Genomic DNA, 57,671 nt, shown 5'->3' on the forward strand with positions numbered 1-57,671 from the left:
TCGGTCGAGATCATCGCCAACGAGGTCCTGGCCCGTCTGCGTGAGGCGGAGGTCGAGCCACGGGAGATCGAGGACCCCAAGCAGGGACCGTTCGCCAAGCAGCTCACCCGCGAATCGCTGCGCTACCTCTACCGCATTCTCTTCCTTCTGTACGCGGAGGCACGCCCCGAGCTGGGCATCCTGCCCGCCGAGGACTCCACGTACGAGGCCGGCTACTCGATCGCCCGGCTGCGCGAGTTGGTGGCGCGGGAACGAAAGCTGGCCGACGAGGAGAGCCGCAACGGCTTCCACTTGTACGCCTCACTGGACGTTCTGTTCAACAAGGTCAACTACGGCCACCGCCCGCACGGCACCGAACCGGACGACCACAAGCCCGCCGACGAGCGCAGCGAGCAACGCGGCCTGCGTTTCGAGGCGCTGCGCAGCGAGTTGTTCGACCCGAAGGCGATCACTCTCATCGGTCGACACGTCCTCGACCCGCGCTGGGACGAGGACGGGGACGAGGAGCCTCGGTGGCTCGACCTGCGCCTGCGCAATGAGGCCCTGCACCAGGTGCTGCGTCTGCTGACCATGAAGGAGGCCAGTCGGAAGGGACGGCAAGGCGGGTTCATTTCCTACCGCAACCTCGGCATCAACCAGCTCGGCGCGGTCTACGAGGGCCTGATGTCCTACACCGGCATCATCGCCGAGGAGGAACTGGCCGAGGTCGCCAAGCCCGGCGCGAAAAAGGGCGGCAAGCAGTACGGCGACCCGGAGAAGGGCTCCTGGCTCATCCCCGCGGACCGGCTGAAGGACTACCCGGAGAACACGCATGTCGTGTACTCCGCCCAGGATGCCGAACAGTACGGTCTGCGCGGCCCGAAGAAGTACGATCCGGGCACGTTCGTCTATCGCCTGGCCGGCCGTGACCGAGAGACGTCCGCCTCGTACTACACCCCCGAGTCCCTCACCAAGGTCACCGTCGAACTGGCTCTCAAACACCGCCTCGACCAGGAAAGGGACGCGGACGGCAACACGGTCCGGACACGGGCGAGCGAGCTGCTGCGCTACACGATCTGCGAGCCCGCCCTGGGATCCGGCGCGTTCCTCAACGAGGCGATCAACCAGGTCGCCGAGGAGTACCTCAAACGCCGCCAGGAGGAACTGGGCGTCAGCCTGGACACCTCGAAAGCCCTGGACGTCAAGCAGAAGGTGAAGGCGTACATCGCCCTCCACAACGCGTACGGGGTCGACCTGAACGCGACGGGTGTGGAGCTGGCCGAGGTGTCCCTCTGGCTGAACACCATGCACCCGGGCATGCGGGCGCCGTGGTTCGGTCTGCACCTGCGGCGCGGCAACTCGCTGATCGGCGCTCGGCGATGGGTGTACGAGGCGGAGCGCATCAAGAAGGAGCGGACGATCGGCGCCCAGACGCCGACCAAGCTGCCCTTCCGAGCGCCGGAGGACGGTGCGAAGCAACCGCTGCCCGAAGGGGCTGTGCATCAGTTTCTTCTGCCCACACCCGGGTGGGGTGCGGTCGCAGGGGCCGGCGGCGATGCGAAGAAGCTGGTCGAGCAGCTCGCCGGACCGCAGGTGGAGCAGCTGAAGGCCTGGAAGAAGGGCATCCTGACCAAGCCCAAGCCGACTGGTGGCAAGAGCAGCCAACTCGCCCGGTTGCAGGCTGCGGCCCGTCGGGTCGAGTTCCTGTGGCAGCTGGTGGCCAAGCGCATGGAACTGAGCGAACGGGAGATCGCTCGCACGATCGACGTATGGGGTACCGACCGCGCGGAGGACGCGGAGGAGTACGCCTTCCTCCGTCGCGACAAGCAGAACGCGGACCGAGGCCTGCCGATGACCAAGGAGCAGGTCTTCCAAGACCTCTTCGACGCAGAAGGTTCCCCGTACTGGCGGCTCAAGCAGGTCATGGACGCGTGGTGCGCGCTGTGGTTCTGGCCGCTGGACAAGGTGGGGCTGCTGGACGGGTCGGACGCTGAGTACGCCACGGCTCCGGTGGTGACGGCACAGGCCGGCGCCGACCTGGATGCGCTGCTGTCGTCGGTGGCCGGGCAGTCCGTCGAGACCGGTCAGCCGCCTGCGCCCGAGCCGGGCCCCGCGTCCCAGTTCGTCGAGAACAGGCTGCTGTTCACCATGGACGGTGACCAGATGTCCTTCGGCGAGAGCGAGGACGACGATGCACTCGTGGTGAAGAAGAAGATCAAAAAGGGGCGTGGCTCATCCAGCCCCAGGAAGCCCGCAGGCGTGCCGCGCCGCCGGGACGTCATCCCGCTCGCGAGCCTGGACGACTGGATCGCCTTCCTGGAGTCCATGCTGGGCACGGGACCGGTCCCCGAGAACACCTTCGCCACGGCCGTCGACTCCCTCGAGGATCTGAAGGCTTTCGAGGACCTGATCCAGGCCGAGATGGGCATGGACGACGCCCGGAAGGCGGTGGAGACGCGGTATCCGTGGATGCGGGTCGTCCGTGACATCGCCGAGGAACAGGGATTTCTGCACTGGGAGTTGGACTTCGCCGGGATCTTCGCCGGTGAGTCCGGGGGCTTCGACCTCCAGGTGGGCAACCCGCCGTGGGTGCGGCCGGAGTGGAAGGAGAACCCGGTCCTCGCGGAGTACGAGCCGTGGTTCATGCTCACGGAGAAGCCGAAGGCGGAGGACAAGAACCGGCGACGGGAGGCCGAGCTGGCGCGGAAGGAGGTGCAAGAGTATCTGCTCGGCGAGGTGACGAAGACGGTGACCGTGGCCAGCTATCTGTCTGCCTCGCCTGTCTACCCGCTGATCTCAGGTAGCCAGCCGGATCTGTACCGGGCGTTCATGTGCGAAGTGTGGGACCACGCCGGGCGCGGTGGTACGGCCGGCATGGTACACCCCGACACCCACTTCGCGGGTGACAAGGAAGCCGACCTGCGGGCAGCGGCGTACCGGCGGCTGCGCGTGCACGGTGACTTCGTCAACGCGGGCAACCGCTTCTTCCCGCCGCCGGTGGGTCGGTCCAGTCACTTCGGCGTGCACATCTACGGACCCGAAGGGGAGATCTCCTTCGACTCCCTGTCGTGGCTCTTCACCGTCGACTCCCTTCGCTTGTCCGCCTCCGCCGAGAACGCCGGCGCCGATCCCGGCGTCAAGTACGACGGTGACTGGGACGAACGCCCCCATCCGAAGCGTGTCATCCGCGTCACCCGCGACACCCTCAAGCGGTGGCGTCGCCTGACGGGTGACGAAGGCCCGCTGGAGCACACGCGTCTGCTCACACCGGTGAGCACAGCGGAGGACCCGGCCATCGACGCGCTGGGCATGTATCGGTTGCGCCTGGGTGCGCTGCACCCAGACATTTCCCCTGGATACCACGAAAGCGCCGCCAAAAAGGCACAGTTCGGCCCGGACAAGAAGCAGCGACTCATCGACTACAACACCGGCGTCGCCGGCCAGGAGGACTACCACGCGAAGGCATGGAGCGACGTCATCCTCAAGGGTCCGCAGATCGGCGTTGCGAACCCTATGTTCAAGCAGCCCAGCCAGGGCGGTGGCGAGGTTCGCGGCCTCGACCCCAGGGTGCTCGCGGACGACGCGGTGCCGGAGTCGGAGTACCGGTGCGTGGCTCCTCGCGAAGTATTCCTGGGCGAGCAGGACAGGTGGCCCGACTGGGAGAAGTACGAGTCGCTGCTCGCTTCGGAGGAGGAGCGGGCGCAGGCGCGGCTCCGGATCGCGGAGAAGCGGGACGTGGAGCCGGAGGCGGTCGAGGACGAGCAGGTGGAGAAGTTTCTGCTTGCTAAAGCCAGCAGGCCATACAGTGAGCGATTCCGGTGGGCGTGGCGGAACCAGATCGCTCCGGACACTGAACGCGCCTTGTATACAGCCTTGTTGCCTCGCGAGGTCACTCATGTAGGTGGAATCCGCAGTGCCTTCGTTTCATCGATGCGGCATTCGGCCTTGATCGGAGGATTCTGGTCGGGCCTGCCGATCGACTACTTCTTGCGGACGCTTGCCTGGTCGCATCTTCACGAGAACCCAGCCAAGCTGCTGCCGGCCCCCCAGGAAAACCACCCCCTAGCCCCCGCCCTCCTCCTCCGTACCCTCCGCCTGAACGCCCTCACCACCGCTTACGCCGACCTCTGGGCCGATCTGTACGACTCCAAGTGGCCCGGCTACGAGCCCTGGGCCGTCGAATGGCCTCACCTCAAGACCGAGCTGCACAGGGTCACCCCTACCTGGCAGCGCGACACCCCCCTCCGTACGGAGTACGCCCGCCGCGCCGCACTCGTGGAGATCGACGCGCTCGTGGCCGTATGGCTCGGTATCGACGCGGACACGCTCATCGCCATGTACCGTGCTCGTTTCCCCATCATGCAGGACTTCGACCGGGTGACATGGTTCGACGCCGAGGAGCGGAAGATCGCCGGGGACCGGTACACGTACGGCTTCGACCAGACGAAGGAGCACTGGACCCAGTTCGAGGCCTACCTGAAGGACCCCGAAGCCGCCCCCGTCCCCGACGGATACACCGCCCCCTTCTACAAAGCCGACCGTGAGCGCGAAATGCGGGAAGCACACGCCTACTTCAGCAAGCGCCTCGACGAAGCCGTCGCGAAGGGTCTCTGGGACCCGGAGAAGATGGAGGTCCCGGGTAAGTGAGACCGACCCTCGAAGCACAGGGACTGAAGGAGAGCCTGCTCCAGTACCTGTCCACGACCTACGGCCTCGCGGACGAGGGCGCTCGCAAGGCCCTGCACGCCTTCCTCGAGGACGAGACGACAGGCATGTTCCGCGGCCCGTTCCTGCGGCTGCGTACGCCTTTCACCCCGGCCGAGGACGGCTGGCAGCAGCACCTGGACTGGGTGCGTACCGACGGCTGGAGGCCCTACGCGCACCAGGCCCGCGCCTTCGCCCGGCTCACCTCGAAGGACGGCCACACGCCTCAGCCGACCCTGGTCACCACGGGCACCGGGTCCGGTAAGACGGAGTCGTTCCTCTACCCCGTACTCGACCACTGTGCCCGCGAGCGCGCCGCCGGGAACAGCGGGATCAAGGCGGTCTTCCTCTACCCGATGAACGCCCTTGCCACCGACCAGGCGGCACGCATCAACGGACTGCTCACCGAGTACGACGAGCTGAGCGGCGTACGCGCCGGCCTGTACATCGGGGACAAGGCGGCCACGCACTACGACAAGGTCTACACCCGCCGCCAGGACATGCAACTGTCCCCGCCGGACATCCTGATCACCAACTACAAGATGCTCGACCTGCTGCTCCAGCGTGCCGCCGACGCACCGCTGTGGGACGGCAGCGACATCCGCTATGTGGTCGTCGACGAGTTCCACACCTACGACGGCGCGCAGGGCACCGACGTGGCCATGCTGCTGCGCCGCCTCGCCATCGCCGTCGGCGCCACGAGGCCCGGTAGTCCGCTCGGCACGATCACTCCGGTCGCCACGTCAGCGACCCTGGCCTCCGGAACCGACGAGGACGGAGTGCGTCGGCTTCTCTCCGTGGCCACCAACGTCTTCGGCACCGAGTTCACCGAGGACGCCATCATCGGGGAGGACCGGCTGACGGTCGACGAGTTCATGCTCGACGCGTCGATCCGGGACGCGAAGTTCCTGCCCGGCCAGGCCACGCCCCCCGAAACGCTGACCGCGCTGCCGGATCCCGCGTCCGGTCCCGAAGCGCTCGCGGACCTCGCCGAGGCCGTCACCGGAATCCGTACGACCGACCCGGTCACCCTCGGCGCCGCGCTCAAACGCAACCGGCTCACGTACGCGGTGCTGAAGGCCTTCGACGGGACCGTGCGCACCTACGACGAGGTGCTCGACGTGATGCGCCGCAGTGGGGCGAAGAGCTGGGACGAGGCGATCACGACACGGCCGCAGATCGCCGCCCTCGCGCTCGCCCGCTTCGTCGCCCTGCTGTCCGTGGCGCGTGATCCGGACGCACCGGTCGCGCTCAGCCGTCCCCTCGTGCAGGTGGAGGTGCACCAGTGGGCGCGGTCCGTCACACGCGTGCTGCGTGGTGTACTGCCGTGGCCGAGGGCCGAGTTCGCCTGGGACACCACCGGGGCGCAGAGCCGACTGCGGACCACGCCGGACACGACCACCTCACGCGACACCAAGATCTTCCTGCCCGCCGTGTACTGCCGTGAGTGCGGGCGATCCGGATGGTCGGTTCTGGCTCCGGAGTCGGACCTGGAGGAGCTGGAGTTCGAGGCTCACAAGATCCGCCGCGCCACCGTCACCGCCGAAAAGGCCAAGGTACGCACCTTGGTGGCCGCCACCGACAACGAGGCCCGAGAAGGCAACGGCCGTACAGCCATGGCCCCGGCGGCGCAGAGGTCGCTGACCACCGGCGGCGCAGGTGTGCTGATGGTCCTCGACGGGCCCGCGCGGCGTCTGCGTCTGCCCGACCCCCAGGCCGACTACGACGACGAGGGCAACCCTCAGCCTGCCGGACCCGATTCGGCATTCGTCCTCGTCCAGCTCGGCGACACCGCGGAACGTGCCGCCAAGGACGATTGGTGCCCGGCGTGCGGCACGCACAACGCGATCCGCTTCCTCGGTACCGGAGCCGCCGCGCTCGCGGCCGCGTCCGTCACCCAACTGTTCACCGGTGGGGAGATGGACAAGGAGCAGCGTGAGACGAAGACGCTGATGTTCAACGACTCGGTGCAGGACGCCGCGCACCGGGCCGGATTCGTCGCCTCCCGCTCGTACACGTTCTCCCTGCGGGCACTGTTCACCAAACACTTGAGCGAGGAACGGCCCAGCGCGCTCAACGATCTCGTCGCCGACGTCGTCGCGGCCACCACTGATCGCGAGACGCTCGCCGCGGTCGTCCCGCCGGACCTGCACGACGACACGGGTGTGGCGCGTCTGCTGTCGGGCAAGGGCCGTGGCGGAGACAAGAAGACCTGGGACCTGATCGGTGAACGGTTCGCATTCGAGGCCGTGATGGAGTTCGGCCACCGGTCCCGCAATGGCCGTACCCTCGAACTGACCCGCACTGCAGCCGCCTGGGTCGACATCCCTGACGAGCGGGAGGCCGTAGCGCTCGTACGCGCCGCTCATGAAGAAGCCACGCACCGTGGACTGGCCCTCACCGAACACGACGACGCCCGCTATCTGGCCTTCCTGCGCGGCCTGGTGGAACGGCTGCGCACGCGGGGAGCGATCGGGCACCGGTGGCTGGAGAAATTCCTCGACGAGGCGGGCACCAGCCGTTACTACATCTGGGGCGGCCGCCCGCGCGGCATGAAGGCGTTCCCCAAGGGCGTCTCCGCGCCGACCTTCCTGCTCGCGCGCCCCAAGCAGGGCAGCGAGTTCGACTTCGCCGCCGGGCGCCTGTCCTGGTACCAGACCTGGGCGCAGCGCTGCTTCGACATGACCCGTGAACAGGCCGACGAGTTCTGGGTCCGGCTGCTGCCTCGACTCACCGATGCGGGACTGCTCGCGGCACGCACCCCCGGCGATACGACTGCCCGGCTGTACGGCCTCCAACCTGGCGCCGTCCGTCTGCAGTTGTTGTCGGACTCGCAGGTCAACGTGTCGTACGTACGCTGCCCGAAGTGCTTCTGGGAGCAGACGGTCCACCCCTCGCTGCTGGCGCAGTACCACGATCAGCCCTGTCAGGCGTACCGCTGCACGAACGGGCGGCTGGTCGCCGGTGACCGGTGGCTGGAGACCGTCGACCGGCACGACCGGGACCGCGACTACCGTGACGACTACTACCGCGGCCTGTACCGGCGAGCGGGTACCTACCAGGTCGTCACCGCCGAGCACACCGGCCTGCTCTCCCGCGGCAAGCGCGAACGCGTCGAGGAGGCCTTCCGCAGCGGCGAGGGCTTCAACGACCCCAACGTGCTGTCCTGCACACCCACCTTGGAGATGGGCATCGACATCGGCGACCTCTCCGCCGTCGTCCTCGGTGCCCTGCCGCGGCGGCCGGCCAACTACGCCCAGCAGGCGGGCCGTGCCGGACGTCGCACCGGCAACGCCTTTCTGCTGACCATCCCCGACCGCTCCCGGCGCGACCTGTACTTCCTCGACCGGCCACGCGACATGATCGACGGCCGGATCGTGCCGCCCGGTTCGTACCTGTCGGCCATCGAGATCCTCCGCCGCCAGTACACCGCCCATCTCCTCGACCTCGCGGCTCGCGGCCGTCTGCTGCGCGAGGACGGCAGACCGCTCGCCGCACTGCCGCGTCGCGTCGATGAACTGTTCGGTCCCTCCGGTTACCTGGTCGATTTCACCGAGGCCGCCCTCGCCCACGGCGAGGAACTCGTCGCAGACTTCCTTGCACTCTTCCCGACCGGCGTGAGCGACACCGCCAAGGAAGAGCTGAGAAAGTACGCTGTGCGCCGCATCCGCAGCACGATCGAGAAGGCCGAACGCGAGTGGGAGCGCGAAAACCAGAAGCTGCGCTCGCGTATCCGAGCCATCCGCTCCGCGATCGACGAGCTCAAGGAAGGCGACGACGATCAGGCGCGTACGAAGGCGGAGCTGGAGGCCGAGCTGGGAGCCCTGTCCCGAGAGGGCGCCGAACGACAGCGCCGGCCCGCCCAGACCGTGTTGTGCGACCTCGGTCTGCTGCCCAACTACGCGCTGCTCGACGCCACAACGACTCTGCACTCCACCGTCTTCTGGCCTGAGGGCAGCACATCAGAGGGGCGCGTCCGCTACAAGTCGAAGTCGTTCTCCTACGATCGGCCGCGCGGTTACGCCCTTTCGGAGCTGGCTCCCGGCAACACCTTCTACGCCGAGGGTTACAAGCACCGCATCACCGGTATCGACATCGTCACCGGCCGTGATCAGGACTGGCGCTACTGGCGCTTCTGCCCCTCGTGCGGCTATGTCCGCACTGAGAACGCCGAGGCCGACACGACGCCCTGCCCGCGCTGCGGAGAGGCGGGCATCGCCGACTCCGGCTGTCTGTGGCAGATCGTCCAGCCCCGTGTCGTCACAGCCCGCGACAAGCGTGAGGACGCCAGGATCGGCGACGAGAGCGACGACCGCGATCACCGCTTCTACTCGGTCGTCGACTTGGTCGACATCGATCCCCAAGACTTCGCGGTGGGCAAGTCCTGGCGGCACACCAAGGAGATCTTCGGCGTCGACTACACCCGCCGGGCTGTCATCCGCCGCGTCAACACAGGACCGCTCAGCGTCGGCGCCCAGGACAACGACCAGCTCGCCGGGCGGGCCGTCCGGATCGCGCCGTTCCATGTGTGTACCGCCTGCGGGGCCGCGAGCGCCGACGGCCGTCCGGTATTCGACGACGACCGCGATGCCGTGGACAACTCCGCCAACCGCCAGCGGGACCTCAAGCACCACACCCCGTGGTGCCCGCTGCGGCGCGGCAAGAAGGGCGTACCCCAGGAGCCGGTCCTGCTCGCTCACGAGCTGAAGACCGAAGCATTGCGCATCCTGCTGCCCGCGGCGACTGTGCTCGTCGACGAGAAGGTCCACTCCTTCCAGGCTGCCTTGCGCCTCGGCGTGGACGATGCCTTCGGCGGCGACCCGCAGCACCTCGACACCACCCTCGCCACCATGCCGGATCGTGACACCGCGGAAAAGCGGCACTTCCTCGTCCTGTACGACCGTCTTCCGCACGGCACCGGCTACCTCGACCGGCTCACCGACCCCGCGAATTTCCGACAGGTGCTCGAAGGGGCGCGCCGGCTCCTCCTGGAGTGCCCCTGCGAAGGTGAAGGCGGGCCGGCCTGTCACCGCTGCCTGTATCGCTACGCCGACGAACAGCACATCGAGCGGGTCTCCCGCCAGGCCGCCCTGGAGATCCTCGACCAACTCCTCGGCACCGAGACCGACGCCTGGGACACCGAACCGGTCGGCAACACCGACCAGATCGGGCTGGACGGACAGGTCGAGTCCGACCTCGAAGCACGCTTCCTCAAGGCCCTGCGCGGGTGGGCGGGACAGCGCGCCGACGCCGTGCTGGAGGAGAGCGGCGACAACAGTGCCTATCTGCGTCTGGACGAGGTCGGAACCGTGCACGGATGGCGTCTGACCGCCCAGCGCAACGAGGGCTACACTCGAACCGACTTCACCTTCGAACGCGTTGACGGGCCCAAGCAGAAGATCACCGTCTATCTCGACGGACACCGCTTCCACGCCACCCGGCGCCACAACCGGCTCGCCGGGGATGCCGACAAGCGCAATCGGCTCCGGGCCGAGGGGCGTACCGTCTTCCAGCTCACCTGGGACGACCTCGACGCCTTCGAACGGCTCACGAACACCTCCGAGTCGTCGGCGGACCGGGAGCCGGCCGAGCCGGTCTGGCCACCCTACCCGGGCAGTGCGCAGGACGTAGCCAAGCAGCTCTACGCCGAACGTGGTGGTGACGACCTCGCCTCCACCGCCTTCACCGACCCGATGAGCATGCTCCTCGCCTACCTGCGCAACCCCGACGACGTTGCCTGGGGCAAGCGGGCGGCGGCCGTGGTGGGCGGGCTCCTCGGAACCGGCCAGGAGATTCTCGTCGGCAACGGCACCCCAGACCAGACACGCAAGATGCTCGACCTGCTCCTCGGCGCCTGGGGCCGTGCCGACGGCACCGCCCCCGCACCCGTCCAGGGCACCGGCACGCTCAACCTGTTCCAGACCCGTGACCAGTCCGGTCTGCCTGTCGCTTTTCTGGTCGACGCGGCCACCGGCCGCTGGACCGCCCTGGCCTGCCTGGACGACACCGAGCCCGACCAGCTCGGCACACCCGAGCACAAGAAGCGCTGGCGCGCCTGGCTCCAGTGGTCCAACATCCTGCAGTTCCTCGCCCACGACGGCGGTGACGGCGTCCAGCTGACCACCGCAACCGCGGGTCGCTTCGACACCGCGATACTCAAGGCCTTCGGCGGAGTCGGCGAACTCGAGTCCCTGATTGCGCGGTACGGCACCGGCGGTCCCGCGCCCCAGCCCGTGCCCGCGGAGATGTCCCCCGTGCAGGCGTCCAACGACACACCCCTCGAAGCGGCGCTGCGAGATCTGCTGTGGGACCGGGACATCCTCGTCTACCTCGACGAGGACGAACCCGACGCTCCCCTCACCCGCCTCGCCCATGCCTTGGCCGACGGCGGCAAGAAGGCCCCCGCATACGGTTACGAGCTCGGCGAACGCGGTTGGCTCGCCGACTTCGCCTGGGACCACGACGATCTGCGGATCGCCGTCATGGCCGAGCCGTACGACCAGGACGACGACGAGAGCGAGAAGACCTGGAGCGCCTACCGCAACGCTGGATTCACCATCCGCTCGGCCGACGACTGGCTCGCCGACCTCGACGCTCTCCTGGCCACTCTCCCCGACGCCACCACCCGCCCCGCCTCCGACGAACAGAGTGCCGCACGATGACCGCACGTCTCAGCCTCTACCAGAAGGCCGAAAACGAGCTCTACAGGATGGACTCGTCGGTCAAGACGAAGTTCTACGACTTCTGTCACCAGTTCCGCCGTGACCCCGATCATCCGAGCCTCGATCTGAAGCCCCTCAAGGGCGACGGCCGCATCTTCCGCGCCAAGATCGACCGCTCTTACCGGGCCCTTCTCGCTCGTGCCGGTGTCGGCGCCGACGGCGTGCAGCAGTGGCTGATCGTGGCCGTCCGCCACCGCAAGGACGTCTACGAAGAGCTCAGCGTCGCCATCAACCGGATCACCGGTGAGATCGAATTCGTCGACCTCGGTGTAGTCGGCCAGAGTGTCCTTCAGCGGGCGGGACTCAAGCTCACTCCGGCCCCGGACGAGCAAGCCGCACCCGCGGCGGAGCCCACACCCGCGCCCGTCGTGGCAGATCGACCGCCCACCCCTGCCGAACCACTTCTCGTCTGCACCCCTGAGGACCTGCGCCGGCTGGGTGTCGCCGACGCCCTCATCGACCTCGCCCTCACCGTCACGACCGAGGAGGAACTCGACCAACTCATCGCCGGTGCACCGCGCCTGACCGCCGAGGTCCTCACCGGGCTCGGCTCCGGCATGTCCGTCGAGGAAGTAGAACGCGAGATCACCCAGCCTGCTTCCACCGAACTCGAACCTGGCTTCGAGAACGACATGGCGGCAGCTCTGACCCGCACCGCGGTCACCACAGTCGACGACGACATCCGCAACATCCTCGCCGAGGGCGACTTCCGCGCCTGGAAGGTCTACCTCCACCCCACCCAGCGCAAGATCGTCGAGCGGAACTACAGCGGTCCCGCCCGCGTCAGCGGTGGCCCCGGCACGGGCAAGACCATCGTCGCCCTGCACCGCGTCGCCCGTCTCGCCGCCGCTCTGCCACCCGGTCACGGCAAGCCGATCCTGCTGACGACCTACACCAAGAACCTCACCGCCGACCTGCGCTCCCGGCTCACCTCGCTCATGGATCCGGCGCTGCTCAGCCGGGTCGACATCAAGCACATCGACCAGCTCGCCCAGAGCGTCCTGAACGAGAACTCGGCCCCTGGCTCCCAGCGCAGCCTGATCACCGATGACGCGGCCCTGGACGTGCTGCGTGAAGTCCTCTTCGAACACGACGAGCACCGCTGGGACGCCGAGTTCCTTTTCGACGAATGGGAACAGATCGTCCTCGGCCAGTCCCTTGCCACCCGCCAGGACTACTTCAAGGCCCGCCGCGCCGGTATGGGGCGCGCCCTCAGCCGTCCCGAACGCGCAGTCATCTGGAAGCTGCTCGACCAGTTCACCCTGCGCCTGAACGGACTGGGCCGTGAGACCTGGGCGCAGGCCGCCGAACGGGCAGCCCGCTACGAGATGGAACGCGCCCGCAAAATCCAGCTCCGGGCCGAACGTAAGGAGGACATCGGCGGTGGTGACCTGACCCACCTCGACGACAACAGCTCCGCGATGCGCTACTTGCGTCACCGCTACCGGCACATCGTCGTCGACGAGGCTCAGGACCTCAGCCCAGCGCACTGGAAGATGCTGCGCGCCATGGTCGCCCCCGGCTCGAACGACCTGTTCATCGCGAGCGACACCCACCAGCGGATCTACGACCGGCAGGTCACCCTGTCCACAGTCGGCATCAACATTCGCGGTCGTGCCTCGAAACTGACCCTCAGTTACCGCACCACCCAGGAGATCCTCGACCAGGCCGCCAAGGTCGTCCGCGGAGTCACCTACGACGACCTCGACGACGGCACCGAGACCCTCAACGGCTACCACTCCCTGCTGCACGGCCCGGCCCCCGAGTACGTTGCCTGCGACGACTGGACCGACGAGATCACCCAGCTCGCCGAGGCCCTCAAGAGGTGGCGCAAGGAGATCATGCACCCCGCCGAGGACGGCACCGTACGTGACCCCAGCGGCACCATGGCGGTCTGCGTCGCCGATGGCGACATGGCCGGCCGCGTAGCCGCCGATCTGGAACTCAAGCACGGCATCACCACGGCCACCCTCACCAAGGACGGCCCACAGGGCAGCGGCGAGGTCCACATCGGCACGATGCACCGCTTCAAAGGGCTCGAATACCAGAAGCTTGCGATCGTCGGCGCGAGCGCCGGCATCCTCCCTCGCACTGCAATTGTGGAGAAGTACGAGACAAGCGACCCCAAGCGGTATGAACGCGAACTCAAGAAGAGCCGTAATCAGCTCTTCGTGGCCGCCACGCGTGCCCGCGACGCATTGCGCATCTCGTGGCACGGCAGGCCCAGCCCTTTCCTGCCCCTGCAGGAGCAGAAAGACTCTGGCTCTGGTGAACAGGGAGACGGAGAGGGTGGGCTGTAGATGGGTGCCGGAAGACACGGCACAGCTGAACACATGACCAGGCTGCTGCCGGACCCGGGGCCGTGGTGGAGTTCGGTGAACAGGGTCTCCGGCCGGTGACACCTCTGAGCTGACCAAGCGCTACCGGGGCAAGGGGATCCCTGGCGTCCAGGACCGCGCCCGCTACACCAGCGAGGGGCCAAACAGTGGCGTGCCGTCGCGAGCACCAGCGCCAAACACGGCTCGGTGCCGGGCAACGTGGCGGTCCTGGCGCGCGCCTGCGGAGCGGCAGTGTCCGGCCGGCCGTGACACCCGTGCGGGGACTGGTTGACGCACAAGTTCGGGCGTTCCGGAGGATCGGCTGCCGGGGACGCGGGGCAGAACTCAAGCGACGACTCCTCCCCCCACGGCATCAGAGGGAGTTCCCATGCTGCACGGCATCGACGTGAGTGCCTACCAGTCCTCCGACTACAGCACGAGCGGCCTCTCCTTCGTCTTCATCAAGGCGACGGAGGGCCGCTCCTACGTCAACTCCCGGCTGAGCGCCCAGACCAAGCGCGGCCGGGACGCGGGGCTCGTGGTCGGCTTCTACCACTTCCTGTGGCCGGGCAACATCACCGCGCAGGCCGAGTACTTCGTCTCGCACGCCCCGGAGAAGGCCGGTGACATCCTCGCCGTCGACTGGGAGACCACCGGCGAGGGCACCCACGCGAGCAACGCGGAGAAGGACGCCTTCATCCGCAAGGTGAAGGAACTGCGGCCCAAGAACCGGGTGATCCTTTACTGCAACCGCAACTTCTGGCTGAACATCGACACCACGTCCTACGCCGGGGACGGGCTGTGGATCGCCGACTACGTCACCGCCGGCAAGCCGCGCATCAAGGCCTCGTGGCGTTTCCACCAGTACACCGACAACCCGTTGGACAAGAACGTGGCGAACTTCGCCAGCAAGGACGCCCTGCGGAAGTGGGCGAACAAGTAGGGTGCGGCCGGCCGTGCGGCCGCACGGGCGAGGGCGCCCCGCCTCCCCGGCGGGGCGCCCTCGTGCGTGCGGCTCGGCCGCAGGTGGTTCGTCCGCGCGGCCCGGCCGTGGGTCACTTGTTCAGGTAGGCCCAGAACTCGTCGAAGGACAGGACCTTGTCGCCGTTGAGGTCGCGGCTGGCGATGACGGCCTCGGCGACCGTGTCGGTGACGTGCCAGTCGCCCCCCTGGGCCAGGGCGGACTTGAACTCGGCGGCGGTGATGAACCCGTCGCCGTCCGCGTCGATCCGCTGGAACTGCTTGCGTGCTTCCTCGATGTCCGCCACGGGTCCGCCCCTTGTCGTCGTGTCTGGTCTGCTGTGCGTCCGACGGTCGTACGCACAGCAGGTCAGATTAACGGTCCGGTGGTGCCGACGGTGCGGCGGCCATGGGATCGAGGGGCGATGCGGCCATGGGATGTCGAGGGGCGACGGCGACAGGACGCGTACGGGGGTCAGTGCCAGGGGCGGTAGTGCGGGTTGCCGCGGCACTCGCCGAGCACTTCGGTCTTCGTCGCCTTGTCCACGGGGCAGGCGCCGACGATGTACTGCCGGGCGATGCCGCCGGGGAAGGCGACCTCCACCTGGTCCGCCCACTTGTGGGTGTCGCCGATCGTCTTGTTGACGTCGATGCCGCCCGGAGCGTCGATGTAGTAGTTGAACGTCGACTTCCAGGTCTTGTACAGGTCGTGGTCGTACGTCGTGGAGACGTACGGCGAGGGCTGGTTGACCAGGACGTACTGCTCGAGGTCGTACTGGCCGCCGAGCACGTCCCGCGGCAGGAAGCCCTCCTCGAAGATCACCGACGGGTCCCGGTTGTCGTTGCGCCACAAGGTGCCGCAGCCGGTGCGCCAGGCCGGGTCGGGGGTGATCCGGGTCAGGTCGACGCGCCGGTCGGCGGCCGCCTTGACCTTGTCGTCGAACTGGGGACAGGCCGGTGCCGCCGTGGCCTTGACGGATGACGGGGCCGCCGTGGAGGGCGCCGGTGCGCCGGCCGGAGCCCCGGAGGCGGCCGTGGTGGCGAGGACGGCCGAGACGGACAGCACGGCGGCGGCCGCGCGCCGCCTCAGACGAAAGTCGATCATGGCCGGCACCATGGCGCGCTACGCGCGCCGCAGCGCGGACCGTCACCCGTTCAGAGGCGTGTCAAGGACCGTGGTTGCCGTGCTGCCGGCGGACGGGCGCGGGGTGAGCACGAGCCGTGCGGGCTGCCGGGTGTGCCGCGACCAGTGGTTCAGCGGTCCGCGACCCGCATCTCGAACCAGGTCGTCTTGCCGCGGGGCAGCAGGTCCACGCCCCAGCGGTCGGCCAGCTTCGACACCAGCAGCAGGCCGCGCCCGTTGACGTCCGTCTCGCTCACCGGCAGCAGGCACGGCAACGCGCGGGAGGGGTCGCGCACCTCCACGCGCAGCCGGCCGCGCGCGCGCCGCAGCCGCAGCCCGACGACCCGTGCGCCGGTGTGCTGGACGGCGTTGCCGATGAGTTCGGAGACCAGCAGCACCGCATCCTCCGTCAGCCGGGGGGACATCCCCCACTGGCGCGCGACGACGGTCTGGACGAGGCGGCGCGCGGCGGCGGCGGACTGGGGCCGGGACGGGAGGGAGATCTCCTGCTCCGCCGGATTGCCGTACCGGTCCAGTGCGGTGAGCGCCCGTTCGTCCTCCGTCCCGGGCGACCACCGTGCCGCGGTCGCATGTCCCCGCGGCTGTTCGATGCTCTCCAGCCCCGCCATGCTCCCCATCATGACCGGGCACGGCCGGCACGGAGGCCGTTCGACCGGAATGCGCCCCCTGAGCGCCGGTGTTCGGCCACGTGCGCTCGGGGGCGCCTTTGGACGCCGGTTGCCCGCGTCGCCCGCCGTGACCTGCGCCGACGTCCGGGCCGGTGGCTGCGGAGGGTTCACCGGAGGAGGCCGCGCGGCGGCGGACCGTGCCGGACGGACGCTTCTGCGCGGGACACGGGGTCGGACACCGTGTCCCTTGCACGGCTGTTCTGGCGCGATGTCACCGTGCACCGACGGCGGTTCAGCGGAACTTCGCCTTGCCCGGTCCCTGCTCGACGAAGCTGCGCATGCCCAGTTCGCGGTCCTCGGTGGCGAACAGGCCCGCGAACCAGGTCCGCTCGACGGCCAGCCCCGTGTCGATGTCGGTCTCCAGCCCGGTGTCGATCGCCTCCTTGGCGGCGCGCAGCGCGATCGCCGGTCCCTTCGCGAGCCGGGCGGCCCACGCGTGCGCCTCCTGGTACACCTCGGCGGCCGGGACGACCCGGTCCACCAGACCCAGGGCGAGCGCCTCGTCGGCCTTGACGTGGCGGCCGGTGAAGATGAGGTCCTTGGCCTTGGAGGGGCCGATCAGCCGGGCGAGCCGCTGGGTGCCGCCCGCGCCGGGGATGAGGCCGAGCAGGATCTCCGGCTGGCCGAGCTTGGCGTTGTCGGCGGCGATGCGATAGTCCGCGCACAGCGCCAACTCGCAGCCGCCGCCGAGGGCGTAGCCGGTCACGGCGGCGACCACCGGCTTGGGGATGCGGGCCACGGCGGTGAAGGAGTCCTGCAGGGCGCGGGCGCGCAGGACCATGTCCGTGTGGTCCATCTTCTGCATCTCCTTGATGTCCGCGCCCGCCGCGAACACCTTCTCGCCACCGTAGAGAATCACGGCCCGCACGTCGTCGCGGCGGGAGACCTCCTCGGCCAGCTCCTTCAGCCGGTCCTGGGTGGCGATGTCGATCGCGTTCATGGGCGGGCGGTCCAGGCGCAGCGTGCCGACGCCCTCGGCGACTTCCAGAGTTACGGTCATGGCAAGCAGGTTAACGGTGACTAACGCGGGCGGGCCCGGTGCCGTCCGTCACAGCACCGGGCCCGTCGCCTGCGCGGCCGTCGGCCGCGGCTCACTTCTTCCATTCGGCCCAGGACATGTTCCAGCCGTTGAGCCCGTTGTCCGGGGAGACGGTCCGGTCGTGGGAGTTCTTGACCTCGACCACGTCGCCGACGAGCGAGTGGTCGAAGAACCAGGCGGCCGGGGCGTCGGGGTCGTTGCCGCCGCGCACGTCGCGCAGGCCGACGCAGCCATGGCTGGCGTTGTAGCGGCCGAAAGCGCCGCCGCCCCAGTAGTTGCCGTGGATGAAGGTGCCGGAGGTGGTCAGGCGCATGGCGTGCGGGACGTCGGGGATGTCGTACTCGCCGCCGTAGCCGACCGTCTCGCCGTTCATCCGGGTCACGCGGAGCTTCTCGCTGATGACCATCTTGCCGTTCCAGGTGTCGTAACCGCGCTTGCCGGTCGTCACCGGGATCGTCCTGATCACCTTGCCGTCCCGCATCACCTTCATAGTGTGCTCGGCGGCGTCCACGACGGACACCTGGCTGCGGCCGATGGTGAAGGAGACGGTCTTGGCCTGCTTGCCGTAGACGCCGGGGCGGCCCTCGACGCCGTCGAGGTTCAGCTCGACGGTGACCTTGGTGCCGGGCTTCCAGTAGTGCTCGGGGCGGAAGTCGAGGCGGTCGTTGCCGAACCAGTGTCCGGCGACCTCGACCTTCGGCTCGGTCGTGATCCGGATGGCCTTCTCGACGGCCTCCGGGTGGGTGATGCCCCGGGTGAAGCGGAGCGAGAACGGCATGCCCACGCCGACCGTGGAGCCGTCCTCGGGGGTGAAGACGCCGACGAAGGTGTTCTTCGGCGTCAGGGTGGTGAAGCTGGAGTCCTGGACGGTCGTGCGGCCGGCGGAGTCCTGGGCGACCGCGTGGACCGTGTACCGGGTCGAGGCCTTGAGGTGGGTGGACGGCGTCCAGGTGCTGCCGCCGGTTATCCGGCCGGGTATCTCGGTGCCCTTGGCGTCCTTGACGACGACCTGGGTGAGCGTGCCCTTGCTCGCGCTGACCTCGAGCGCGCCCGTGGTGTCGACGGACCGCGCCCCGTCCTTCGGCGCTATCGTGACGACGGCCTGCGACTGCGTGCTCGCCGCGTTCGCGGCGGCCTTGCCCTCGCCGCCTCCGGCTCCCGAACCGCCCCCGCCGCACGCGGTGACCGTGAGCAGCAGCGCCGCACCGGCCAGTGCGGGCAGACTCCTGACGCTCCGAAAGCCCCGCCGTCCACGCCGGACGTCCCTGCCAACCGACGCCCCCGATATCGGTCGCACGTTCACGTCGACTCTCCCTCCCCGAGCGGGTTCGCCTCGGATCCCCGCAGCGTGTGTCACACACGCATACGCATGGTAACCGCATGGTCAGAGCCGGTACGTCCGGCGATTGTCACTGTTGTGTCCCAACTTGGAGGGGGGACGTCCGACCAGGACCAGCACGATGAACAGCCGTTGCTTCTGGCCGCCGGACAGCTTGGCCAACCGGGTGCCGAGCTTCGCGGTCAGCCCGAGGCGTTCGGCGACCGGGCGCCAGTCGCCGGCGCCGGGGTGGAAGGAGGCGTACAGCTCCAGCGCCTCGCGGACGGTGAGCTTGGGCTGCAGCTCGCTTCGCTGCAGCTGGGCGCCGAGGATGCGGGTGACCTCGTCGTGGTCGTCGACGGGGTCCGCGCCGGCGTCCGGCCGCGTGCGGTGCGCGGGACGCGAGTGAGCACGGGAGGAGACGGGCGGCGGGACGCCGTGTCGGGGCGGGCCGGAAAATCCGGTGTGGGCGCCGCTGACGAACCGTACGCTCACCCCTGATGCCCACACCACCCCCTTCCCCGCCCCCGGACCGCACCGACGAGCCGACCGGCCGTTCGGCCGTCCGCACCCTGCTGCGGCTGTGGCCCTACGTCCGGCCCGTACGCGTCCGGCTGTTCACCGCGGCGTTCGTCGCGATCGTCGCCTCCTGCGTGGGGCTGGTGATCCCGCTGGTGCTGAAGTGGCTGGTGGACGGCCCGGTCGCCGACCGGGACACGGCCGGGGTGTGGCTGGGCGCGCTGTGTCTGCTGCTGCTCGGGGTCGCCGAGGCGGTGCTGTTCGGGGTGCGGCGCAGGCTGGTGGCCCGCCCCCTGGCCCGCGTGGAGGCGGATCTGCGGGGTCGGCTGTATGCGCACGTGCAGCGGCTGCCGGTGGCCTTCCTGGACCGGTGGGCGTCGGGGCAGCTGCTGTCCCGGGGCACCACCGACCTGATGCTGCTGCGCCAGTTCCTCGCCTTCCCGTTGACGTTCCTGCTGGTCAACGCCGTGACGATCGTGGTGGGCGTGGTCGTCATGCTGCTGCAGGACTTCACGCTGGGGCTGGTGATGCTGGCGCCCGCCGTGCCGCTGATCGCGTTCAGTTCCGTGTTCGAGAAGCGGTACGCGCGGGCGTCCCGGCAGGCACAGGACCAGGTCGGGGACCTGACGACGGTGGTCGAGGAGAGCGTCCTCGGCATCCGCATCGTCAAGGGGTTCGGCCGGCACCGCAGTCAGGCCCGCGCGTTCCGGGAGCTGTCGTGGCGGCTGCGCGGCACGGAACTGCGCAAGGCCCGGCTGCTGGCGACGATCTGGGCGGTGATCGTGATCCTGCCGGAGACCGCCGTCGGCGCCACGCTGGTGGTGGGCGCCGTCCAGGTCGCCGACGGCACCCTGTCGGCGGGGACGCTGGTGGCGTTCCTGTCCACGGCGCTGGCGCTGCGGTGGCCGGTGGAGTCCATCGGTTTCCTGCTGGCGATGTGCCAGGAGGCGGCGACCGCGACGGAACGGTACTTCGAGGTGCTGGACGCACCCACCGAGGAGCAGCAGGACCCCGGCGGCCGCACACCGGCGGTCCGCCGCTCCGCCGCGCGGCCGTCACCGGCCGATGCGGGCCTGCGGTTCGAGGGCGTCCGCTTCCGCTACCCCGACGCCCCGCCCGGCTCCCCGCCGGTGCTCGACGGCGTCGATCTGCACATCCGGCCCGGCGAGTCCGTGGCCCTGGTGGGCGCGACCGGCAGCGGCAAGACCACCCTGACCGCGCTGGTGCCCCGCCTGCACGAGGTGACCGAGGGCCGCATCACCCTGGACGGGCGGGACATCACCACCATGCCCCGCGAGGAGCTGCGCGCCCTGGTCGCCGTCGCCTTCGAGGAGCCGACGCTGTTCTCCGCGAGCGTGGCCGACAACGTCCTCATGGGCGGCGACGGCACCGCGGGCACCGCCGAGCTGCACCGCGCGCTGGACGTGGCGCAGGCGGGCTTCGTGCACACGCTGCCCGAGGGCACGGCCACCCGGGTCGGCGAGCAGGGCCTGAGTCTGTCGGGCGGGCAGCGGCAGCGCCTGGCCCTGGCCCGTGCCGTCGTGGGCCGCCCCCGGTTCCTGATCCTGGACGATCCGCTGTCCGCGCTGGACGTGCACACCGAGGCCGCGGTGGAGGCCGCGCTGCGCCAGGTGCTGGCGGGCACCACCGCGCTGATCGTGGCGCACCGGCCCTCCACGGTGCTGCTGGCCGACCGGGTCGCCCTGCTGTCCCGGGGCCGGATCGCCGCCGTGGGCACCCATCACGAACTGCTGCGCACCGACGCCGAGTACGCCCGTCTGATGTCGGGCCGGCCGTGGGCGGGAGCGCAGCCGGACGCGTCCGGCCCGGGACGGCCGGCGAAGGAGGCGCGATGACGGCCCCGACGGAGTCCGCCCCGGCCGACGCGGGCAGCGGCGGCGCGCCGGGCGGGCAGCAGGACGGCGACCCCTTCGACCGGGACGTGCTGCCCGCTCCGCCCGGCGCCACGGCCGCCCTGCTGCGCTCGCTGCTGGCGCCGAGGAAGGCCCGGGTCGCCCTGGCCACCGTCCTGCTGCTGTTCCAGCAGGCGGCGGTGCAGGCGGGTCCGCTGCTGGTGGCGTACGCGATCGACACCGCGGTCCCGGCGCTGCGCCGCCACGAGACGGGGCCGCTGGTCGCGGTGGCGGCCGGTGCGCTGCTGTGCGCGCTGGCCTCCGGCGGCCTGCAGTGGGCGTTCACCGTCACCTCCGCCCGGGTCGGCCAGGACGTGCTGCTGGATCTGCGGGGCCGTGTCTTCCGGCACGCGCAGGCGCTCGGCGTGGACTTCCACGAGCGCTACACCTCGGGCCGGCTGATCTCCCGGTCCACCACGGACGTGGAGTCGCTGCGGGAGCTGACGAACGAGGGCCTGCAGGAACTGGTCACGATCGCGCTGTCCTTCGTGTCCATCTCGGTGCTGCTGCTGTGGCTGGACGTGGGGCTGGGCGCGGTGGCGGTGGCGTCGTTCGGCCCGCTGGCCCTGCTGGTGCGGCGCTACCGGCGGCGGGCCGCGCGGGTCTACCGCGAGCGGTCCACGGCGATCGCCGCGGTGATCGTGAAGTTCGTGGAGACGGTCAACGGCATCCGGCCGGTGCGGGCGTTCTGCCGCGAGTCCGCCAACGACGCCGAGTTCCGCGAGCTGAACCGGCGTCATGAGCGCACCAACGGGGACGCGCTGCTGGAGATGGCCCGCTATGTGGTCGGCTCCCGGCTGGTGGCCAACACGGCGGTGGCGGGGATCGTGCTGTGGGGCGCCTGGCGGGTGACGGACGGTTCGCTGGCGCTGGGGTCGCTGGCCGCGGCGGTGCTGTATCTGCGCCGGCTGTACGACCCGATCGACCGGCTGGGGATGTTCCTCAACTACTGCCAGTCGGCGGCGGCCTCCCTGGAGAAGATCGCCGGACTGCTCGCGCAGACCCCCTCGGTCCCGGAACCGGCCCGCCCGCTCCCGCTGCCGCCGACCCGCTCGGGGCTGCCCGGCCGCGAGGTGGTCTTCGAGGGCGTTCGCTTCGGCTACCGCACCGGCGGCGAGGTGCTGCCCCGCTTCGACCTGACCATCCCGGCCGGGCAGACCGTCGCGGTGGTCGGCTCCACCGGCGCGGGCAAGTCGACGCTGGCGAAACTGCTGGCCCGCTTCCACGACCCGACCGAGGGCCGCGTGCTGCTGGACGGGGTGGACCTGCGCGACCTGGCCACACCGGATCTGCGGCGTGGGGTGGTCATGGTGACGCAGGAGGCGTTCCTGTTCTCCGGCACCGTCGCCGACAACATCGCCATCGGCCGGCCCGAGGCGAGCCGGGAGGAGATCGAGCAGGCCGCGAAGGCGATCGGCGCACACGACTTCATCACCGCCCTGCCCGACGGCTACGACACCGACGTCCGCAAGCGCGGCGGCCGCATCTCCGCCGGCCAGCGCCAGCTGGTCGCCTTCGCCCGGGCACTGCTCGCCGACCCGGGGGTGCTGATCCTGGACGAGGCGACCAGTTCGCTGGACATCCCGGGCGAGCAGGCCGTGCAGGAGGCGATGGCCACGGTGCTGCGGGGCCGCACGGCGATGGTGATCGCGCACCGGCTGTCCACGGTCGAGATCGCCGACCGGGTGCTGGTGATGGAGCACGGCCGCATCGTCGAGGACGGCTCACCGTCCGACCTCATCGCCGGCACCGGCCCGTTCGCGGGACTGCACCGGGCCTGGCGGGACAGCCTGGCGTGACCCTGCGGCTGTGCGGAGCAACGGAGTTCCGGGGCGACGGAGTAACGGAGTACCGGAGTTCCGGGGTGCCGGAGCACCGGGGCGCGGAGTACCGGGGCGAACGGTTGCGCCCGGCGGCGACGAGAACGCGCCATCGCCCGGCCCTGGCACACGGCACCCGGCCGGACGTGACAGGGTTCCGCACGAAGCGACACGAAGCGACACGACCCCAGCCGACCGACGAGGACCACCCGTACATGTCCGTCATCCACAGGACCACCCTGCAGCCCACCAAGCTGGAGCTGCTCGCCTCCTGGCTGCCCTCCCGCCCGTGGTACCGGGGCGACACGGCGCAGCCGAAGCTCACCAGGGCCGGCGGTTTCCGTCTCGACGACCCGGAGGGCGAGGTCGGGATCGAGTTCATGGTCGTCGAGGACGCCTCCACGGCCGAGCCCACCACCCATCTGGTGCCGCTCACCTACCGAGGCGCCCCGCTCGACGGCGCCGAGCACGCCCTGCTCGGCACCGCGGAGCACGGGGTCCTGGGCCGGCGCTGGATCTACGACGGCTGCCACGACCCGGTTCTGGTGGCCCAGGTGACGGCCCTGCTCGAGGGTCGCGCCCAGCCTCAGGCGCAGAGCATCAGCAACACCCCCGACCACGAGGTCACGCGCTCCCTCACCGGCACGGGCCCGCTGCCGGCCGCGTTCGCCGCGCCCGTGGACACCGCCGAGCACACCGACCTGACGGCCTCGGACGGCACCGTCCTGCGGGTGCTGCGCATCCTGACCCCGGCAGCCGAGCACCCCGTTCCGGCGCCGACCGGCGCCACCGGCCACATCACCGGCGCCTGGGACCTTCCCGACGGCACCCGCGTCCATGGGGTGTTCTTCGAGCTGCGCTGACGAAACGGCCTGACGGCGTGTGAGCCGCGCCCACGACAGCGCGTGCAGCGCCGACCCGCCCGGATGCCGGGACGACCCGCCCGGATGCCGGGACGGCCCCGCCCGGGCAGGACGCCAGGGGGCGCGGAGGCGAAGGTCCGCACGACGGACCGACCCCACGAACGGCACGGGACCCACTCGGCAGGAGCCGCCCCGTGCCGTTCCGTATACCGGACAGGCGCCCCCGGTCAACGAACGGTTTCCGGCCAACTTTCCCCACCCGACGCAACCTTGTGGCGCGCCAGTTGTCCCCCTCCTCCCCGCCCGGCACGAACCCGCCCGGCGGCTCACGTCCGGCGGCCGAACTCCACCGGGCGCGTTTGCGGTCCGGCGCGTTCACCCTCCAGCGGCGCACGGTCCCGTACCGCGCCGCTCCGCGGTGTGGACTGTGAAGTCCCCCCAGGACACAGGGCGATTCACGATCGACGGACAGATCACCGACGTCCCCTCGAACTCCGGATGAACACCGGGCCGTCGACGCGGCACGACTCCTGAAACGCCGCCCGTTCACATGTTTGAAACACATGTCGGACAGGCCATTTTCGGCCAACATCACGAGGGGGTCATGACATGAACACGCTTGCGGTGCCACTCTTCCTGCACCCGCCGCACGAGCACAGCAACCTGACATCCGCTCCGGCCCGGCACCCCACGCCGGCCGGACTCCCCCACAGAAGGAGCTTGTGTGACTCCCCGCTACGCGCGTCACAAGCGCACCACGCTGGCCATCGCCACCGCCGTCGCCGCCGGAGCCCTGCTGAGCACGGGTGTGGCCGCCAGCGCCTCGGCCCAGACCACGGCCGCCTCCGAGGTCCGCACCCCGGCCGCCGCTCCCGCCGCTCTGTCCGCCGCGGCCCGCACCTCCCTGCTGCAGCAGGCGCAGGCGGACGCCGCCCAGACCGCACAGCAGATAGGCCTGGGGGCCGAGGAGAAGCTGGTCGCCAAGGACGTCGTCAGAGACGCCGACGGCACGGTGCACACCCGGTACGAGCGCACCTACGCGGGTCTGCCGGTCCTCGGTGGCGACCTCGTCGTGCACACCTCCCCGGCCGGCAAGACCAAGGGCGTCACCAAGGCGACCGAGGCGTCCATCAAGGTCGCCTCGCTCACCCCGAAGGTCGCCGCGGCCACCGCCGAGAAGCAGGCCGTGAGCCTGGCCAAGGAGGCCGGTTCCGCGCAGACCTCCGCCGACCGGGCTCCGCGCAAGGTCATCTGGGCGGCCACCGGCAAGCCGGTCCTCGCCTACGAGACGGTCGTCGGCGGCCTGCAGGACGACGGCACCCCCAACGAGCTGCACGTCATCACCGACGCCGCCACCGGCGAGAAGCTCTACGAGTACCAGGGCATCAAGACCGGCACCGGCAAGACGCTGTACTCGGGCACGGTGACGCTCGGCACCTACAAGTCGGGCTCGACGTACCAGCTGTACGACACCTCGCGCGGCGGTCACAAGACCTACAACCTCGCCCGCAAGACCTCCGGCACCGGCACCCTGTTCACCGACGCCGACGACGTCTGGGGCACCGGCACCGCCTCCAGCTCCTCCTCCGACCAGACGGCCGCCGCCGACGCCGCCTACGGCGCGCAGGTGACCTGGGACTTCTACAAGGACACCTTCGGCCGCAACGGCATCCGCAACGACGGCAAGGCGGCCTACTCCCGCGTCCACTACAGCAGCGGCTACGTCAACGCCTTCTGGGACGACAGCTGCTTCTGCATGACCTACGGCGACGGCCAGGGCAACACCCACCCGCTGACCTCGCTGGACGTGGCCGGCCACGAGATGAGCCACGGTGTCACCTCCGTCACCGCCGGGCTCATCTACTCCGGTGAGTCCGGCGGTCTGAACGAGGCCACCTCCGACATCCTCGCCACCGGTGTCGAGTTCTACGCGAACAACCCGTCCGACCCGGGTGACTACCTGATCGGCGAGAAGATCGACATCAACGGCGACGGCACCCCGCTGCGCTACATGGACAAGCCCAGCAAGGACGGCGCCTCGGCCGACTACTGGTCCTCCAGCCTCAGCAGGAAGGACGTCCACTACTCGTCCGGTGTCGCCAACCACTTCTTCTACCTGCTCAGCGAGGGCAGCGGCGCCAAGACGATCAACGGCGTGAGCTACAACTCGCCGACCTACGACGGCTCCACGGTCACCGGCATCGGCCGGGACAAGGCGCTGCAGATCTGGTACAAGGCGCTGACCGAGTACATGACGTCCACCACCAACTACAAGGGCGCCCGGACCGCGACCCTCAACGCGGCCGCCGACCTGTACGGCTCGAGCAGCACCGAGTACAAGACGGTGGCGGCGGCCTGGTCCGCGGTCAACGTCAACTGACCCCGCCTCACCCGCACCTGCGGCCCGCCGCCCGGACGACGGGTGACGGCCACGGGTGACGGCCGACGGCCACGCGGCCCCCGGGAGCCTCGCCCTCCCGGGGGCCGCCCATGTGTGAAGGAACCGCCTGGCCCGTCGTCACCTGGCTGCCGGGACCGGGCCCGGCGGTCACCGCGGGCGGGGCTGCCGACGGCATGCCGCCCGTGCCGTCAGCGCAGCACGACCCCGGCCGCCTCCCCCGCGTCCCGGGCCGGAACCGTCACCAGGCCCAGCTCGACGGGCGAGGCGAGCAGACGGTGGGCGGGCAGGACCCGGACGGTGTAGCCGTAGGGGCCGGTGCGGTCCAGGCGGAGCGGGCCCTCGTAGACCCAGCGGCCGTCCGGGCCGGCCTCGCCCACCGGTTTCAGTGCCACCGCGGTGGCGTCCGTGAGGGCGTCCTCCTCGTCGACCCGCCCGGCCACGGCCTGCACCTCCACGTCGTCCGGGCCCAGCGGGCCGAGCGAGACACGCACCCGCAGCGCGAGCGTGGACCCCAGTTCGGCGACGGCCGCCCGGGCCGCGCCGGTGCACTCGGCCGGCGGGACGGATGCCTCCACATGGTCGACGCTCACCTGGTGCCAGGCCGCGCGCACCTTGGCCTTCCAGGCGGCCAGGTCCCGTGCCGCCTGCGGGTCCATCGCCCGGTGGGCGTGCGCGGCGGGTGTGTAGAGCCGGTCGACGTACTCCCGGACCATGCGGCCGGCCAGCACCTTCGGGCCCAGCTGGGCCAGGGTCCGGCGCACCATCTCGATCCAGCGGTCGGGCAGCCCGCCCCGGCCGCGCTCGTAGAAGCGGGGCGCGACCCGCTGCTCCAGCAGGTCGTACAGCGCGGCGGCCTCGATGTCGTCGCGGCGGTCGGGGTCGTAACAGGCACCGTCCGCCGTGGGGATGGCCCAGCCGAAGTCGGGCCGGTACCACTCGTCCCACCAGCCGTCCAGCACGGACAGGTTCAGGCAGCCGTTGAGGGCGGCCTTCATCCCGGAGGTGCCGCAGGCCTCCAGCGGGCGCAGCGGATTGTTCAGCCACACGTCGCAGCCCTGGTACAGCTTCTGGGCCATCGCCATGCCGTAGTCCGGCAGGAACACGATCCGGTGACGCACCCGCGGGTCGTCGGCGAAGCGGACCAGGTCCTGGATGAGCCGTTTGCCTCCGTCGTCCGCCGGGTGCGCCTTGCCGGCGACCACGATCTGCACGGGCCGCTCGGGGTGCAGCAGCAGGCGGGTCAGCCGGTCGGGGTCGCGCAGCATCAGCGTCAGCCGTTTGTAGGAGGGCACGCGCCGGGCGAAGCCGATGGTGAGCACGTCCGGGTCGAGGACGCCGTCGATCCAGCCCAGCTCGGCGGTCCCGGCGCCGCGCTGCCGCCAGGACGCCCACAGCCGGCGGCGGACCTCCTCCACCAGGCGGGCGCGCAGCTCGCCGCGCAGCGCCCAGATCTCCTCGTCGGGGATGTCGGCGACCGAGTCCCAGCGGTCGGAGCCGCCCACGGTGAGCGCGTCCTCGGCGCGCTGGGCGCCGATCCGCCGGGCGCCGAGCCGGAACACCTCCGGGGCCACCCAGGTGGGTGCGTGCACCCCGTTGGTGACCGAGGTGATGGGCACCTCGTCGGCGTCGAAGCCGGGCCACAGTCCGCGGAACATCTCCCGGCTGACCCTGCCGTGCAGCAGCGACACGCCGTTGGCGCGCTGGGCGAGCCGCAGGCCCATCACGGCCATGTTGAACAGGTCCGGCTGGCCGCCCGGGTAGGTCTCCCGGCCCAGCTGCAGAATGCGTTCGACGTCGATGCGCGGCAGCTCGGCGTCCGGCCCGAAGTGGCGGGCGACGAGTCGCTGCTCGAACCGGTCGATGCCGGCCGGGACGGGCGTGTGGGTGGTGAAGACGGTGCCGGCCCGCACCGCCTCCAGGGCGGCGTCGAAGTCCAGGCCCGCATCGGCCAGCTCCGCGATCCGCTCCAGGCCGAGGAACCCGGCGTGTCCCTCGTTGGTGTGAAACACCTCCGGCTCGGGGTGGCCGGTGAGCCGGCAGTACGTCCGCACCGCCCGCACCCCTCCCATGCCGAGCAGCATCTCCTGCAGCAGCCGGTGCTCGCTGCCCCCGCCGTAGAGCCGGTCGGTCACCCCGCGCTCGCCGAGGTCGTTCTCCTCCACGTCGGAGTCCAGCAGGAGCAGCGGGACGCGGCCGACGTCGGCGAGCCAGATCCGCGCATGCAGGGCGGTGCCGCCGGGCAGGGCCAGCGAGACGCGGGCGGGGCTGCCGTCGGCCTCCCTGAGCTGGGTCAGGGGCAGCTCGTTGGGGTCGAGGACCGGGTAGTGCTCCTGCTGCCAGCCCTCCCGGGACAGGGTCTGCCGGAAGTACCCGTGCCGGTAGAGCAGGCCCACCCCGATCAGCGGAACGCCGAGGTCGCTGGCGGCCTTGAGATGGTCGCCGGCGAGGATGCCGAGGCCGCCGGAGTACTGCGGCAGCGCGGCGGTGATGCCGAACTCCGGGGAGAAGTAGGCGATGGCGGCGGGCCGGTCCTCCGGCTGCGTCTGGTACCAGCGGTCCCCGGTGACGTAGTCGCGCAGGTCGTCCGCGACGGCGGTCAGCCGGCGCAGGAACCGGCGGTCGCCGGCCAGCTCGGCCAGCCGGGCCGAGGGCACGCTGCCCAGCAACCGCACCGGGTCGCCGCCCGAGGAGGCCCAGCGCCCCGGATCGACCGACTGGAACAGGTCACGGGTCTCGGCGTGCCAGGACCAGCGCAGGTTGCGGGCCAGCTCGCCGAGGGGCCGCAGGGGCTCGGGGAGAACGGGACGGACGGTGAACCGACGGATCGCCTTCACACTCCACCTCGGCGCGTGAGCTGATGGACGCACGCACGGCACGGTGCGCGTCGCGGAAAGGACGCACGGCAGTGTGCGCCCCGTCACACAGCACCGTACCCGTGCGGACGCGTCCGCGGCCGGGGCTTCACCCCCGCGTGGGCCATGGCACGGCCTGTCCGCTGTGCCGGCGGGACCCGTTCCGGTATACGCGCACGTAGTCAACAACGCCCGGAATGCACACCTGAGCGGGGTGGGAAGGCTCCTGCGGTACCCCTCCACGGCGTTCACCCGCAGGACCCACTCCCTCCCCACAGCCGCCCATCTCACGTCGACGCGGACAGGAGCGGTCATGCCCGCCACGCACCACTCGGCAGCCTCCCCGGCCCCCGGTACCGTCCCGCCCGACCGGCCGCACCCCGGCACGCCGGCCTCGCCCGCCCCCGCACCGGGGGCCTGCCCGCACCGGGCCACGTCCGTCGGCCGGATCCCGGTGCTCGACGTACGGCCCGTCGTGCAGCACGGGCGCCGTCCCGCGAAGGCGGTGACCGGGGAGTCGTTCCAGGTCACCGCCACCGTGTTCGGGGAGGGGCACGCCGCGGTCGCCGCGAACGTGGTGCTCACCGACCCGGAGGGCCGGCCCGGCCCGTGGACACCGATGCGGGAGCTGACCCCCGGCACCGACCGCTGGGGCGCCACCGTCACCCCCGACCGACCGGGCCGGTGGACCTACCACGTGGAGGCCTGGAGCGACCCGGTCACCACCTGGCGGCACGCCGCCCGCGTCAAGATTCCGGCGGGTCAGGACACGGAGGTGGTGCTGGAGGAGGGGGCCCGGCTCCACGAGCGCGCGGCGGCCGGGGTGCCCGAGGAAGAGGGGCGCGCGGTGCTGCTGGAAGCGGTGGCGGGGCTGCGCGACACCGGCCGGCTCCCGGCGTCCCGTCTGGCGGCGGCGCTGACGCCGGAGGTGGACGCGGTCCTGGCCCGGTATCCACTGCGGGAGCTGGTCACCGCCTCCGAGCCGCTGCCGCTGCTGGTGGAACGCGAACGCGCCCTGTACGGCGCCTGGTACGAGTTCTTCCCCCGCTCCGAGGGCACCCCCGACCGGCCCCACGGCACCTTCCGCACCGCCGCCCGCCGCCTGAAACCCATCGCCGACATGGGCTTCGACGTCGTCTACCTGCCCCCCGTCCACCCCATCGGCACCACCCACCGCAAAGGGAAGAACAACACCCTCACCGCCGGCCCCGACGACGTCGGCGTGCCCTGGGCCATCGGCTCTCCCGAAGGCGGCCACGACGCGATCCACCCACAACTGGGCACCCTGGACGACTTCGACGCCTTCGTGTCCCAGGCCCGCGCCCTCGGCCTGGAGATCGCCCTCGACCTCGCCCTGCAGTGCTCCCCCGACCACCCCTGGGTCCACAAACACCCCGAGTGGTTCCGCCACCGCCCCGACGGCTCCATCGCCCACGCCGAGAACCCGCCGAAGAAGTACCAGGACATCTACCCCCTCGCCTTCGACACCGACATGGACGGCCTGGTCGCCGAGACCGTCCGCATCCTGCGCCACTGGATGGCCCACGGCGTGCGGATCTTCCGCGTCGACAACCCGCACACCAAACCCGTCGTGTTCTGGGAACGCGTCCTGGGCGAGATCAACACCACCGACCCCGACGTGATCTTCCTGGCCGAGGCCTTCACCCGGCCCGCCATGATGCACACCCTCGCCCAGATCGGCTTCCAGCAGTCCTACACCTACTTCACCTGGCGCAACACCAAGCAGGAGCTGACCGAGTACCTCACCGAACTCACCGGCGAGGCCGCCGCCTACATGCGCCCCAACCTCTTCGTCAACACCCCCGACATCCTCCACGCCTACCTCCAGCACGGCGGCCGCCCCGCCTTCGAGGTCCGCGCCGTCCTCGCCGCCACCCTCTCCCCCGCCTGGGGCATCTACAGCGGCTACGAACTGTGCGAGAACACCCCCCTGCACGAGGGCAGCGAGGAATACCTCGACTCGGAGAAGTACCAGCTCAAACCCCGCGACTGGGACGCCGCCGCCCGCGAGGGCCGCACCATCGCCCCCCTGATCACCAAACTCAACGCCATCCGCCGCCGGCACCCCGCCCTGCACCACCTGCGGAACCTGCACTTCCACCACGCCGACAACGACGCCGTCATCGCCTACTCGAAGAGACGCGGTTCGAACACGGTTCTGGTGGTCGCCAACCTCGACCCCCACCACACCCAGGAGGCCACGGTCTCGTTGGACATGCCGCAACTCGGCCTGGACTGGCACGAGTCGGTGCCGGTGCGCGACGAGCTCACCGGCGAGACCTATCACTGGGGCAGGGCCAACTATGTGCGACTGGAACCGGGCCGGCGGCCCGCGCACGTGTTCACGGTTCTGCGACCGTCCACACCGCAGATCGGAGGGTCACCCACAACATGATCGTCAATGAGCCCGTTCCGGACACCTTCGAGGACACCCCCGCCAAGGACCGGGACCCGGAGTGGTTCAAACGTGCCGTCTTCTACGAGGTGCTGGTCCGCTCCTTCCAGGACAGCAACGGCGACGGCATCGGCGACCTGAAGGGCCTGACCGCCAAACTCGACTATCTGCAATGGCTGGGCGTGGACTGCCTGTGGCTGCCGCCCTTCTTCAAGTCCCCGCTGCGCGACGGCGGTTACGACGTGTCGGACTACACCTCGGTGCTGCCCGAGTTCGGTGACCTCGCCGACTTCGTGGAGTTCGTCGACGCCGCCCACCAGCGGGGCATGCGCGTCATCATCGACTTCGTCATGAACCACACCAGCGACCAGCACCCGTGGTTCCAGGAGTCCCGCAGGAACCCCGACGGACCGTACGGCGACTACTACGTGTGGGCCGACGACGACAAACAGTTCCAGGACGCCCGCATCATCTTCGTGGACACCGAGGTCTCCAACTGGACGTACGACCCGGTACGCAAGCAGTACTACTGGCACCGCTTCTTCTCGCACCAGCCGGATCTCAACTACGAGAACCCGGCCGTCCAGGAGGAGATCCTGGCCGCCCTGCGGTTCTGGCTGGACCTCGGCATCGACGGCTTCCGCCTGGACGCCGTGCCCTACCTCTACCAGCAGGAGGGCACCACCTGCGAGAACCTGCCCGCCACCCACGCCTTCCTGAAGCGGGTGCGCAAGGAGATCGACGCCCAGTACCCCGACAAGGTGCTGCTGGCGGAGGCCAACCAGTGGCCCGAGGACGTGGTCGACTACTTCGGCGACTACGACAAGGGCGGCGACGAATGCCACATGGCCTTCCACTTCCCCGTCATGCCCCGCATCTTCATGGCCGTCCGCCGCGAGTCCCGCTACCCCGTCTCCGAGATCCTCGCCAAGACCCCCGCCATCCCCTCCGGCTGCCAGTGGGGCATCTTCCTGCGCAACCACGACGAACTCACCCTGGAGATGGTCACCGACGAAGAGCGCGACTACATGTGGGCCGAATACGCCAAGGACCCCCGCATGCGCGCCAACATCGGCATCCGCCGCCGCCTCGCCCCCCTCCTCGACAACGACCGCAACCAGATCGAACTCTTCACCGCCCTGCTGCTCTCCCTGCCCGGATCCCCGATCCTCTACTACGGCGACGAGATCGGCATGGGCGACAACATCTGGCTCGGCGACCGCGACGCCGTACGCACCCCCATGCAGTGGACCCCCGACCGCAACGCCGGCTTCTCCTCCTGCGACCCCGGCCGCCTCTACCTCCCCGTGATCATGGACCCGGTCTACGGCTACCAGGTCACCAACGTCGAAGCAGCGATGTCCTCCCCCTCCTCGCTGCTGCACTGGACCCGCCGCATGATCGAGATCCGCAAACAGAACCCCGCCTTCGGCCTCGGCTCCTTCACCGAACTCCCCTCCTCCAACCCGGCCGTGATCGCGTACCTGCGGGAGTACAAGGACGACCTCGTCCTGTGCGTGAACAACTTCTCCCGCTTCGCCCAGCCCACCGAGCTGGACCTGAGCGCCTACGCCGGCCGCCACCCGGTCGAGCTGATCGGCGGGGTCCGCTTCCCCGCCATCGGGAAGCTGCCGTACCTGCTGACCCTGGCCGGGCACGGCTTCTACTGGTTCCGGCTGCGCAAGGACGCCCCGGACCCCGCCGTGTGAGCCGCGCGGGCGGGGTGCCGGTTTCCGCCGCCCCGCCCGTGGGCACGCGTGAGCCACACCCGACCAGTGATTGGACGCGACGCCATGTCGGACGCCTTGTCGCACGCCGTCACCCGTTCCGTCACCGCCGTCGGCCCGGCCCTGCTGACGTCGCTGGATCCGCTGCTGCGCGAGTGGCTGCCCCGGCAGCGCTGGTTCGCCGGCAAGGGCCGCCCGGTCACCGGATTCTCGCTGGTCGCGGCCACCGAGCTGCTCCCGCTGGACGCCACGCCGGGCCTGTACCACCTGCTGGTACGGGCCCATCAACCGCCGGCGCGGTTCGTGGGTGCCGGCCGTGAAAAAACGATCCCGCACCCCGGCGACTGCTACCAGCTGCTCATCGGTGTGCGCCAGGCGCTGCCGCCCCGGCTGGCGCCCGCGCTGATCGGCCACGTCCACACCGGCCCGCTCACCGGACGCACCACCTACGAGGCCCTGTACGACCCCCGGCCCGCCGAGACGATCCTGGAGGCCCTGCGCTCCGGGGCCCGCATCGGCGCCCTGCGGTTCGAACGCCGCACCGACATCGTCCCCCACCTGGTGCCGCGCCTGCTGACCGGCGAACAGTCGAACTCCTCCGTCGTCTACGGAGACACGTTCATCCTCAAGCTGCTGCGCCGCGTGGTGCCCGGCGTCAACCCCGATCTGGAACTGCCGCTGGCCCTGGCCCGCGAGGGCTGCCCGCGGGTGCCGGCCCCCACCGCCTGGGTGACCGCCGAGGCCGCCGAGCGGGGCACCGAGGGACCGTATGTCCTCGCGGTGCTCCGGCCGTATCTGCGGGGCGCCGTGGACGGCTGGGAGCTGGCCCTGCGCGGGCCGGCCGAGGGCGAGGACTTCACCGCCGAGGCCCGGGCCCTGGGCCGCGCCACGGCCGAGGTGCACACCGCGCTCGCCCGCGCTCTGCCCACCGTCACCCTCGGCCATCTCCAGCTCCGGTCGATGGTGGAGGGCATGACCGCCCGCCTGGAGGCGGCCGTCCAGGCCGTGCCCGTGCTCGGGGCGTACGCGCCCGCGCTGCACTCGGTCTACGAGGCGCTCGCCGCCCTGGCCGTCGAGGGGTACACCGTCACCGCGCAGCGCATCCACGGCGACCTGCACCTGGGCCAGTTCCTGCGCGCGCCCGCCGGGGACTGGTCGCTGACCGACTTCGAGGGCGAGCCGGCCAGACCGCTGGCCGAGCGGCGGATGCCGCAGCCCGCGGCGCGGGACGTCGCCGGGATGCTGCGCTCCTTCGACTACGCGGCACACACGGCCGACGGCCCGCCCGCCCTCGAGTGGGCGGAGGCCTGCCGGGCGGCGTACTGCACCGGGTACGCGGAGGCCGGCGGGCACGATCCGCGTACCGAACCGGTCCTGCTGCACGCCTGCGAGACCGACAAAGCGGTATATGAAGTGGTCTACGAGGCCCGGTACCGGCCCGACCGGCTCCGGGTACCGCTGTCGGCGATCCGCCGCCTGGCCGGCTCGGGCCCCGTATGAGGCGTGCGGTCGCCCGCCTCGTCGACCCGCCGTGTCCCGCCCGAACCGTCCAGACCGTCCGTTTCGACCATCCGTTTCGACCGTCTGTTTCGACGGTCCGTGCCGCGCGATCCGCCCGCCCTCACCGTCCGTCCTGACCACCCCGAGCGATTGTCCTGACCGTCCTGCCGCCCTGACCGTCCCGACCCTCGTGCCGAGGAGGCGCCACCGTGACCGACCGTCCCGCGACCACCGGCCCGGAACCGCACGCCACGGCCGGGGCACCGGGCCTCGATCAGCCCGCGGCCGCGCGCAAGGCCACCGGAGCGCGGACGGCCGCCCAGAAAGTCACGGCCGGGCAGGCCCCGGCCGAGCAGGCGGCGGCCGCGCGGCGCGCGGGGTCCGGGAAGACGACGGCGAACAGGTCCACGGCGAGAGCGGTGGCGAAGAAGTCCACCGCGACCACCGCGAAGAAGAACGCGAAGAAGACGGCGACGAAGACGGCGACGAAGAAGACCGTGACGGCGACGCACGCCGCGGCCCGGACCCCTGCTCCTCCCTCCGCCATGCCCGCCGCGGCCTGTGCGGCTTCCTCCGCCGTCACCCCCGCCGCCGTCCCCGTCCCGTTCGAGGACCGTGAGCGCCTGCTCGACGGCACGCACCACGACCCGCACGCCGTGCTCGGCGCGCATCGGGTGCCGGGCGGGATCGCGCTGCGGGTGTTCCGGCCGTACGCCCTCGGGGTGACCGTGCACGCCGAGGGGATGCGGGTGGAGCTGCGCCACGACGGAGGCGGTTTCTTCTCGGCGCTGCTGCCGCTCGACCGGGCCGACCCGGTCCCCGCCTACCGGCTGCAGGTGGTCTACGAGGGCACCGTGCTGGACGTCGAGGACCCCTACCGTTTCCCGCCCACGCTCGGCGAGCTGGACCTGCACCTGATCGGCGAGGGGCGGCACGAGGAGCTGTGGCGGGTGCTGGGGGCGCACCCGATGACCCACCAGGGGGTGAGCGGCACCCGGTTCTCGGTGTGGGCGCCCGATGCACGGGGTGTGCGGGTGGCCGGCGACTTCTGCCTGTGGGACGGCACCGCGTATCCGATGCGGTCGCTGGGCGCGAGCGGGGTGTGGGAGCTGTTCGTGCCGGGGATCGGCGAGGGCGAGCTGTACAAGTTCGAGATCACCCGGCCGGACGGCTCGCGCACGCTGCGCGCGGACCCGATGGCCCGCCGCACCGAGGTCCCGCCGGCCACGGCGTCCGTCGTGCACACCTCGCACCATGTGTGGGGCGACGCCGAGTGGCTGGCCCGGCGCGCCGAGCGGCCCGCGCACGAGGCACCGATGTCGGTGTACGAGGTGCACCTGCCGTCCTGGCGGCCCGGCCTGTCCTACCGCGAGCTGGCCGAGCAGCTGCCCGCCTACGTGAAGGATCTCGGTTTCACGCATGTGGAGCTGATGCCGGTCGCCGAGCATCCCTTCGGCGGTTCCTGGGGCTACCAGGTCACCTCCTACTACGCACCCACCGCGCGCCTGGGCACGCCCGACGACTTCAAACACCTGGTGGACTCCCTGCACCGGGCCGGCATCGGCGTGATCATGGACTGGGTGCCGGCGCATTTCCCGCGCGACGACTGGGCGCTGGCGGAGTTCGACGGGCGTCCGCTGTACGAGCACTCCGATCCGGTGCGGGCCGCGCATCCCGACTGGGGCACCCTGGAGTTCGACTTCGGCCGCCGCGAGGTGCGCAACTTCCTGGTCGCCAACGCCGTGTACTGGTGCGAGGAGTTCCACATCGACGGGCTGCGCGTGGACGCGGTGGCCTCCATGCTCTACCTGGACTACTCCCGCGAGCCGGGACAGTGGACGCCGAACCCGCGCGGTGGCCGGGAGAACCTGGACGCGGTGGCGTTCCTGCAGGAGATGAACGCGACCGTGTACCGCAGGGTGCCGGGTGTGGTGACCATCGCCGAGGAGTCCACGGCCTGGGACGGGGTGACCCGCGCGACCCATCACCGCGGCCCGAGCGGCTTCGGCGGCCTCGGCTTCGGGCTGAAGTGGAACATGGGCTGGATGCACGACTCGCTGCGGTACATGCGCCACGACCCGGTCCACCGTCGGCACCACCACGGCGACATGACCTTCTCGATGGTGTACGCCTACAGCGAAAACTATCTGCTGCCGATCTCGCACGACGAGGTGGTGCACGGCAAGGGCTCGCTGGTGTCGAAGATGCCCGGCGACTGGTGGCAGCAGCGTGCCAACCTGCGGGCCTACCTGGGGTTCATGTGGGCCCATCCGGGCAAGCAGCTGCTGTTCATGGGCCAGGAGTTCGCACAGGGCTCCGAGTGGTCGGAGACCCGCGGCCCGGACTGGTGGCTGCTGGACCCGTCGTACGGCGCGGCCGCCGACCACCGGGGTGTGCTGGACCTGGTGCGCGATGCGAACACGGTGTACCGGGCGACGCCCGCCCTGTGGGAGCGGGACGCGCACCCCGACGGTTTCCAGTGGGTCGTCGAGGACGCCGCGGACGACAACGTGCTGGCGTTCCTGCGCCGCGACGGCCGGGGCGCGCCGCTGCTGGCGGTGTCGAACTTCTCCGCCGTGCCCCGCCCCGGCTACCGCATCGGTGTCCCGGACGACGTGCCCGCCTGGACGGAGGTCCTGAACACCGACGCGGCCCGCTACGGCGGCAGCGACCTGGTGCACCCCGGACCGGTGGAGCCGGAGCCGCAGGGGCGGCACGGCCGCCCCGCGAGCATCCGGCTCACCCTGCCCCCGCTGGCCACGGTGTGGCTGCGACCGGCGTAGGCCGTCGGCACCCCGTCCGTCCGCCGTCCCGCCGTCCGGTTCAGGCCAGGGCCTCGGCCAGCGCCGTCGGCAGCTCGCCGGTGTGCACGATGCCCAGCCGCTGCGTGGCCCGGGTCAGGGCGACGTACAGGTCGCTGGTGCCGTAACGGGCGGGTTCGACCACGACCACGGAGTCGAACTCCAGGCCCTTGGCCTGGCGCGCATCCAGCAGGACCACCGTGCGGGTCAGGTCGGGCTCGGCGCCGGCGGTGACCCCGTCCAGCCGGGCGGCCAGCGCCGGGTGCAGCTCGCGCGGGGCGATCACCGCGAGCCGGCCCTCGTCCGGGGTCAGCTCCGCGACCGCCTCCCGCACGGCACCGGGCAGGTCGTCGGCGGCGCGGGCCCAGGGCCGCACCCCGGTGGAGCGCACCGAGCTGGGCGGCTCGAACGCCGGGTTCTCCGCACGGACCACCGCGGCCGCCACCTCCATGATCTCGGAGGGCGTGCGGTAGTTGACGCCCAGCCGGGTGTGCTCCCAGCGGTCCTCGACGTACGGGGCGAGGATGTCCTCCCAGGAGCCGACCCCGGCCTCCTCCGCGGTCTGCGCCGGGTCGCCGACCAGGGTCATCGAACGGGTCGGGCAGCGCCGCATCAGCAGCCGCCACGCCATCGGCGACAGCTCCTGCGCCTCGTCGACGATGATGTGCCCGAACGCCCAGGTGCGGTCGGCCGCGGCCCGCTCGGCGGCGCTGCGGTGGTCGGCCTCCTCGTGCCGTTCGGCGAAGCGCTCGGCGTCGATGATGTCGTGCGCGGCGAGGACCTCGGAGTCCTCGTCGTCCTTGTCCTCGAACTCGAAGGTCCGCGACGCGTACGACACGTCCAGCACGCCCTGCGCGTACGCCACCTGCTGTGCGCGCTCCCGCTCGGCGCGGGCCCGGGCCATCCGGTCGTCCTCGCCGAGCAGTTCGGCGGCCTCGTCCAGCAGCGGGACGTCGGCGACGGTCCAGGCGCGGGTCACCGGCCGGCGGACGGCGGCGGCGTCCTCGTCGGAGAGGTATCCCTCCGGCTCGGCGAGGAAGTCGGCGACCAGCTGCTGCGGGGTCAGCCGCGGCCACAGCTGGTCGATGGCCGCCCACACCTCCGGGTTCTCGGCCAGCTCGTCGCGAATCTGGGTGATGTCGGAGGCGTCGAGCAGGTTGGTGCCGTCGTAGGGGTCGGTGCCGACGCGTTCGGCGTACAGATCGGTGAGCGTGTTGAGGATGTGGCCCTCGAAGTGCTCGCGGGCCAGGTTGTGCGGCACCTTCGTGGCGCGGGCCCGGTCGCGGGCCACCCGGACCAGGTCGTCGTCGAGCATCAGCACCTCGCGGTCGTGCTCGACGGGGATCACCGGGTCGGGCAGCGCCTGCCGGTCCCGGACGACGGCGGCGAGCACGTCGGCCATCTCGGCCCGCCCCTTGACCGCGGCGGCCTCGGGGGTGTCGGTGGCGGTGGCCTTCACGCCGGGGAACAGCTCGCCGACGGTCGCCAGCAGCACGCCGGTCTCACCGAGCGAGGGCAGCACCTCGCCGATGTAGCCGAGGAAGGCGGGGTTCGGCCCGACGATCAGCACCGCGCGCCGGGCGAGCAGCTCCCGGTGCTCGTACAGCAGGTAGGCGGCCCGGTGCAGGGCGACGGCGGTCTTGCCGGTGCCGGGGCCGCCCTCGACCACCAGCACACCCCGGTGCGGGGCCCGGATGATGCGGTCCTGGTCGGCCTGGATGGTGCGCACGATGTCGCTCATCCGGCCGGTGCGCGCGGAGTTCAGCGCGGCCAGCAGCACCGCGTCACCGCTCGGGTCCTCGTGACCGGTGCGGGTGGTGTCCGCGAGGTCGAGGATCTCGTCGTGCAGGGCGGTGACCCGGCGGCCCTCGGTGGAGATGTGCCGACGACGGCGCAGCCCCATCGGGGTGTGCCCGGTGGCCAGGTAGAACGGCCGGGCGACGTCCGCCCGCCAGTCGATCAGGATCGGCGTGCGCTCGGCGTCGTCGGCGCGCAACCCGATCCGGCCGATGTGATGGCCGGTGCCGTCGGCCATGTCGATCCGCCCGAAGCAGAGCGAGCCGTCCACGGCGTTCAGCGCGGCCAGCATCGCCGAGCGTTCCGCGACCAGGATGTCCCGCTCCAGCCGGGCCTGCATGGGCTTGTCGCCCTGCTTCAGCGCGTCCGCCACGGAGGCCTCGGTGGCGCCGCGCAACGCGTCGACGCGCGCGTACAGGCCGTCGATGAATTCCTGTTCCTTCCGCAATTCACCGTCGTGCCATGCGGTGTTTGACAATTTCGCTCCCGCCCGGATATACTGTGCGCATAGAGGGTGTTTTTTGGGCTGACTTCTCAGAAGTCACGAATCACCGAATATACGCAAGCAAGTCCCCGGAGTGCAAAAGCTCGGGGATTTTTTGTTGTCCCGGTGAGCCTGTCCGCCCGGCCCGTTGGGCGGCCGCCCCTGCCCCACTGCCTCTCTGTCCTCACCGTGCGTCGAAGGGGCGGACACCGCCCGCGAGGCCGCTACCGCGCCGGCCGGAGCCGACACCGTCCCGCGCCCCCGCACAAGCCGGTCCCAAGGAAGAACAAGCACACCTGACAGACCAGCAGGCCGTCGGCAACGCCGGCGGCTCGACCAAGCACACCTCGAGGCCCGACCTCGTGTTCGAGGACGCGGTGAGGCCCGCGACCAACGCCCTCATCGCTCCGACCGGCCCGGCCAGCTCCGGTAAGACCTGCTCCCCGCTGGCGATGGCGACCGGCATGGGCACGAACACCGGCGTCATCGACACCGAGCGCGGCCGCGCGTCTCACTACGCCGGCATCTTCCCCTCCTCAAGCACCTGCGGATGCCCGGGCCGATCCAGCCGTCACGGCCGCCCCACCTGGCTGCCTGTGCAGCCGGTGGCGGGGATGGACCTGCCATGACGTCATGTGCCCGGGAGCCGAGCCGGCGGTGTCCCGACTCAGGTCTCACCCACACCGCGTGGGCCGACTTCGTGGCCTGCGCGGCACAGGACGGACGCGTCCGCCCCTGTCCTGCGCAGCACCGTGCGCAGGTCGCCGAGGAGGGCACGGGGTGCCCGGCCTCCCAGCGTGTGCCGCCGGTTGCAGTCGATCGCCGTCCCCGGGCGCCTCCAGCGAACTACGCACACACCTGCGCACCATCGTGCCGAGCCGGCCGGGTCCGGCCTCGGCACGATGGTGCGCCCGGGCAAGGGACGCGGAGTGAGGGAGAGGCGCGTCAGTTCGCCGCGTCGCGCGCGGGCTCCTTCGTCTCCGCGGCCTCCTCGCCCCCAGCCCCGTCCGCATCCGTCTTCTTCGTCTCCGCGGTCTCCTCCGACTTCTTCGACTTCTTCGTCTCCGTCACCTCGTCGGTCCGCTCGGACCGGGCGACCCGCTCGGTCTCACCGCCCACCGGCTTCACCTCGCCCTCCGGCTGGGCTCCCTCGGCCGACCGGGCCGCGTTCTTCCCCGCACCCAGCGGCAGCAGCAGCCCCACGGCCACGGTGCCGACGCCGAGGACGATGGCGCCGACCAGGCTGGTGTGGGCGACCGCATCCGCGAAGGAGGTGCCGACGGCGTCGGCCATCTGCCGGGCGCCCTGGGCGAGTTGGCCGGCCTGGGCCTTGAGCTGGGCGGCCTGCTGGAGGTCGGTGGCCTGGGCGGCCTGGGCGGCGAGCTCGCGGGCCTTGTCGCCGATGCCCTGGGCGACGGCGTATCCGGCGCCGACGGAGTCCTGGGCGGTGGCCAGGGCGCTGGCGGGGAGCTCGCTGCCGGAGACGGCGTCGGCGAGCCGGTCGGAGTACGTCGTGGAGAGCAGGGAGCCGAGGATGGCGATGCCGAGGGAGCCGCCGAGTTCCAGGGAGGTGTCGTTGACGGCACCGCCGACGCCCAGGTCGGACTCCGGGAAGGAGCCCATGATCGCGTCGGTGCAGGGGGACAGGGCGAGTCCGATGGCGAGGCCCAGGACGATCAGGGGGAGCACGAGGTCGCCGTAGGCGGAGGTGCCGTCGACCCGGGTGAGCAGGGCCAGTGCGGCGGTGCCGCCGGCCATGCCCGCGGTGACCGTCCACTTCATGCCGACGCGCGGGGTGAGGTAGCCGGTGAGGGCCGCGCCGACGAAGACGGCGCCGGCCAGCGGGAGCATGCGCACGCCGGTGTCCAGCGGGCCGTAGCCGAGGACGAACTGCAGGTGCTGGGTGAGGTAGTAGAAGGCGCCGAAGACGGCCAGGAAGAACAGGGCGACGGCCAGGTTGGCGCCGGCGAAGCGGCGGGCGGTGAAGCGGCGCACGTCCAGGATGGGGTGCGGGTGACGCAGCTCCCACAGGACGAAGGCGAGCAGGCCGGCGGCCGCGACGACGGCGGCGGTGACCGCCTTGGTGTCCCAGCCGAAGTGCGGTCCCTCGATGATCATGTAGACGAGGGAGCCGATCCACACGACGGACAGCAGGCCGCCGATGTAGTCGATGGGCTTGTCGTGGCCGGCCTTGGACGGCGGGACGAGGACGAAGGCGGCCAGCAGGGCGACCACGGCCACGGGCACGTTGATCAGGAAGGTCGACGCCCATCCGTGACTCTTGAGCAGGGCGCCGGCGACGACGGGGCCGGCCGCGATGGCGAGTCCGGCGGTGGCCGTCCACAGGGTGATCGCCTTGGCGCGTTCGGCGCGCGGGAAGGTGGCGGCGAGCAGGGACAGCGTGGCCGGCATGATCAGCGCGGCGCCGACGCCCATCACCGCGCGGGCCGCGATGACGGTGGTCGCGCTGTCCGCGAGGGAGCCGAAGACGGCGCCGCCGCCGAAGACGACCAGTCCGAGCACGAGGGCGCCACGGCGGCTGTAGGTGTCGCCGATCGCGCCGAGCAGAAGCATCAGGGCCGCGTAGGGGACCGTGTAGGCGTCGATGACCCACTGCAGGTCGGCGCTGGACAGGCCCAGGTCGCGGGTCATGTCGGGCGCGGCCACGGTGAGGGCGGTGTTCGCCATCACGATGATCAGCAGGCTGAGACAGAGCACGAGGAGCGCCCACCAGCGTCGGGCGTAGGGGCGGTCCATCTCCTCGGCGGGTTCGGTCAGGACCAGTCGCATGACTCGGGTCGCCTTCCTCGGAAGCGGGACGAACACCGCACAGTGATTTGCACAATGGCGTGCAACTGCACAACCATGTGCAATGTACGACGTTGCACAGTGCTGTGCAAATCCCTGGGAAGGCAGAATGGCAGCCATGACCACGGGCTCCACCAGTCGCGCCGACGCGAACCGGCGCCGCATCCTCGACGTCGCCCTCGCCGAGCTGCTGCGCGACCCCGACGTGTCCATGGACCAGATCGCACGGGCCGCGGGAGTGGTGCGGCGCACGGTGTACGGCCACTTCCCCAACCGCGAGACGCTGATCGGCACGCTCGTCGACGACGCGGTGCAGGCGCTCGCGGACGCGCACGCGGTGGGGCGTGCCGGTGTGCAGGACCCGGTGGAGGCGCTGGCGCGCTGTGTGCTGGCGGTCTGGCCCATCGCCGACCGTTACCGGCTGCTGGTGGCGCTCGCCCAGCGCACGGTCACCATGCAGGGCATCCGCGAGCGGCTCACGCCGGTGCGCAGCAGCAGCGTGGAGCTGCTGCAGCGGGGGCTGGACCAGGGCGGGTTCCGGTCCGCGCTGCCCGCGCCCGCACTCGCCTATGTGGTGGAGCAGATCCTGTTCGGGCTGATGGAGGCGGTGAACGACGGCCTGGTGCCGACCGATGAGGCGGCCCGCGCGGCCGCGACCACCGTCCTGACGAGCGCGGGGGTGCCGGCGTCCCGGGCCGCGACGCTGGTGGGCCGGATAGCCGAATAGCCGGATCGCCGGACAGGGGGCGACCGTCCCGCGACACGGCACGCCGGCGGCCGGCCCCTTGCGAGGGCCCGGTCGCCGGCGGCGGTGCGGTGCGGACGGCCGGACGCCCGGCCCCCCGGTCGGTGACGGGGGGCCGGGCGTCCGGCGTGCAGAAGGCGGCCGTCGCGGCCGGCCCGGGGTCAGGCGGTGGCCAGCTCCTTGTGGCCGTGGCCGTCCCCGCGCTGCCCGGGGAGGTCCTCGGAGCCGCCCTCGTGATCGTCGTCCAGCAGCATCCGCTCGTCGAACGGCAGCTCACCGGTGAGCACGCGCCGCACCCGGTCCTTGTCCACCTCGTGGGTCCAGGTGCCGATCAGCAGGGAGGCGACGGCGTTGCCCGCGAAGTTGGTCAGGGCGCGGGCCTCGCTCATGAAGCGGTCGATGCCCACGATCAGGCCGACGCCGTCGACGAGAGCGGGCTTGTGGGACTGCAGGGCACCGGCGAGCGTGGCGAGCCCGGCGCCGGTGACACCGGCCGCGCCCTTGGAGGCGATCATCATGAACAGCAGCAGGGTGATCTGCTGGCCGATGGACAGCGGCTGGTCCATGGCGTCGGCGATGAACAGCGAGGCCATGGTCAGGTAGATCATGGTGCCGTCGAGGTTGAAGGAGTAGCCGGTCGGCACCGTGATGCCGACGACCGGGCGGCTGATGCCCAGGTGCTCCATCTTGGCGATCAGGCGGGGCAGCGCCGACTCCGACGACGACGTCGACAGGATCAGCAGGAACTCGCGGCCCAGGTACTTCAGCAGGCGGAAGATGTTGACGCCGGCCACCAGGCGCGTCATCGCGCCGAGCACCACGATCACGAACAGCACACAGGTGACGTAGAAGCCGATCATGATGGTGGCCAGCGCCTTCAGGGCGTCCACACCGGTCTCGCCGACGACGGCGGCCATCGCGCCGAAGGCGCCGATCGGGGCGGCCCACATGATCATGGCGAGCACACGGAAGACCAGCCGCTGGATGTGCTCGATGCCGCGCAGCACGGGTTCGCCCTTGCGGCCCAGGGCCTGCAGCGCGAAGCCGACCAGCAGGGCGACCAGCAGCGTCTGCAGCACCTCGCCCTCGGTGAACGCCGAGACCAGCGTGGTCGGGATGATGCCCAGCAGGAAGTCGACCGGGCCCTCCGCGGCGGCGTCCGCCTGGGCGTGGCCGACGTCCCTGACCGCCTCGGTGAGGTGCATGCCGCTGCCGGGGTGGACGAGGTTGCCGATCACCAGGCCGATGGCCAGGGCGACGAACGACATGACGATGAAGTAGCCGAGGGCGAGCCCGCCCACCTTGCCGACCTTGGCGGCCTTGCGGACCGATCCGACGCCGAGCACGATCGTGCAGAAGATGATCGGCGAGATCATCATCTTGATCAGATTGACGAAGCCGGTGCCGAGCGGCTTGAGCTCCTTGGCGAAGTCCGGTGCGGCGAACCCCACGATCACGGCGAGGACCACCGCGGCGATCACGGCCAGGTACAGATAGTGGGTGCGGTCCCGCTTGGCTGCGGGGCCGGGACCTGCGGCGGGTGCGGCAGGTGCCGTATCGGCTGCACTGCTCACGAGCGGCCCTCCTTGACGACGTCGTCGGCATCACCGGCGTGCGGCTCACGTCCGGGGGTTTACGGGGACCTGGTGACTATCTCGCGCCCTGTGAGGGCGGTCACCCTTCCGTTCATTTAGTTCACGCCACGACGAAAAGGCAGACTGGCGGCATGCGCATACCCGCCCTTCCGAGACCTCGCAGCCTGGCGGGCCAGCTCTTCGCGATGCAGGCCGTGCTGCTCGCTCTCGTCGTGGCCGGATATGCACTGTTCACCTACGTCAGCAACCGCGGGCAGGCTCAGGAGGCGGCCCGCCGCCAGACCACCGCGGTGGCCCGCTCCGTCGCCGACTCCCCCTCGGTGCGGGCCGCGATCCACAGCGCCGATCCCACGGCCCGGCTGCAGCCGTACGCGCTGACGGTGCAGCGGGACACCCAGGTCGACTTCGTCACGATCATGAGTCCGGAGGGCATCCGCTGGACCCACCCGGACCCCGACCAGATCGGCAAGCGGTTCCTCGGCACCACCGGCCCCGCGCTGAAGGGCCGGTCCTTCACCGAGACCTACACCGGCACCCTCGGGCCCTCGGTGCGCGCGGTCACGCCCGTGCAGGACACCGACGGCCGGGTGATCGGCCTGGTCAGCGCGGGCATCACGGTGGAGGTCATCAGCGAGCGGGTCAGGGAGCAGGTCACCGCGCTGTTCGTGGCGGCGGGCGGCATCCTGGTGGTCGGCGCGCTGGGCACCTATGTGATCAACGCCCGGCTGCGCCGGCACACCCACGGCATGGGCGCCGACGAGCTGAGCCGCATGTACGACTACCACGAGGCCGCGCTGCACGCGGTGCGCGAGGGTCTGCTGATGCTGGACGCGCAGCACCGGGTGGCGCTGATCAACGACGGCGGGCGGGAGCTGCTCGGGCTGGGCGGCCCCGGGTCCGCACCGGACGTGGTGGGCCGGTCGGTGGCCGAGCTGGGGCTGCCGGCGCCGCTGACGGGGGCGCTGCTGGCCTCCGAGCCGCGGGTGGACGAGGTGCATCTGACCGCCTCGCGGGTGCTGGTGGTGAACACCTCACCGGTCTCGGGCGGGGAGCGCCGCGGCACGGTGGTGACGCTGCGGGACGTCACCGAGCTGCAGGCGCTGATAAGCGAGCTGGACTCCGAGCGCGGCTTCACCCAGGCGCTGCGCTCCCAGGCGCACGAGGCGGCGAACCGGCTGCACACGGTGGTGTCGCTGATCGAGCTGGGGCGGTCGCGGGAGGCCGTGGAGTTCGCCACAGCCGAGCTGGAGCTGGCGCAGGCGCTGACCGACCAGGTGGTCGCGGCGGTGAGCGAGCCCGTGCTGGCGGCGCTGCTGCTCGGCAAGACCGCGCAGGCCAACGAACGGGGCGTCGAACTGGTGATCGGCGAGGACAGCGGTCTGGACGACGGGCTGCTCCCCCGCAGCCTGCCGTCCCGGGACCTGGTGACCATCCTCGGCAACCTGGTGGACAACGCGGTCGACGCGGCCCAGGGCTGCGTGCCGGCCCGGGTGGAGGTGACGGTGCGCACGACGGACGACGAGCTGCTGCTGCGGGTGGCGGACACCGGCCCGGGCGTGGACCCCGCCCATGCGGACCTGGTGTTCCAGCGGGGCTTCACGACCAAGCCGACGGGACCGGGCGGCCGCGGGCTGGGCCTGGCCCTGGCACGGCAGGCGGTGCACCGGCACGGCGGGACGCTGACGGTGCGGGAGGCCGAGGGGCGCGGCGCGGTCTTCGAGGCACGGCTGCCGCTGGGGGACGGACCCCGGCGGCGCGCGGACGACGACGCACCGTCCCTGGCGGCCGGAGGCGAGGCATGACGGCGGAGCCGGAGCCCATCCGTGTGCTGGTCGTCGAGGACGACCCGGTCGCCGCGGACGCGCATGTGATGTACGTGGAACGGGTGCCGGGCTTCGTCGCGGTCGGCAAGGCCCGCACCGGCGCCGAGGCCCGGCGGGCGCTGGAGCGCACCCCGGTGGACCTGCTCCTGCTCGACCTGCACCTGCCGGACGTGCACGGACTGCAGCTGGCCCGCACCCTGCGGGCGGCCGGTCACCTCGCCGACGTGATCGCGGTGACCTCGGCGCGGGATCTGGCGGTGGTGCGGGAGGGCGTGTCGCTGGGGGTGGTGCAGTACGTGCTGAAGCCGTTCACGTTCGCCACCCTGCGGGACCGTCTGCTGCGCTACGCCCAGTTCCACGCGGCGGTCGGCGAGGCCGGCGGACAGGAGGACGTGGACCGGGCGCTGGCGGTGCTGCGGGCCCCGAGCCCGCCCGCGCTGCCCAAGGGGCTGAGCGCGCCCACACTCGAGCGCGTGACGGGGGCGCTGCGCACGGCCGCGGACGCCCTGACCTCGGCCCAGCTCGCGGAGGCGGTGGGCATCTCCCGGATCACCGCCCGCCGCTATCTGGAGCACCTGGTGCAGACCGGGCGCGCGGCCCGCCGCCCGCTGTACGGGCAGGTGGGGCGGCCGGAGCTGGTCTACCGGTGGGTGACGGGCACCGGCGGCGGAGCCTGCTGAGCGTCGGCGCGGTCGCCGCACGCACGCCCGGTGCGCCGCGCACGGCAGCCCTTCCCACGGGTGCACGGCGCACACGGAGGCCGTTCACCGGCGCACCGCCGCACACGGCAGTCGTTCACCGCGCACGGCAGCTGTTCACCGCCGCACGGCAGCTCTTCACCGCCGCACGGACGCACGCGGCCTGCGGTGCGCGGCGTGCGCTGCCGGGGGCTCGGCCGAGGGAGCCGACGCCGGAACCGGTCAGAACACCGACTCGGCCTCGTCCATGCGGTCCTTGGGCACGGTCTTCAGCTCGGTGACCGCCTCGGCCAGCGGCACCATCACGATGTCGGTGCCGCGCAGCGCGGTCATGTGGCCGAACTCGCCGCGGTGCGCCGCCTCCACCGCGTGCCAGCCGAAGCGGGTGGCCAGGATGCGGTCGTAGGCCGTGGGGACGCCGCCGCGCTGCACATGGCCGAGGATGACCGGCTTGGCCTCCTTGCCCAGCCGCTTCTCCAGCTCGTGGGCGAGGGCGGTGCCGATGCCACGGAAGCGCTCGTGGCCGAACTGGTCGATCTCGCCCTTGCCGTAGTCCATGGTGCCCTCGGCGGGGTGGGCGCCCTCGGCCACGCAGATCACCGCGAACTTCTTGCCGCGGGCGAAGCGCTCCTCGACCATCTTGACCAGGTCGGCCGGGTCGAAGGGGCGCTCGGGCAGGCAGATGCCGTGGGCGCCGGCGGCCATGCCGGACTCCAGGGCGATCCAGCCCGCGTGCCGGCCCATGACCTCGACCACCATGACGCGCTGGTGCGACTCGGCGGTGGTCTTCAGCCGGTCCATGGCCTCCGTGGCGACGCCGACCGCGGTGTCGAAACCGAAGGTGCGGTCGGTGGAGGAGATGTCGTTGTCGATGGTCTTCGGCACACCGACCACGGGAAGGCCCGCGTCGGAGAGCATGCGCGCCGCGGTCAGCGTGCCCTCGCCGCCGATCGGGATGAGCGCGTCGATGCCGAAGCGGTGGATCATGTCGGAGGCGTTCTCGCACGCCTCCCTGAGCCGGTCGCGCTCCAGCCGGGAGGAGCCGAGGATGGTGCCGCCCCGGGCGAGGATGCCGCTGACCGCGTTGAGGTCCAGCTCGCGGTAGCGGCCGTCGAGCAGGCCCGCGTAGCCGTCCTCGAAACCGATGACCTCGTCACCGTAGGCCGTGACCGCTCGGTGCACGACCGACCGGATCACCGCGTTCAGCCCCGGACAGTCGCCGCCTGCCGTGAGAACTCCGATACGCATCGTGCTGTCGTCTCCTGCTCACTGTCGATACCGGTGATCCTGTCCGATTGTTTCACGTCCCGGCACCGGCGACGTCTTGACGGGCGCCCTATCCAGACACGGAGGTATTGTCAAGAGGGTCCGCTCATCCCGGCGGGTGTTTTTTTGCCCGGACGAGCGACAGATCACCGCAATGTGGACGAATGTTCCCTGACGAAACGGAGAGCCCGCGTGACCCGCAGCGTGTACGTGACCGGCATCGACCGCGGCGACGGCCGCCAGGTCGTGGAGCTGGGAGTCATGGAGCTGCTGACCCGGCAGGTGGACCGGGTGGGCGTCTTCCGGCCGCTCGTCCACGACGGTCCCGACCGGCTCTTCGAGCTGCTGCGCGCCCGCTACCGGCTGGGTCAGGACCCGGCGACCGTCTACGGCCTGGGCTACCAGGAGGCGTCCGCGCTCCAGGCGGAGAAGGGCACGGACGAGCTGGTGTCCGTGCTCGTGGACCGCTTCCACCGGGTGGCCCGCGACTACGACGTGGTCCTCGTGCTGGGCACCGACTTCGCCGACACCCAGCTGCCGGACGAGCTGGCGCTCAACGCCCGCCTCGCCAACGAGTTCGGCGCCTCCGTGATCCCGGTGGTCGGCGGCCGCCGGCAGTCCGCCCGGTCCGTCCTCGCCGAGACCCGCAACGCCTACCGCGCCTACGACTCGCTCGGCTGCGACGTGCTGGCCGTGATCACCAACCGGGTGGCGCGTGAGGCGCGCGACGAGATCGCCGCGCAGCTCCAGGACCGGCTGCCGGTGCCCTGCTGGGTCCTGCCCGACGAGCCCGCCCTGTCCGCGCCGACGGTCGCGCAGATCACCCAGGCCCTGGGCGGCCGGGTGCTGCTGGGCGACGACGCGGGACTGGCCCGCGACGTCCTGGACTTCGTCTTCGGCGGCGCCATGCTGCCCAATCTGCTCAAGGCCCTCACCCCGGGCTGCCTGGTCGTCACCCCCGGCGACCGCGCCGACCTGGTCGTCGGCTCGCTGGCCGCGCACAGCGCCGGCACCCCGCCGATCGCCGGTGTGCTGCTGACGCTGAACGAGCAGCCCGGCGAGGAGATCCTGACCCTGGCCGCGCGGCTCGCCCCCGGCACCCCGGTGATATCCGTCACCGGCAGCAGCTTCCCGACGGCCGCGCAGCTGTTCTCCCTGGAGGGCAAGCTGAATGCGGCCACCCCGCGCAAGGCGGAGACCGCGCTCGGCCTGTTCGAGCGGTACGTCGACACCACCGGTCTGAGCAAGCGCGTCTCGGCGCCCAGCAGCGGCCGGGTCACGCCGATGATGTTCGAGCACAAGCTGCTGGAGCAGGCCCGCGCCGACAAGCGGCGGGTGGTGCTGCCCGAGGGCACCGAGGAGCGGGTGCTGCGCGCGGCGGAGGTGCTGCTGCGGCGCGGCGTGTGCGACCTGACGCTGCTCGGCCCCGAGGACGCCGTCCGCAAGAAGGCCGCCGACCTCGGCGTCGACCTCGGCGACACCCTGCTGATCGACCCGGCCACCTCCGAGCTGCGGGACTCCTTCGCCGAGAAGTACGCCCAGCTGCGCGCCCACAAGGGCGTGACCGTGGAGCTGGCCTACGACGTGGTGTCCGACGTGAACTACTTCGGCACGCTGATGGTCCAGGAGGGGCTGGCCGACGGCATGGTGTCGGGCTCGGTGCACTCCACGGCGGCCACCATCCGCCCGGCCTTCGAGATCATCAAGACCAAGCCGGAGGCGTCGATCGTCTCCTCGGTGTTCTTCATGTGCCTGGCCGACAAGGTGCTCGTCTACGGCGACTGCGCGGTCAACCCCGACCCGAACGCCGAGCAGCTGGCCGACATCGCGATCCAGTCCGCCACCACCGCCGCGCAGTTCGGCGTCGAGCCGCGCATCGCGATGCTGTCGTACTCCACCGGCACCTCCGGCTCCGGCGCGGACGTGGACAAGGTCCGCGAGGCCACCGAGCTGGTGCGGTCGCGCCGGCCGGACCTGCTGATCGAGGGCCCGATCCAGTACGACGCGGCGGTGGAGCCGACGGTGGCCGCGACCAAGCTGCCCGGCTCCCCGGTCGCCGGACAGGCCACCGTGCTGGTCTTCCCCGACCTGAACACCGGCAACAACACCTACAAGGCCGTGCAGCGCTCGGCCGGCGCGATCGCGGTGGGCCCGGTGCTGCAGGGCCTGCGCAAGCCGGTGAACGACCTGTCGCGCGGCGCCCTGGTCCAGGACATCGTCAACACCGTGGCCATCACCGCGATCCAGGCCCAGGCCGAGTCCGCCGCCCGGTGACACCCCGCACACCCCCCGAGAAGGAAGCTTTCTCCACCGTGACCGCCACCCGTGTCCTCGTCCTCAACTCCGGCTCCTCGTCGGTGAAGTACCAGCTGCTCGACATGCGCGACGCGAGCCGCCTGGCCGTCGGCCTGGTGGAGCGGATCGGCGAGCAGACCTCCCGCCTGAAGCACACCTGCGTCGCCTCCGGCGAGACCCGGGAGCGCACCGGTCCCATCGCCGACCACGACGCCGCCCTGAAGACGGTGGCCGAGGAACTGACCAAGGACGGGCTGGGCCTGGACTCCGGTGAGCTGGCCGCGATCGGCCACCGGGTGGTGCACGGCGGCATGTTCTTCACCGAGCCGACCGTCGTCGACGACACCGTGCTCACCGAGATCGAGCGACTGATCCCGGTGGCGCCGCTGCACAACCCGGCCAACCTCACCGGCATCCGCACCGCCATGGCGCTGCGCCCGGACCTGCCGCAGGTCGCGGTGTTCGACACCGCGTTCCACACCACGATGCCGGAGTCCGCGGCCCGCTACGCCATCGACACCAAGATCGCCGACCGGTACCGGGTGCGCCGCTACGGCTTCCACGGCACCTCGCACGCCTACGTCTCCCGCGAGACCGCCCGGCTGCTGGGCAAGGCGCCCGAGGACGTCAACGTGATCGTGCTGCACCTGGGCAACGGCGCGTCGGCCTCGGCGGTGCGCGGCGGGAAGTGCGTGGACACCTCCATGGGGCTCACCCCGCTGGAGGGCCTGGTGATGGGCACGCGCTCCGGTGATCTGGACCCGGCCGTGATCTTCCATCTGCAGCGGGTCGGCGGAATGTCGCTGGACGAGATCGACACCCTGCTGAACAAGAACAGCGGTCTGTTCGGTCTGTGCGGGGACAACGACATGCGTGAGATCCGCCGCCGGATGGACGAGGGCGACGCGCAGGCGCAGCTCGCGTTCGACATCTACATCCACCGGCTGAAGAAGTACATCGGCGCCTATTGCGCGGTACTCGGCAGCGTGGACGCGGTCGCCTTCACCGCCGGTGTGGGCGAGAACGCCGCCTTCGTGCGCGCGGCGGCGGTGGCGGGCCTGGAGGGGCTCGGCCTGGCCGTCGACGAGGCCCGCAACGCCGAGCACGGCGACCGGGCGCGGCTGATCTCGCCCGAGGGCGCCCGGGTGGCCGTGGCCGTGGTTCCGACGGACGAGGAAATGGAGATCGCCACGCAGACCTACGCACTGGTCGGAAAGGCCGCCTGAAATTCGACGGGCACTCGCCTGAGCACGGATGCGCCCATTTGTATTTTCCGCCAGGCGGAATATTCCGTAGCGAAACAAACCGATAGGATCGCCCCATGCGCCGTTCGAAAATCGTCTGTACTCTCGGCCCCGCGGTCGACTCCCACGAGATGCTCGTGTCCCTGATCGAAGCCGGCATGAACGTGGCCCGCTTCAACTTCAGCCACGGCAGCCACGCGGAGCACCAGGCCCGGTACGACCGGGTCCGGGCAGCGGCCAAGGAGACCGGCCGGGCCATCGCCGTCCTCGCCGACCTGCAGGGTCCGAAGATCCGTCTGGCGACCTTCGCCGAGGGTCCGGTGGAGCTGGAGCGTGGTGACGAGTTCACCATCACCACCGAGGACGTGCCGGGCGACAAGCACATCTGCGGCACGACGTACAAGGGCCTGCCGGGCGACGTCTCGCGCGGCGACCAGATCCTCATCAACGACGGCAACGTCGAGCTGAAGGTCCTGGACGTCGAGGGCCCGCGGGTGCGGACGATCGTCATCGAGGGCGGCGTGGTCTCCGACCACAAGGGCATCAACCTGCCCGGCGCGGCGGTGAACGTGCCCGCGCTGTCCGAGAAGGACGTGGAGGACCTGCGCTTCGCCCTGCGCATGGGCTGCGACCTGGTCGCCCTGTCCTTCGTCCGGGACGCGAAGGACGTCGCCGACGTCCACCGCGTCATGGACGAGGAGGGCCGCCGCGTCCCGGTCATCGCCAAGGTGGAGAAGCCGCAGGCGGTGGAGAACATGCAGGACGTCGTGATGGCGTTCGACGGCGTGATGGTGGCCCGCGGCGACCTGGCGGTGGAGTACCCGCTGGAGAAGGTCCCGATGGTGCAGAAGCGCCTGATCGAGATGTGCCGGCGCAACGCCAAGCCGGTGATCGTCGCGACCCAGATGATGGAGTCCATGATCACCAACTCCCGCCCGACCCGCGCCGAGGCCTCCGACGTGGCCAACGCGATCCTGGACGGCGCGGACGCGGTGATGCTCTCGGCCGAGTCCAGCGTGGGCGCCTACCCCGTCGAGACCGTCAAGACGATGTCGAAGATCGTCCAGGCGGCCGAGGAGGAGCTGCTGTCCAAGGGCCTGCAGCCGCTGGTGCAGGGCAAGAAGCCGCGCACTCAGGGCGGTTCGGTGGCCCGTGCCGCCGCCGAGATCGCCGACTTCCTCGGCGGCAAGGGACTGGTCGCCTTCACCCAGTCCGGTGACACCGCCCGTCGGCTGTCCCGCTATCGCGCGGCCCAGCCGATCCTGGCGTTCACCACGGACGAGTCCACCCGCAACCAGCTGGCGCTCAGCTGGGGCGTGGAGCCGCACATCGTGCCGTTCGTCTCCGGCACCGACGAGATGGTCGAGCTGGTCGACCAGGAGCTGATCAAGCTGAAGCGGTTCAACGAGGGTGACATCGTGGTCATCACCGCCGGCTCCCCGCCCGGGGTCCCCGGCACCACCAACATGGTCCGCGTCCACCACCTGGGCGGCAGCGAGCGCCACTGACGCGCCGCGCCCGGACACGGACCGAGGGCGCCCCTGCCGTGCGGCGGGGGCGCCCTCGTCGTCGTGGGACGTTCGGGTGCACGGCCCTGCGGCCGGCCGTCCGTGCGCTCAGTCGGCCCCGTCCGTCGTGTACAGGTGCATGCCGGGGACGTGCAGGTTGCCGCCGAACTGGGCCGCCTGGACCACGTGCACCTTGGTGAAGTAGATCAGAGGGATGTTCAGCGGAGGCGGGTTGTCCGGGTCGAAGGTGACCGGGATCAGCCCGAGCAGGTTGCCGGAGATGGACTCGGTGTACATCACCGTCTCCCCGCCGCGGATGGTGGACGTCGAGCCCTTGGCGGCCTGCACGTGGTAGGTCTTGCCGGCCTGCTTGTCCTTCACCGTCTGGTGCAGGTCGCCGATGTCGGTGCCGTCGGAGATGACGTACTTCAGCACCTTCTTCACCGTGCCGTCGGCGGTCCGCACCTGGACGATGCCCTTGTAGTCGGCGCCCTTGAGCAGCAGGTGGCTGGCGTCCAGGTACCAGGGGTCGTCGGCCAGCGGGACCGTGTTGTCCACGCCGCCCTCGGCGTCGGTGGCCTTGAGGCAGTTCTCCGGGTCGACGGCGGACTCGTCGGACGCGGACGCGGAGGGCGTGGGGGAGGGCGAGGCGGTGGCGCCGTCCTTCGCCGCGTCCTCGAGCGCGCCGGTGACGTCCTTCACCGCATCGGACGCCGCGTCGCTGGTGCCCTTCCCCGTGTCCCCGGCGGCGTCGGTGACCTTGCCGGTGAGGTCCTTCACCGCCCCGTTCACGCCCTCGGTCCCGCTTCCGCTCGCGCTCGCCGAGGGGGTGGCCGAGACGGACGGCGTGGGCTGCGCGTCCTCGTCGCCCTTGTCCTTGCCCAGCAGACGTCCGAGCGCCTCACCGAGACCGCCCAGCAGACCGCCGTGGCTGACGGAGGCCGAGGGGGACGGCGTGGCGGAGGGCGATGCGGCCTCGTCGTCGGAACCTGAATCCGGCGAAGAGGGCGTGCCCGCGGAGTCCTCGTCCGCGCCGGCCTTCTCCGACGCCCCGGACTGCGCGGACCGCAGCGGCGACGCGGAGGCCGACGCCGACGGGGCCGGCTCGGCGGAGGCGTCCTCGTCCGCGCCGTCTGCGTCCTTCTTCTCGTCCCCGGCGGCGCCGTCGCTCGCGGCGGCCGACGGCGTGGGCGAGGCGGAGGAGGCGTCGTCCTGCTCCTTCTCCTTGTCCTCGCTCTTCGCCTCGTCCTTCGTCAGCGCCGCCACACAGTCCTGGTACTCGTCCGCGGTCAGGCTCTTGGCGGTCGGCGCCGGGGTGGTGCTGCTGTCCGCCAGCGCCAGCGAGGACGTGAAGCCCAGTCCCACGATCACCGCCGTCGGCATCGCGGCCATGGCCATCGCCTTGCCGGCCGGCATGTGGAACCGGGTGAACAGCGGCCTCTTGGGTGCCGCGTGACGTGCTCCGGATCTGGTACGCGGCCGGTCCGCTTCCGGCCCGTTGGTCACCTCGTCAGCCGGCACTGTGCCTCCCGTTCGCCCGCTTGTCCGGGCTCGTTCCTGACAGGTCGTTGGGCTCGTCCGTCCCGTCCGTCACCGGACCGGGGGCGGTCCGGGGAGCGCCGCCCTGCCCCGGGCCGGTCTCCTCGGGCGGCACGCCCGGCGCCCACGACACCGCCAGCGCACCACCGATGAGCGCGAGCAGGAAGCCGATGACGAAGCCGCCGAAGTTCGACACGGGTATGGACACCAGCGCCAGCAGGATCGACGCGACGCCCGCGAAGACCCGGATGTGCTTCTGGAACCACAGGCTGATGCCCAGGACGATGAGCAGCACGCCGATGATCAGGGAACCGGCTCCCGCGGTGGTGGACATCGCCAGGGTGAGGTGACCGACCTGGAGATGGGCGTACGGGAAGTAGATGATCGGAAAGCCGCCGAGCAGGACGAACAGACCGGCCCAGAACGGTCGGCTGCCCCGCCAGGCGCGGAACTGCAGCCTCCGGCGAGTGAACCGGCCGGGTACGGCGGAAGTCTCGGCGCTCATGGAAAAAACAGCTCCCTGTGCGGCTCGCTGTGAAGGGTGGTACGTGGGGTGTGAGTGGTGTGTGAAGGGGCGGGTGAGTGGAGAACGGGCGGGGGTGCCGTTCGGCTCCCCCGCCCGTCACCGGGTGCTCAGTAGCACTCGTGCTTGCCGGTCTGGAGCTTCATGTGCAGCCCCGGCAGCTTGAAGGTGCCGGCCGTGGTGGCCCACGCCGTCTGCTTCACATCGGTCAGCGTCGCCGACTCGGCCTGCTGGGCGAAGCCGTAGGGATTCGTCCGCTTCGAGGACACCTCGTCCTGGTTGATGCCAGGACCCTTCTGGGCGTCCTTCGCGGCCACACCGATGTCGATGTTGTTGAACGTGGCGTCGGCACCGAGGTCCTCGACGTCGATGTACAGATTCTTGGCGGAGACCTGCTTCGCCGGGTCGCTGCTGTCACCCGCGGTGAGGGTCAGGCTGACCGACCCCAGCACCGGGATGCCCGGAGTGACGACGGACTGGCACAGGCTCTTGATCTGCGCTTCGTTGAACGCCGAGACCGCGACCGGGTGGTCGGTCTTCTCACCGGAGAGGGTGTAACCCGAATCGATCGCGCCGTACTGGACGAAGCCCTTGCCCTCGAGCTTCTCGGCCGTCACCTTGAACGACTGGCCCGACACGCTGAACGAGGCGGCCAGGGCGCCCTGCGCCAGGGCCACGCCTATCGCCGCGGTGGCGGCCACGCTGGGCACCATGACCACAGCGAACCGCTTCCATCTGGTCCCGCCACGCACCTGGGACTCCATCAATTCCTCCTTCTCGGACGTACATCTCCTGGCTCCGGCTCTGCCCCCGTTCGGCTCGGGCCGGGCAGGGATGGGAGAAGTGCTACGTCCTCGGGAAGGAGAGCGCCCGCGCTCGGTGGCGCGTACCGCGCCCGAATCACCGGCGATCACCCCCGAGCGACAACCACTGGTCGCGCCTGACACGCATCACGCACAACCTTGCTGGACAGGCTTCACCGGTCGGCGAAGACCCCCCTGTCCAAGAACCGGCCGGGCCGGCTCTGCTCGGTGGGGACCCAGACATCCCGTGACCCGAATGGCTGTCGGGGGACGGGGATGGACCGAGCGTGGCCGATCGTGGTGCATTCTCGCCGCCCACACAAGGGGGGTCGTTACTCGCTAGTAACGGCCGGATAACCGAGCGGCGACGCAGCGACCCCGGACCGCGACACTCGGTGGTAACACAGGCCACGGCAATTCAACCGATGCCCGGACAGATCCGGGCACGCTTGCGCCCCGGCCTTACTCGTAGTAACAGCGGCCGCGTTTACCAAGTTTTGGTAAAGCGCGGCCGCCGTGGCGTCGTGTCGGCCGTTCTCCCACTCGGGCGTCACAGGCCCGGGCGCAGGGTGTCCGGCGGCGGACCGCAGGGTCCGACCGGCTCAGAACAGGGCCCGCGCCAGTGCCCGCCGGGCCGCCGTCACCCGGGGGTCCTCCGCCCCGACGACCTCGAACAGCTCCAGCAGCCGCAGCCGGGCCGCGTCCCGGTCCTCGCCCGCCGTGCGCTTGACGGTGTCGATGAGCCGCCCGAAGGCGTCCTCCACATGACCGCCCGCCAGGTCCAGGTCGGCGGCGGCGATCTGCGCCTGTACGTCGCCCGGCTTCTCGGCGGCCTCCTGACGCACCTTCTGCACGTCCATCCCGCGGACGCGCTGCAGC

General features: G+C 71.0%; 32 protein-coding genes and 1 pseudogene (2 of these 33 running past the window's edge). 18 read left to right on the top strand and 15 right to left on the bottom strand.

The window, feature by feature from the left end; all coding sequences use genetic code 11:
• The 4 genes from OG899_RS07335 to OG899_RS07350 all read left to right on the top strand — a co-directional run.
• A protein-coding gene (locus OG899_RS07335; RefSeq protein ID WP_406310940.1) for a hypothetical protein crosses the window boundary here: on the top strand, positions 1–4,626 show its 3' portion. It extends 864 nt beyond the left edge of the window; only the last 4,626 of its 5,490 coding nucleotides appear in the window; its start codon lies beyond the left edge, outside the window; its stop codon occupies positions 4,624–4,626.
• The gene (locus tag OG899_RS07340; protein ID WP_406310941.1) at positions 4,623–11,345 is read left to right on the top strand and encodes a DEAD/DEAH box helicase; all 6,723 of its coding nucleotides are present in this window, start codon (positions 4,623–4,625) and stop codon (positions 11,343–11,345) included. The genes OG899_RS07335 and OG899_RS07340 overlap by 4 nt, the downstream gene beginning before the upstream one ends.
• Positions 11,342–13,705 carry a UvrD-helicase domain-containing protein gene (locus tag OG899_RS07345; protein WP_406310942.1) on the top strand — a complete coding sequence of 788 codons (2,364 nt, stop codon included), beginning with the start codon at positions 11,342–11,344 and terminating at the stop codon, positions 13,703–13,705. Before OG899_RS07340 ends, OG899_RS07345 begins: the two co-directional genes overlap by 4 nt.
• 406 nt (positions 13,706–14,111) lie before the next feature.
• The gene (locus OG899_RS07350; protein ID WP_168131244.1) at positions 14,112–14,666 is read left to right on the top strand and encodes a glycoside hydrolase family 25 protein; all 555 of its coding nucleotides are present in this window, start codon (positions 14,112–14,114) and stop codon (positions 14,664–14,666) included.
• 112 nt (positions 14,667–14,778) lie between these two features.
• Here the strand turns inward: OG899_RS07350 and OG899_RS07355 are convergent, their stop codons facing one another.
• The 6 genes and pseudogenes from OG899_RS07355 to OG899_RS07380 form a co-directional block, all read right to left on the bottom strand.
• A complete protein-coding gene (locus tag OG899_RS07355) occupies positions 14,779–14,991 on the bottom strand; it encodes an EF-hand domain-containing protein (RefSeq protein WP_125496237.1) in 213 nt (70 codons plus the stop codon).
• A gap of 167 nt (positions 14,992–15,158) precedes the next feature.
• Positions 15,159–15,788, bottom strand: a complete 630-nt coding sequence (locus OG899_RS07360; protein ID WP_189428431.1) for an ADP-ribosyltransferase — start codon at positions 15,786–15,788, stop codon at positions 15,159–15,161.
• A gap of 149 nt (positions 15,789–15,937) precedes the next feature.
• Positions 15,938–16,435 (bottom strand): ATP-binding protein, encoded by a 498-nt coding sequence (locus OG899_RS07365; protein ID WP_168131242.1) that lies wholly within the window; start codon positions 16,433–16,435, stop codon positions 15,938–15,940.
• 292 nt (positions 16,436–16,727) lie between these two features.
• Positions 16,728–17,495 (bottom strand): enoyl-CoA hydratase/isomerase family protein, encoded by a 768-nt coding sequence (locus OG899_RS07370; RefSeq protein WP_125496240.1) that lies wholly within the window; start codon positions 17,493–17,495, stop codon positions 16,728–16,730.
• 91 nt (positions 17,496–17,586) lie between these two features.
• Positions 17,587–18,837 carry an Ig-like domain-containing protein gene (locus OG899_RS07375; RefSeq protein ID WP_406310943.1) on the bottom strand — a complete coding sequence of 417 codons (1,251 nt, stop codon included), beginning with the start codon at positions 18,835–18,837 and terminating at the stop codon, positions 17,587–17,589.
• Positions 18,838–18,969: 132 nt separating this feature from the next.
• A pseudogene (locus tag OG899_RS07380) lies at positions 18,970–19,365 on the bottom strand (ATP-binding cassette domain-containing protein); the annotation flags it as partial.
• On the opposite strand from OG899_RS07380, the gene OG899_RS07385 reads away from it, so the two are divergent.
• From OG899_RS07385 to OG899_RS07400, 4 genes are all read left to right on the top strand, one after another.
• Complete coding sequence (locus OG899_RS07385) at positions 19,353–21,227, top strand: ABC transporter ATP-binding protein (RefSeq protein ID WP_168131240.1); 1,875 nt, start codon at positions 19,353–19,355, stop codon at positions 21,225–21,227. The pseudogene OG899_RS07380 and the gene OG899_RS07385 sit on opposite strands and share 13 nt — an antisense overlap.
• Positions 21,224–23,083 (top strand): ABC transporter ATP-binding protein, encoded by a 1,860-nt coding sequence (locus tag OG899_RS07390; RefSeq protein ID WP_168131239.1) that lies wholly within the window; start codon positions 21,224–21,226, stop codon positions 23,081–23,083. Before OG899_RS07385 ends, OG899_RS07390 begins: the two co-directional genes overlap by 4 nt.
• A 236-nt stretch (positions 23,084–23,319) precedes the next feature.
• On the top strand, positions 23,320–23,967 hold the full coding sequence (locus OG899_RS07395; protein WP_189428434.1) for a maltokinase N-terminal cap-like domain-containing protein: 648 nt from the start codon (positions 23,320–23,322) through the stop codon (positions 23,965–23,967).
• Positions 23,968–24,691: 724 nt separating this feature from the next.
• Positions 24,692–26,347: a M4 family metallopeptidase gene (locus OG899_RS07400; RefSeq protein ID WP_168131237.1), complete on the top strand. Its 1,656-nt coding sequence runs from the start codon at positions 24,692–24,694 to the stop codon at positions 26,345–26,347.
• Between the two features lie 209 nt (positions 26,348–26,556).
• On the opposite strand, the gene OG899_RS07405 is transcribed toward OG899_RS07400, so the two are convergent.
• Positions 26,557–29,202, bottom strand: coding sequence for a glycosyltransferase family 1 protein (locus tag OG899_RS07405; RefSeq protein WP_125496245.1), 2,646 nt, complete (start codon positions 29,200–29,202; stop codon positions 26,557–26,559).
• Positions 29,203–29,533: 331 nt separating this feature from the next.
• On the opposite strand from OG899_RS07405, the gene OG899_RS07410 reads away from it, so the two are divergent.
• The 4 genes from OG899_RS07410 to glgB all read left to right on the top strand — a co-directional run bounded on the left by OG899_RS07410 (position 29,534) and on the right by glgB (position 37,646).
• Positions 29,534–31,636, top strand: coding sequence for an alpha-1,4-glucan--maltose-1-phosphate maltosyltransferase (locus OG899_RS07410; RefSeq protein ID WP_406310944.1), 2,103 nt, complete (start codon positions 29,534–29,536; stop codon positions 31,634–31,636).
• On the top strand, positions 31,633–33,345 hold the full coding sequence (gene treS, locus OG899_RS07415) for a maltose alpha-D-glucosyltransferase (RefSeq protein ID WP_406310945.1): 1,713 nt from the start codon (positions 31,633–31,635) through the stop codon (positions 33,343–33,345). The genes OG899_RS07410 and treS overlap by 4 nt, the downstream gene beginning before the upstream one ends.
• A gap of 96 nt (positions 33,346–33,441) precedes the next feature.
• Positions 33,442–34,863 carry a maltokinase N-terminal cap-like domain-containing protein gene (locus tag OG899_RS07420; protein ID WP_125497108.1) on the top strand — a complete coding sequence of 474 codons (1,422 nt, stop codon included), beginning with the start codon at positions 33,442–33,444 and terminating at the stop codon, positions 34,861–34,863.
• Between the two features lie 209 nt (positions 34,864–35,072).
• On the top strand, positions 35,073–37,646 hold the full coding sequence (glgB, locus tag OG899_RS07425) for a 1,4-alpha-glucan branching enzyme (protein WP_189428474.1): 2,574 nt from the start codon (positions 35,073–35,075) through the stop codon (positions 37,644–37,646).
• Positions 37,647–37,686: 40 nt separating this feature from the next.
• Here the strand turns inward: glgB and OG899_RS07430 are convergent, their stop codons facing one another.
• Positions 37,687–39,909, bottom strand: coding sequence for an AAA family ATPase (locus OG899_RS07430; protein ID WP_168132295.1), 2,223 nt, complete (start codon positions 39,907–39,909; stop codon positions 37,687–37,689).
• A 981-nt stretch (positions 39,910–40,890) separates the two neighbouring features.
• The gene (locus OG899_RS07435) at positions 40,891–42,735 is read right to left on the bottom strand and encodes an MFS transporter (protein WP_406310946.1); all 1,845 of its coding nucleotides are present in this window, start codon (positions 42,733–42,735) and stop codon (positions 40,891–40,893) included.
• A 127-nt stretch (positions 42,736–42,862) separates the two neighbouring features.
• On the opposite strand from OG899_RS07435, the gene OG899_RS07440 reads away from it, so the two are divergent.
• The gene (locus tag OG899_RS07440) at positions 42,863–43,480 is read left to right on the top strand and encodes a TetR/AcrR family transcriptional regulator (protein ID WP_168132293.1); all 618 of its coding nucleotides are present in this window, start codon (positions 42,863–42,865) and stop codon (positions 43,478–43,480) included.
• Positions 43,481–43,659: 179 nt separating this feature from the next.
• Here OG899_RS07440 and OG899_RS07445 read toward each other — a convergent pair whose 3' ends face one another.
• Positions 43,660–45,072, bottom strand: a complete 1,413-nt coding sequence (locus OG899_RS07445; protein WP_125497096.1) for a cation:dicarboxylate symporter family transporter — start codon at positions 45,070–45,072, stop codon at positions 43,660–43,662.
• 152 nt (positions 45,073–45,224) lie between these two features.
• Between OG899_RS07445 and OG899_RS07450 the strand changes: the two genes are divergently transcribed.
• Together OG899_RS07450 and OG899_RS07455 are read left to right on the top strand one after the other, a co-directional pair.
• Positions 45,225–46,895, top strand: coding sequence for a sensor histidine kinase (locus OG899_RS07450; RefSeq protein WP_168132292.1), 1,671 nt, complete (start codon positions 45,225–45,227; stop codon positions 46,893–46,895).
• Entirely contained in the window at positions 46,892–47,596 is a 705-nt protein-coding gene (locus tag OG899_RS07455) for a response regulator (protein ID WP_168132291.1), read from the top strand. Before OG899_RS07450 ends, OG899_RS07455 begins: the two co-directional genes overlap by 4 nt.
• Before the next feature lie 240 nt (positions 47,597–47,836).
• Here the strand turns inward: OG899_RS07455 and OG899_RS07460 are convergent, their stop codons facing one another.
• The gene (locus tag OG899_RS07460; protein WP_125497093.1) at positions 47,837–48,862 is read right to left on the bottom strand and encodes an ATP-dependent 6-phosphofructokinase; all 1,026 of its coding nucleotides are present in this window, start codon (positions 48,860–48,862) and stop codon (positions 47,837–47,839) included.
• A 210-nt stretch (positions 48,863–49,072) separates the two neighbouring features.
• Here OG899_RS07460 and pta point away from each other — a divergent pair, with 210 nt between their 5' ends.
• The 3 genes from pta (at position 49,073) to pyk (ending at position 53,927) form a co-directional block, all read left to right on the top strand.
• Positions 49,073–51,154 carry a phosphate acetyltransferase gene (gene pta / locus OG899_RS07465; RefSeq protein WP_189428476.1) on the top strand — a complete coding sequence of 694 codons (2,082 nt, stop codon included), beginning with the start codon at positions 49,073–49,075 and terminating at the stop codon, positions 51,152–51,154.
• Positions 51,155–51,192: 38 nt separating this feature from the next.
• Positions 51,193–52,401 carry an acetate kinase gene (locus tag OG899_RS07470; RefSeq protein ID WP_125497091.1) on the top strand — a complete coding sequence of 403 codons (1,209 nt, stop codon included), beginning with the start codon at positions 51,193–51,195 and terminating at the stop codon, positions 52,399–52,401.
• A gap of 95 nt (positions 52,402–52,496) precedes the next feature.
• A complete protein-coding gene (pyk, locus tag OG899_RS07475) occupies positions 52,497–53,927 on the top strand; it encodes a pyruvate kinase (RefSeq protein ID WP_168132289.1) in 1,431 nt (476 codons plus the stop codon).
• Positions 53,928–54,035: 108 nt separating this feature from the next.
• Here pyk and OG899_RS07480 read toward each other — a convergent pair whose 3' ends face one another.
• From OG899_RS07480 to OG899_RS07495, 4 genes are all read right to left on the bottom strand, one after another.
• Positions 54,036–55,448, bottom strand: a complete 1,413-nt coding sequence (locus OG899_RS07480; RefSeq protein ID WP_406310947.1) for a hypothetical protein — start codon at positions 55,446–55,448, stop codon at positions 54,036–54,038.
• Positions 55,438–55,971 carry a DUF6114 domain-containing protein gene (locus OG899_RS07485; RefSeq protein ID WP_125497088.1) on the bottom strand — a complete coding sequence of 178 codons (534 nt, stop codon included), beginning with the start codon at positions 55,969–55,971 and terminating at the stop codon, positions 55,438–55,440. Before OG899_RS07485 ends, OG899_RS07480 begins: the two co-directional genes overlap by 11 nt.
• A gap of 128 nt (positions 55,972–56,099) precedes the next feature.
• The gene (locus OG899_RS07490) at positions 56,100–56,753 is read right to left on the bottom strand and encodes a DUF6230 family protein (protein ID WP_125497087.1); all 654 of its coding nucleotides are present in this window, start codon (positions 56,751–56,753) and stop codon (positions 56,100–56,102) included.
• 641 nt (positions 56,754–57,394) lie between these two features.
• A protein-coding gene (locus OG899_RS07495; RefSeq protein ID WP_168132288.1) for a tetratricopeptide repeat protein crosses the window boundary here: on the bottom strand, positions 57,395–57,671 show its end. Its footprint extends 692 nt past the window's final position; the window shows 277 of its 969 coding nt (coding positions 693–969); its start codon lies beyond the right edge, outside the window; it ends in the stop codon at positions 57,395–57,397.

Source organism: Streptomyces thermoviolaceus (assembly GCF_045209695.1).
Taxonomy (GTDB): domain Bacteria; phylum Actinomycetota; class Actinomycetes; order Streptomycetales; family Streptomycetaceae; genus Streptomyces; species Streptomyces thermoviolaceus.

Bases quoted from the DNA above. Each gene is read 5' to 3' on its own strand.
- OG899_RS07345 (WP_406310942.1), top strand. From the start codon at position 11,342: ATGACCGCACGTCTCAGCCTCTACCAGAAGGCCGAAAACGAGCTCTAC.
- OG899_RS07350 (WP_168131244.1), top strand. From the start codon at position 14,112: ATGCTGCACGGCATCGACGTGAGTGCCTACCAGTCCTCCGACTACAGC.
- OG899_RS07360 (WP_189428431.1), bottom strand. From the start codon at position 15,788: ATGATCGACTTTCGTCTGAGGCGGCGCGCGGCCGCCGCCGTGCTGTCC.
- OG899_RS07365 (WP_168131242.1), bottom strand. From the start codon at position 16,435: ATGGCGGGGCTGGAGAGCATCGAACAGCCGCGGGGACATGCGACCGCG.
- OG899_RS07370 (WP_125496240.1), bottom strand. From the start codon at position 17,495: ATGACCGTAACTCTGGAAGTCGCCGAGGGCGTCGGCACGCTGCGCCTG.
- OG899_RS07385 (WP_168131240.1), top strand. From the start codon at position 19,353: ATGCCCACACCACCCCCTTCCCCGCCCCCGGACCGCACCGACGAGCCG.
- OG899_RS07390 (WP_168131239.1), top strand. From the start codon at position 21,224: ATGACGGCCCCGACGGAGTCCGCCCCGGCCGACGCGGGCAGCGGCGGC.
- OG899_RS07395 (WP_189428434.1), top strand. From the start codon at position 23,320: ATGTCCGTCATCCACAGGACCACCCTGCAGCCCACCAAGCTGGAGCTG.
- OG899_RS07410 (WP_406310944.1), top strand. From the start codon at position 29,534: ATGCCCGCCACGCACCACTCGGCAGCCTCCCCGGCCCCCGGTACCGTC.
- treS (WP_406310945.1), top strand. From the start codon at position 31,633: ATGATCGTCAATGAGCCCGTTCCGGACACCTTCGAGGACACCCCCGCC.
- OG899_RS07435 (WP_406310946.1), bottom strand. From the start codon at position 42,735: ATGCGACTGGTCCTGACCGAACCCGCCGAGGAGATGGACCGCCCCTAC.
- OG899_RS07440 (WP_168132293.1), top strand. From the start codon at position 42,863: ATGGCAGCCATGACCACGGGCTCCACCAGTCGCGCCGACGCGAACCGG.
- OG899_RS07450 (WP_168132292.1), top strand. From the start codon at position 45,225: ATGCGCATACCCGCCCTTCCGAGACCTCGCAGCCTGGCGGGCCAGCTC.
- OG899_RS07455 (WP_168132291.1), top strand. From the start codon at position 46,892: ATGACGGCGGAGCCGGAGCCCATCCGTGTGCTGGTCGTCGAGGACGAC.
- OG899_RS07460 (WP_125497093.1), bottom strand. From the start codon at position 48,862: ATGCGTATCGGAGTTCTCACGGCAGGCGGCGACTGTCCGGGGCTGAAC.
- pyk (WP_168132289.1), top strand. From the start codon at position 52,497: ATGCGCCGTTCGAAAATCGTCTGTACTCTCGGCCCCGCGGTCGACTCC.
- OG899_RS07485 (WP_125497088.1), bottom strand. From the start codon at position 55,971: ATGAGCGCCGAGACTTCCGCCGTACCCGGCCGGTTCACTCGCCGGAGG.
- OG899_RS07490 (WP_125497087.1), bottom strand. From the start codon at position 56,753: ATGGAGTCCCAGGTGCGTGGCGGGACCAGATGGAAGCGGTTCGCTGTG.